At 71.5% G+C, this 56780-nt stretch carries 50 protein-coding genes, 1 tRNA gene and 1 pseudogene (2 of these 52 running past the window's edge); 29 read left to right on the forward strand and 23 right to left on the reverse strand.

The annotated features are described in order from the left end of the window. Positions 1-93, forward strand: the final stretch of a protein-coding gene (locus ACIRQY_RS15390; RefSeq protein ID WP_351786023.1) for a class I SAM-dependent methyltransferase. It extends 738 nt beyond the left edge of the window; the window shows 93 of its 831 coding nt (coding positions 739-831); its start codon lies beyond the left edge, outside the window; it ends in the stop codon at positions 91-93. Positions 94-101: 8 nt separating this feature from the next. On the opposite strand, the gene ACIRQY_RS15395 is transcribed toward ACIRQY_RS15390, so the two are convergent. Continuing rightward, on the reverse strand, positions 102-398 hold the full coding sequence (locus ACIRQY_RS15395) for a DUF6191 domain-containing protein (protein WP_403925574.1): 297 nt from the start codon (positions 396-398) through the stop codon (positions 102-104). A 112-nt stretch (positions 399-510) separates the two neighbouring features. Between ACIRQY_RS15395 and ACIRQY_RS15400 the strand changes: the two genes are divergently transcribed. Further along, positions 511-1923, forward strand: a complete 1413-nt coding sequence (locus ACIRQY_RS15400) for a tetratricopeptide repeat protein (protein WP_403925577.1) — start codon at positions 511-513, stop codon at positions 1921-1923. Positions 1924-2046: 123 nt separating this feature from the next. Then, positions 2047-3063: a YdcF family protein gene (locus ACIRQY_RS15405; protein ID WP_403925580.1), complete on the forward strand. Its 1017-nt coding sequence runs from the start codon at positions 2047-2049 to the stop codon at positions 3061-3063. Positions 3064-3144: 81 nt separating this feature from the next. Here ACIRQY_RS15405 and ACIRQY_RS15410 read toward each other — a convergent pair whose 3' ends face one another. Beyond that, positions 3145-4968, reverse strand: a complete 1824-nt coding sequence (locus ACIRQY_RS15410; protein ID WP_403925583.1) for an alkyl/aryl-sulfatase — start codon at positions 4966-4968, stop codon at positions 3145-3147. A 259-nt stretch (positions 4969-5227) separates the two neighbouring features. On the opposite strand from ACIRQY_RS15410, the gene ACIRQY_RS15415 reads away from it, so the two are divergent. Next, positions 5228-5506, forward strand: a complete 279-nt coding sequence (locus ACIRQY_RS15415; RefSeq protein WP_351786010.1) for a hypothetical protein — start codon at positions 5228-5230, stop codon at positions 5504-5506. Between the two features lie 404 nt (positions 5507-5910). Here the strand turns inward: ACIRQY_RS15415 and ACIRQY_RS15420 are convergent, their stop codons facing one another. Together ACIRQY_RS15420 and ACIRQY_RS15425 are read right to left on the reverse strand one after the other, a co-directional pair. After that, a complete protein-coding gene (locus tag ACIRQY_RS15420; RefSeq protein ID WP_403925586.1) occupies positions 5911-7110 on the reverse strand; it encodes a serine/threonine-protein kinase in 1200 nt (399 codons plus the stop codon). A gap of 558 nt (positions 7111-7668) precedes the next feature. After that, positions 7669-8976 (reverse strand): MFS transporter, encoded by a 1308-nt coding sequence (locus ACIRQY_RS15425; RefSeq protein WP_403925589.1) that lies wholly within the window; start codon positions 8974-8976, stop codon positions 7669-7671. Between the two features lie 130 nt (positions 8977-9106). On the opposite strand from ACIRQY_RS15425, the gene ACIRQY_RS15430 reads away from it, so the two are divergent. After that, complete coding sequence (locus ACIRQY_RS15430) at positions 9107-10042, forward strand: LysR family transcriptional regulator (RefSeq protein WP_403925592.1); 936 nt, start codon at positions 9107-9109, stop codon at positions 10040-10042. 13 nt (positions 10043-10055) lie between these two features. Here the strand turns inward: ACIRQY_RS15430 and ACIRQY_RS15435 are convergent, their stop codons facing one another. The 4 genes from ACIRQY_RS15435 to ACIRQY_RS15450 form a co-directional block, all read right to left on the reverse strand. Continuing rightward, on the reverse strand, positions 10056-10463 hold the full coding sequence (locus ACIRQY_RS15435; RefSeq protein ID WP_351786000.1) for an RNHCP domain-containing protein: 408 nt from the start codon (positions 10461-10463) through the stop codon (positions 10056-10058). A gap of 19 nt (positions 10464-10482) precedes the next feature. After that, on the reverse strand, positions 10483-10809 hold the full coding sequence (locus tag ACIRQY_RS15440; protein ID WP_403925595.1) for an RNHCP domain-containing protein: 327 nt from the start codon (positions 10807-10809) through the stop codon (positions 10483-10485). Positions 10810-11305: 496 nt separating this feature from the next. Continuing rightward, positions 11306-11379 (reverse strand) — tRNA-Pro (locus ACIRQY_RS15445). A gap of 85 nt (positions 11380-11464) precedes the next feature. Beyond that, on the reverse strand, positions 11465-12403 hold the full coding sequence (locus ACIRQY_RS15450) for a metallophosphoesterase (RefSeq protein WP_351785989.1): 939 nt from the start codon (positions 12401-12403) through the stop codon (positions 11465-11467). Positions 12404-12477: 74 nt separating this feature from the next. On the opposite strand from ACIRQY_RS15450, the gene ACIRQY_RS15455 reads away from it, so the two are divergent. Continuing rightward, positions 12478-12942: a GatB/YqeY domain-containing protein gene (locus ACIRQY_RS15455; protein ID WP_403925600.1), complete on the forward strand. Its 465-nt coding sequence runs from the start codon at positions 12478-12480 to the stop codon at positions 12940-12942. A 538-nt stretch (positions 12943-13480) separates the two neighbouring features. On the opposite strand, the gene ACIRQY_RS15460 is transcribed toward ACIRQY_RS15455, so the two are convergent. Next, a complete protein-coding gene (locus ACIRQY_RS15460) occupies positions 13481-15718 on the reverse strand; it encodes a transglycosylase domain-containing protein (protein WP_403925603.1) in 2238 nt (745 codons plus the stop codon). A 416-nt stretch (positions 15719-16134) separates the two neighbouring features. On the opposite strand from ACIRQY_RS15460, the gene ACIRQY_RS15465 reads away from it, so the two are divergent. Then, on the forward strand, positions 16135-16479 hold the full coding sequence (locus ACIRQY_RS15465) for a WhiB family transcriptional regulator (protein ID WP_026058363.1): 345 nt from the start codon (positions 16135-16137) through the stop codon (positions 16477-16479). Between the two features lie 251 nt (positions 16480-16730). On the opposite strand, the gene ACIRQY_RS15470 is transcribed toward ACIRQY_RS15465, so the two are convergent. Further along, positions 16731-18224, reverse strand: a complete 1494-nt coding sequence (locus ACIRQY_RS15470; RefSeq protein WP_403925607.1) for an ArsA-related P-loop ATPase — start codon at positions 18222-18224, stop codon at positions 16731-16733. Next, positions 18221-19183: an ArsA family ATPase gene (locus ACIRQY_RS15475; protein WP_403925610.1), complete on the reverse strand. Its 963-nt coding sequence runs from the start codon at positions 19181-19183 to the stop codon at positions 18221-18223. The genes ACIRQY_RS15470 and ACIRQY_RS15475 overlap by 4 nt, the downstream gene beginning before the upstream one ends. A gap of 123 nt (positions 19184-19306) precedes the next feature. Between ACIRQY_RS15475 and ACIRQY_RS15480 the strand changes: the two genes are divergently transcribed. The 5 genes from ACIRQY_RS15480 to ACIRQY_RS15500 all read left to right on the forward strand — a co-directional run bounded on the left by ACIRQY_RS15480 (position 19307) and on the right by ACIRQY_RS15500 (position 22893). Further along, the gene (locus tag ACIRQY_RS15480) at positions 19307-19462 is read left to right on the forward strand and encodes a hypothetical protein (protein WP_351785977.1); all 156 of its coding nucleotides are present in this window, start codon (positions 19307-19309) and stop codon (positions 19460-19462) included. After that, positions 19459-19929 (forward strand): RidA family protein, encoded by a 471-nt coding sequence (locus ACIRQY_RS15485; protein WP_351785974.1) that lies wholly within the window; start codon positions 19459-19461, stop codon positions 19927-19929. The genes ACIRQY_RS15480 and ACIRQY_RS15485 overlap by 4 nt, the downstream gene beginning before the upstream one ends. 86 nt (positions 19930-20015) lie before the next feature. Further along, positions 20016-20999, forward strand: a complete 984-nt coding sequence (locus ACIRQY_RS15490; protein WP_403925613.1) for an NUDIX hydrolase — start codon at positions 20016-20018, stop codon at positions 20997-20999. Next, a complete protein-coding gene (locus ACIRQY_RS15495) occupies positions 20996-21826 on the forward strand; it encodes an MBL fold metallo-hydrolase (protein ID WP_403925616.1) in 831 nt (276 codons plus the stop codon). The genes ACIRQY_RS15490 and ACIRQY_RS15495 overlap by 4 nt, the downstream gene beginning before the upstream one ends. A 182-nt stretch (positions 21827-22008) precedes the next feature. Then, positions 22009-22893, forward strand: coding sequence for a prohibitin family protein (locus ACIRQY_RS15500; protein WP_351785966.1), 885 nt, complete (start codon positions 22009-22011; stop codon positions 22891-22893). A gap of 74 nt (positions 22894-22967) precedes the next feature. Here the strand turns inward: ACIRQY_RS15500 and ACIRQY_RS15505 are convergent, their stop codons facing one another. Next, on the reverse strand, positions 22968-23642 hold the full coding sequence (locus ACIRQY_RS15505; protein ID WP_351785964.1) for a Crp/Fnr family transcriptional regulator: 675 nt from the start codon (positions 23640-23642) through the stop codon (positions 22968-22970). 290 nt (positions 23643-23932) lie between these two features. Between ACIRQY_RS15505 and nth the strand changes: the two genes are divergently transcribed. The 3 genes from nth (at position 23933) to ACIRQY_RS15520 (ending at position 27203) form a co-directional block, all read left to right on the forward strand. Beyond that, entirely contained in the window at positions 23933-25036 is a 1104-nt protein-coding gene (gene nth, locus ACIRQY_RS15510; RefSeq protein ID WP_403925620.1) for an endonuclease III, read from the forward strand. Between the two features lie 161 nt (positions 25037-25197). Continuing rightward, positions 25198-25902, forward strand: a complete 705-nt coding sequence (locus ACIRQY_RS15515; RefSeq protein WP_351785958.1) for a CoA pyrophosphatase — start codon at positions 25198-25200, stop codon at positions 25900-25902. A gap of 101 nt (positions 25903-26003) precedes the next feature. Then, complete coding sequence (locus ACIRQY_RS15520) at positions 26004-27203, forward strand: MarP family serine protease (protein WP_351785954.1); 1200 nt, start codon at positions 26004-26006, stop codon at positions 27201-27203. A 43-nt stretch (positions 27204-27246) separates the two neighbouring features. On the opposite strand, the gene ACIRQY_RS15525 is transcribed toward ACIRQY_RS15520, so the two are convergent. The 6 genes from ACIRQY_RS15525 to ACIRQY_RS15550 form a co-directional block, all read right to left on the reverse strand. Continuing rightward, the gene (locus ACIRQY_RS15525; protein WP_351785951.1) at positions 27247-27444 is read right to left on the reverse strand and encodes a hypothetical protein; all 198 of its coding nucleotides are present in this window, start codon (positions 27442-27444) and stop codon (positions 27247-27249) included. A gap of 122 nt (positions 27445-27566) precedes the next feature. Then, a complete protein-coding gene (locus tag ACIRQY_RS15530) occupies positions 27567-28499 on the reverse strand; it encodes an alpha/beta fold hydrolase (RefSeq protein ID WP_403925625.1) in 933 nt (310 codons plus the stop codon). Then, complete coding sequence (locus ACIRQY_RS15535; RefSeq protein WP_351785946.1) at positions 28496-28993, reverse strand: phage holin family protein; 498 nt, start codon at positions 28991-28993, stop codon at positions 28496-28498. The genes ACIRQY_RS15530 and ACIRQY_RS15535 overlap by 4 nt, the downstream gene beginning before the upstream one ends. Before the next feature lie 36 nt (positions 28994-29029). After that, a complete protein-coding gene (gene nhaA, locus ACIRQY_RS15540; RefSeq protein WP_403925628.1) occupies positions 29030-30460 on the reverse strand; it encodes a Na+/H+ antiporter NhaA in 1431 nt (476 codons plus the stop codon). A gap of 405 nt (positions 30461-30865) precedes the next feature. Beyond that, positions 30866-32821 carry an acetate--CoA ligase gene (gene acs / locus ACIRQY_RS15545; RefSeq protein ID WP_403925631.1) on the reverse strand — a complete coding sequence of 652 codons (1956 nt, stop codon included), beginning with the start codon at positions 32819-32821 and terminating at the stop codon, positions 30866-30868. 192 nt (positions 32822-33013) lie between these two features. Then, complete coding sequence (locus ACIRQY_RS15550) at positions 33014-35488, reverse strand: SulP family inorganic anion transporter (protein WP_403925634.1); 2475 nt, start codon at positions 35486-35488, stop codon at positions 33014-33016. Positions 35489-35835: 347 nt separating this feature from the next. Between ACIRQY_RS15550 and ACIRQY_RS15555 the strand changes: the two genes are divergently transcribed. Next, complete coding sequence (locus tag ACIRQY_RS15555) at positions 35836-37143, forward strand: hypothetical protein (protein WP_351785938.1); 1308 nt, start codon at positions 35836-35838, stop codon at positions 37141-37143. Positions 37144-37481: 338 nt separating this feature from the next. On the opposite strand, the gene ACIRQY_RS15560 is transcribed toward ACIRQY_RS15555, so the two are convergent. Continuing rightward, positions 37482-38468: an ATP-binding protein gene (locus tag ACIRQY_RS15560; RefSeq protein ID WP_351785936.1), complete on the reverse strand. Its 987-nt coding sequence runs from the start codon at positions 38466-38468 to the stop codon at positions 37482-37484. 102 nt (positions 38469-38570) lie between these two features. On the opposite strand from ACIRQY_RS15560, the gene ACIRQY_RS15565 reads away from it, so the two are divergent. Continuing rightward, the gene (locus tag ACIRQY_RS15565; protein ID WP_403925636.1) at positions 38571-39389 is read left to right on the forward strand and encodes a Fic family protein; all 819 of its coding nucleotides are present in this window, start codon (positions 38571-38573) and stop codon (positions 39387-39389) included. 486 nt (positions 39390-39875) lie between these two features. Here the strand turns inward: ACIRQY_RS15565 and ACIRQY_RS15570 are convergent, their stop codons facing one another. Beyond that, positions 39876-40724, reverse strand: a complete 849-nt coding sequence (locus ACIRQY_RS15570) for an HAD-IB family hydrolase (protein ID WP_351785931.1) — start codon at positions 40722-40724, stop codon at positions 39876-39878. Between the two features lie 452 nt (positions 40725-41176). Here ACIRQY_RS15570 and ssd point away from each other — a divergent pair, with 452 nt between their 5' ends. The 6 genes and pseudogenes from ssd to ACIRQY_RS15600 all read left to right on the forward strand — a co-directional run bounded on the left by ssd (position 41177) and on the right by ACIRQY_RS15600 (position 49477). Further along, complete coding sequence (gene ssd, locus ACIRQY_RS15575) at positions 41177-42409, forward strand: septum site-determining protein Ssd (RefSeq protein WP_403925638.1); 1233 nt, start codon at positions 41177-41179, stop codon at positions 42407-42409. Beyond that, positions 42406-43149 (forward strand): annotated as a pseudogene (locus tag ACIRQY_RS15580) (CpaF family protein); the annotation flags it as partial. The gene ssd and the pseudogene ACIRQY_RS15580, both read left to right, overlap by 4 nt. Before the next feature lie 97 nt (positions 43150-43246). Continuing rightward, positions 43247-44704, forward strand: coding sequence for a site-specific integrase (locus ACIRQY_RS15585; protein WP_403925641.1), 1458 nt, complete (start codon positions 43247-43249; stop codon positions 44702-44704). Continuing rightward, positions 44704-46680 (forward strand): hypothetical protein, encoded by a 1977-nt coding sequence (locus ACIRQY_RS15590; RefSeq protein ID WP_403925643.1) that lies wholly within the window; start codon positions 44704-44706, stop codon positions 46678-46680. The genes ACIRQY_RS15585 and ACIRQY_RS15590 overlap by 1 nt, the downstream gene beginning before the upstream one ends. Continuing rightward, entirely contained in the window at positions 46677-49049 is a 2373-nt protein-coding gene (locus tag ACIRQY_RS15595; RefSeq protein WP_403925646.1) for a hypothetical protein, read from the forward strand. The genes ACIRQY_RS15590 and ACIRQY_RS15595 overlap by 4 nt, the downstream gene beginning before the upstream one ends. A 41-nt stretch (positions 49050-49090) precedes the next feature. Continuing rightward, on the forward strand, positions 49091-49477 hold the full coding sequence (locus tag ACIRQY_RS15600) for a hypothetical protein (protein ID WP_403925649.1): 387 nt from the start codon (positions 49091-49093) through the stop codon (positions 49475-49477). Between the two features lie 85 nt (positions 49478-49562). Here ACIRQY_RS15600 and ACIRQY_RS15605 read toward each other — a convergent pair whose 3' ends face one another. The 3 genes from ACIRQY_RS15605 to ACIRQY_RS15615 are packed head-to-tail and all read right to left on the reverse strand — an operon-like array spanning position 49563 to position 52085. Next, complete coding sequence (locus tag ACIRQY_RS15605; protein WP_403925652.1) at positions 49563-50354, reverse strand: WbqC family protein; 792 nt, start codon at positions 50352-50354, stop codon at positions 49563-49565. After that, entirely contained in the window at positions 50299-50964 is a 666-nt protein-coding gene (locus tag ACIRQY_RS15610) for a YdcF family protein (RefSeq protein ID WP_403925655.1), read from the reverse strand. The genes ACIRQY_RS15605 and ACIRQY_RS15610 overlap by 56 nt, the downstream gene beginning before the upstream one ends. A 17-nt stretch (positions 50965-50981) precedes the next feature. Next, on the reverse strand, positions 50982-52085 hold the full coding sequence (locus ACIRQY_RS15615) for a helix-turn-helix domain-containing protein (RefSeq protein ID WP_403925658.1): 1104 nt from the start codon (positions 52083-52085) through the stop codon (positions 50982-50984). A 156-nt stretch (positions 52086-52241) separates the two neighbouring features. Between ACIRQY_RS15615 and ACIRQY_RS15620 the strand changes: the two genes are divergently transcribed. The 6 genes from ACIRQY_RS15620 to ACIRQY_RS15645 form a co-directional block, all read left to right on the forward strand. Then, the gene (locus ACIRQY_RS15620; protein ID WP_403925661.1) at positions 52242-52667 is read left to right on the forward strand and encodes a hypothetical protein; all 426 of its coding nucleotides are present in this window, start codon (positions 52242-52244) and stop codon (positions 52665-52667) included. Between the two features lie 7 nt (positions 52668-52674). Continuing rightward, a complete protein-coding gene (locus tag ACIRQY_RS15625) occupies positions 52675-53115 on the forward strand; it encodes an ATP-binding protein (protein ID WP_403925664.1) in 441 nt (146 codons plus the stop codon). Continuing rightward, positions 53109-53594, forward strand: a complete 486-nt coding sequence (locus tag ACIRQY_RS15630; protein WP_403925667.1) for a DUF5949 family protein — start codon at positions 53109-53111, stop codon at positions 53592-53594. The genes ACIRQY_RS15625 and ACIRQY_RS15630 overlap by 7 nt, the downstream gene beginning before the upstream one ends. Before the next feature lie 51 nt (positions 53595-53645). Further along, a complete protein-coding gene (locus ACIRQY_RS15635) occupies positions 53646-54767 on the forward strand; it encodes an adenosylhomocysteinase (RefSeq protein WP_403925670.1) in 1122 nt (373 codons plus the stop codon). Between the two features lie 5 nt (positions 54768-54772). Further along, complete coding sequence (locus ACIRQY_RS15640) at positions 54773-55315, forward strand: NUDIX hydrolase (protein ID WP_403925673.1); 543 nt, start codon at positions 54773-54775, stop codon at positions 55313-55315. A gap of 174 nt (positions 55316-55489) precedes the next feature. Further along, positions 55490-56780: the 5' portion of a DEAD/DEAH box helicase gene (locus ACIRQY_RS15645; protein ID WP_403925676.1), read on the forward strand. It continues 743 nt past the right edge of the window; the window shows 1291 of its 2034 coding nt (coding positions 1-1291); it begins with the start codon at positions 55490-55492; its stop codon lies beyond the right edge, outside the window.

Raw genomic sequence — 56780 nt, forward strand, 5'->3', positions numbered from 1 at the left:
CTCCAGCGGCACGAGGACGGCTACTACCGCTTCCCGGCGGACCGGCCCCGCATCCCGCTGATGTACTCGCTCAGGGCCTCACGCCCGGCCTGATCAGCGGGTCACGGCGTCGGGCGGCTGATCCTTATGACGGCCCGCCCGCCCTTGAGGTCCACCGTCGAGCGGTGCGGCGGTGCGCCGTCCTCCTCGTCGTCGCGGAGCACGAGCGCGCTCTGCCGCTCCTTGAGCTCGTTCTGCTTGCCCTGGGAGAAGGTGGCGTGCAGCTGCTCGAAGCCGGTCGAGGAGATCTGGCCGGTGCGCTTCCCTCTGCCCGTCAGGCGCATGATCTGGTCGGCGAAGGCGACCACCGTCAGCAGGATGACCAGACCCGGCAGCGTCACGAACACGGCGAACTCCATGCCCTCCATCAAAACACGCGGGCCCGGCCCTGGACAGGGGTCGGGCGGTCACCTTGCCCGGTGCGGGTGACACCTCCAGGATGTGCCATGGATGACGCAGGGAGAGTGACGCATGAGGCACGCGGGCCGCACAAGGCGCGGGGAGACGACGGGGACGGCTCTGCTGTGGGGCGAGCAGGTGACCGCCGGGCAACTCGCCGCCGCCGAGGAGGGATACGCCCGCTGCGGGCCCGCCGAGCGGCTCCTGTGGGAGCGGCTCTCCGTCTTCGAGGGCGCCTTCGGCCGGGAGGCCGTCCGCGCGGTGTGCGGCTTCGGCGAGCTGCCCCCCGCGCGCGTGCTCGTGGTTCTCGACCGGCTCGCCCCGCTCGCCCTCCTCCCGGTCGACGACCTCTTCGACGGGGAACCCGCCGAACCCCGCTACTGGATGCCGCACTCCGTGCGCGCGGTGGGCGCCCGGCGGCTCAGCGCCCGCGGCGACCGCCCGTCCGTCGTCCCCCGCCACCGGCGCTGGGCGCTGGAGCTCGCCCGGCGGGCCGCCGACCGGTGGCGGGACGGCCGGCAGCTCGACGCCCGCGACCTCGCCCTGCGGGAACTCCCCGACCTGGCCGCCGCCATGGACCCGACGACGGCGTCCGCCGAGCCCGGCGAGGAGGCCGCCACCGCCGTCGAGACCGCCGTCACCCTGTGGTTCCTGTGGGTGGCCTGCGGCCGGGTCGCCGAGGGGCGGACCCGGCTGCGGCACGCCCTCTCCCTGTACTCCGGGCCGCCACCGGCCCGCGCGCTGTGGCTCGCGGGCTTCCTGGAGCTGGAGTCCGGCCGCCCCGAGGAGGCCGTCCGGCTGCTCGGCCGGGCCGCCGAGGCGGCGGAGCGCGACGGCGACGACGGCGCCCTCGGCGCGCTGGCCCATCTGCGCGGTTCGGCCGCCCTCCACCAGGGGCGCACGCGCGCGTCGGCCGCGGCTTTCCGCGAGTCCCTCGAACTGGTCGCGGAACCCTCGGAGTTCGGGCCGTCCCGGCACGGCTGCCGGGTGGGCCTCGCGCTCTCCCTGTGCCGGACCGACCCCGGGGGCGCCCGGGAGGCGCTCGCCGGGGCGGAGCGGGAGCACCGGGCCGGTGACGCCCGCCCGGCCGACGTGTACGCCGACGCCTGGGCCGAGCACGTACGGGCCGAGCTCGCCGCCTGGGACGGGGACCCGGAGCGGGCCGCGGGGCACGCCCGGCGGGCGCTGCGCGCGCACCTGGAACTCGGCTCCTCGGTGGGGGCGGCCGTGGCGGCGGAACTCCTCGCGCAGATGCGGTCGCTCGGCGGCCGGAAGGACACGGCGGCCCGGCTCCTGGGCGCGGTGGACCTGCTGCGGACCTCCGCCTTCGAGACGTCCTACCGGCCCGCGCGGTTCGTGGAGGCCGTACGGGCCCACCGGGACCGGGACCGGGACCTGCGGTCGCTGCGGGACGACCCGGCGCTGCGGGACGCCTTCGAGGAGGGCGCCCGGCTGGGCCTGTTCACCCTGGCCGACTGTCCCTAGCCGGTTGTTCCTAGCCGGTTGTCCTCGGCCGGCCGTCCCGGCGGCCGGACCGCGGGTCGCGGAGTTTTCCACAGATGGGAGCTGGCCCCGTTCCGGGCCCGTCCCGCTGTCTACGATGCCGACATGATCGCCTTCGTCGTCGCCACCGTGTTCCTGTTGCTCTTCGGGGTCGGTGTGCTGCGGGACCGGCGCCGCTTCGGCAACGCCGTGTATCTGGGGCTCGCCGTCACCTTCCTCGGCATCGGGCTCCTCGCCGGGATCGAGGACGCCCCGCCGGGCGTCGCCGAGACCGTGATGGTCCTGCTGCTCCTCGTGGTCGCCCTCGGCCCGCTCGTCCTCGCCGGACTGCTCTGCGCGAACGGCGTGAAGATGGTCCGCAAGGAGGGCAGACGCCCCGCCAACCTGCTGTCGCTCCTCGCCGGGCTCGGGATACTCGGGGTGATGGGCCTCGCCGCGTCCGCCGTCGTCACCCGGTCCGTGGTCCTCGCCCTGATCGTCGGCACCACCCTGCTCGTCCTCGGCTACGTGTCCTTCCTCTTCGTCTGCTTCGTCGGCTACGCCTTCCTGTACGGCCGCATGAGGGTCCGGCGCGACGCCGACTTCGTGGTGGTCCTCGGCTCCGGTCTGATCGGCGGCAGCCGGGTGTCCCCGCTGCTCGCCAGCCGTCTGGACAGAGGACGGCAGGTGTACGAGCTGCTGGCCGCGCGCAGAGGACCCGACCGCCCCGCGCCCGTCCTCGTCACCTCCGGCGGGCAGGGCCCCGACGAGCGCCTTCCCGAGTCCCACGCGATGGCCGACTACCTCGTCGAGCGCGGCTTCCCGGCCGACGCGGTGGTCCGCGAGGACCGCTCCCGGACCACAGAGGAGAACCTGCTGTTCAGCAGGGAGCTGATGGAGCGGGACCGGCCGGGCTCCGCGTGCGTGGTCGTCACCAACAACTTCCACGCCTTCCGGGCCGCCCTGATGGCCCGCAGGGCGGGGGTGGACGGCCAGGTGGTGGGCTCGCCGACGGCCGCCTACTTCTGGCCCTCGGCGACCATCCGCGAGTTCGTCGCGGTCTTCCTCCAGTACAAGGTGGTGAACCTGGGGATCTGCCTGACGCTGATCGCGCTGGGAGTGGTGGCCGGTCTCGCCCGCTGACCGGCCCCGCCCGCCGGACGGTGTCTCACGGGGTCACCACGGGGATCACGGGGATCACGGGGATGATGAGGATCATGGGGATCACGGGGTCACCACGGGGAACAGCGGATCGGGTGTCGTCACGTACGACAGGAGGCGCGCCAGCAGGGCCGGATCGCCCTCCACCCCGATGCCCCGCTCCCCGGGGTCCCCTCCGGCGAGCAGTCCGAGCAGTCCTGCCTTGTCCAGGGTGAGGACGAGCCCGGCGGGCGTCCGGGGCGTGTCCGGCACGGCCCGCTGGGTGAGGGCGCCGTGGCGGAGGGTGAGGCGGCGGCGTTCCCCGGGGAAGACCAGATCGACGGTGAGGTCCTCGTCCCAGGCGCGCGGCCCGTCGATCCGCACCGCGATCGAGTCGACCAGCATGGGCACGGTCAGGGCCATCGACATCTCGGGATTGGTCATGTCGACCATCTCGCCGCCGACGCCGTGCCGCAGTTCCTGAGCGGCGGTGAGGTAGAAGTTGCGCCAGGGCCCGTTCTCGGAGCCGTGTCCCAGCCGCTCGTAGACCCCGGCGAGCGTCTCCTTCGCCGGGACGTCCGCCGGGTCGGCGAAGACCAGGTGGTTCAGCAGGGTCGCGGCGAACCGCAGATCGCCCTCCTCGGCGTACGCGCGGGCCTTGGCCAGGGTCGCCTCGGGGCCGCCCGCCACGGCCACGTACCGCAGGGCGAGCGCGGTCGGCGGGTGCTCCCACAGATGGGCCACGTTGCCGTCGAACCAGCCCAGATAGCGCTGGTAGACCGCCTTCGTGTTGTGGCTGAGGGAGCCGTAGTAGCCGCGCGCGTGCCAGGCGCGCTCCAGGGCGGGCGGCAGCTCCAGGCGCTCGGCGATCTCCGGCGCGGTGAGACCCTCGTTGAGGAGCCGCAGCGTCTGGTCGTGGGTGTACGCGTACAGGTCGCGCTGCTCGGTCAGGAACCGCACCACCTCGTCGTGGCCCCAGGTCGGCCAGTGGTGGGAGGCGAAGGCGACGTCGTACCGCCCGTGGAAGTACTCGATCGCCTCGTCGAGGTACGCGGCCCAGATCCGGGCGTCGCGGACCACCGCCCCGCGCAGGGTCAGGATGTTGTGGAAGGTGTGGGTGGCGTTCTCGGCCAGGCACAGCGCGCGGTGGTCGGGGAAGAGGAAGTTCATCTCCGAGGGTGCCTCGGTGCCGGGCGTCAGCTGGAAGACGATCCGCACCCCGTCGACGGTCTCCTCCTGGCCGGTCTCCGTGATGTCCACGGTCGGCGGGACGAGACTGATGGTGCCGGTGGAGGTCGTCGGGCCGAGACCGGCACCGATCTGCGCGTCCGGTGCCTTCGGGAGGTTCGCCCCGTACATGAAGCTCGCCCGCCGGGTCATCGCGTTGCCCGCGTAGACGTTCTCGCTGACCGCGTGCTCCAGGAAACCGGCCGGGGCCAGGACCGGCACCCCCTCCTCGGTGCCGTGCGGCAGGACGCCCCGCGAGCCGCCGAAGTGGTCGCCGTGCGAGTGGGTGTAGATGAGACCGGTCACCGGACGGTCGCCCCGGTACGCCCGGTAGAGCGCGAGGGCCGCTTCGGCGGTCTCTGTGGAGATCAGCGGGTCGATGACGACGATCCCGCGCTCGCCCTCGACGACCGTCATGTTCGACAGGTCGAGCCCGCGCACCTGGTAGATGCCGTCGGTGACCTCGTACAGGCCCTGCTTCGCGGCGAGCCGGGACTGCCGCCAGAGGCTCGGATGCGCCGTGTCCGGGCAGTCCTCCGCCAGGAAGCCGTAGGCGTCGCCGTCCCAGACCGTGCGCCCGGCGGCGTCCGTGACCACGCCGGGGACGAGGGCGCCGAGGAAGCCCCGGTCCGCGTTCTCGAAGTCGGTGGTGTCGTCGGAGGAGGGCGAGGGCTCGCTCATGTGCCGGGGCTCCGTTCCACGGGGGGCGGTGGTCGGCGTACCGGACCATCTGACCACCGGGGTGCCGGGGCCGCACCCCGGGACGGGACCGGGCTCGGGGGCGGGGGAGCGCCTGCCGGGGCGCCCTCCCGGATGGGCGCCCCGCTTGCTGGAACGCGCTCCCGGGACCGGGGCGGGGCCCGGTGAGGCGGGCCTCCGGGGCAGGAGCGGCGGGGGCGGCCGTCCGTACCTACCCTTGAGTTACCGACGGAGGTGACCCATGAGCCGACACCACTTCCACATCGACTACCTCGGGCACTCGGTCTCCGCGACCGTGCGGACCGGGCACCGCCCCGTGGTCGAGGTCCTCGTCGACGGCAAGGAGACCGGCTACGCCACGACCAGGGAGGACGGTGCGGTCACGGTCCCGGTCGAGCTGCCCACCGACCCGCCGAGGACGGTGACGGTACGGGCCACCCCGGGGCCCGGGGTCCCGCGCTGCCTGCTGCTCGCGACGGCGGACGGGGAACCGCTGGTGATGGCGCCGAGAACGTACTGAACGGGCCGCGGGGCCGGGCGGGCGCGGGGCTGGGCGGGCGCGGGGCTGGACAGGTCGTCAGGCCGGGCGGGCCGAGTGAGGGGCGGGCCGCGAGGCGGAAGGGGTTCGCGCGGCTGGACCGGCCGCGCGGTGGAAACCGGTCGCGCGCGGCCGCACCGGCGGTGCCGCGAGACGGGGCCGCCACCCTTCCCCATACGGGAAGACGGAGGGCTGCTACCCCGGTTCGTACGGGAGGACAGGAGCGGTCGTCCTGAGCCTTACGGGCGTACGGGAGGACGGGAGCCCGCCGCCCGAGTCGTCCGGGAGGACGGGGGCCGCCACCTCGGCCCGTACGAGAAGTAAGGAGGAGGCCGTCGCCCCGGGCCGTACGGGAAGACGGAGGTCGTCGCCCCGGGCCGTACGGCTCAGGACAGCCAGGCCATTCCGATGACCAGGAAGACGACGAAGGCGATGGCCCCGGCGACGGCGGCGGTCTTGCGGGGGCGGCGCCGGGAGATCTCGGCGAGCCGGTCGCCCGCGCCTGCGGGCCGTTCGCGCCGCCGCGACGAGGACCCCGTCCCGGAGCCCTGGGCGGACCCGCGCCCGGTCCTCGGCGGCGGTACCGGCGAGGGCACCGAGGGCGGCAGCGGCACGGACGCGGTCGCGGGGGCGTGAGCGGCGGGCGCGTGCGCGGGCGCGCGCCCCGGGCCGGGCGCGTGCGCTGCTACGGACCGGGCCGGAGCGGTGGACCGCGCGCCCGGACGCCGGTGCTGTACCAGCCCCGGCACCGGCCCCGCCGGGACGGACTGCGGATAGCCGCGCCAGGCGCCGGAGGAGAACCAGTCCGCGATGCCCTGCGCCGGGGGGCGCTGTTCCGGCTGCTTCGCGAGCAGACTCAGCAGGTACGCCTCGAACTCGGGCGGGAGCACCGCGCCGAGACGGCTCGGCGGCACCGGGGCGGTGTCGATGTGCTGGTACAGCAGGGCGGTCGCGGTGTCCGCCTGGAACGGCGTGCGGCCGGTGAGGAGTTGGTAGAGGACGCAGCCGAGCGAGTACACGTCGGACGCGGAGGAGGCGGGCTGCCCGAGGGCCCGCTCGGGCGCCAGGTAGAGCCCTGTGCCCACGATCTGACCCGTCGTCGTGAGCGCCCCCGAGGGGTCGTCGACGAACCGCGCGATGCCGAAGTCGGCCAGTTTGACCGTGCCGTCGCCGTCGACCAGCAGGTTTCCGGGCTTGATGTCCCGGTGCACGACGCCCTGCCGGTGCGCGGCGGCGAGCCCGGCGGCGGCGTGGGCCGCGACCACGGCGAGCCGTTCGGCGGGCAGCACCAGCGGTTCGGCGGGGGTCCCGGCGAGGCTGTCGCCCTCCACCAGCTCCATGACGAGGAACAGTTTCCCGTCCCAGGTGCCGAAGTCGAAGACGCCCACCACGTGCGGATGGCTCAGTCGCGCGGCCGTCTGCGCCTCCAGCCGGAACCGGTCGCCCGCGGACGGGTCGGCCATCTGCGCCAGCATCAGCTTCACGGCCACGGACCGGCCCAGCACCTCGTCGGTGGCCCGCCACACCTCGCCCATGCCGCCCCGGCCGATACACACATGAAGCCGATATCGGTCCGCGACCAGCACCGGGAGACCACCCTTTCGACGATCGATCAACGTGACGGAAGAGAACCAGCCTAGAGCCGCCCGGTCCGCCCCTTCGCCGCACTCCCCCCGACGGGACCCCCTCCGCCGCAGGACCGGCAGCCCCCGACGCGGGTTCCCCCACCCACCGGAAGCGACTCGGCCCACTGCCGGAAGGGAGGCCCCGCCGCTGCCGGACGGAAGCCCGGCCGTCGCCGCATGAGCCCGGCCGCTGCCGGAGAGGGAGCCCGGTCACCGCCGGGAGCGAGTTTCCCCACTGTCGACACCGAGTCCTCCACTGCCGGAAGCAAGTCCCCCCACTGCCGGAAGGGACGAGGGTCCCAGCGCCGAAGGCGAATTCGGCCGCTGCCGAAGGAGATTCCGTCCGCCCCCGCCGGAAGGGACTCCGGCCGTCCGGTCGTGGTTCCCGTCCCGCCGAATGAAGCGGCCAGGTCGAGCCGTTGGGGCCCAGGAATCCGAGGACCCGCCCGGCCGGGACCTCCAGGTCGACACCGCCCAGGTCGACACCGCCCCGGTCGGTGAAGTCCCCGTACTTCTCGGTCAGTCCCTCGGCCCGGATCGGGGTGTGGCGCGCGGCGGTGTCGAGGACCTGGGCGAGCGACGGTCGGACCGGGGCAGCAGGAGTGGGGTGGCCAGGGCGAGCAGTCCCGCGACCAGGAGGGCGGTACGGGGTCCGGTGGCGGTGGCGAGCAGCCCGCCGAGCGCGGTGAGCACGGCGATGGACGCCTGCTGGGCGATCGACCAGGCGGTCAGGGTGCGGGCGACGAGGTGCCGGGGGGTGCGTTCGAGCCGGAGGGTGGCGAGCACCGGGGTGTACAGGCTCATGTGGACGATGATCGCCAGCTCGACGGCCATCACGGTCAGGAGCCCGACGGTGCCGGGCCCGACGAGGGCGAGGCCGATCAGCCAGACGGCCCGCAGGGTGCCGACGACCCCGATGACCCGGCGTCGGCCGTGCCGGGCCACGGTACGGCGGGCGAGCCGCGAGCCGACGAGCCCGCCGAGACAGGGGGCGGCGAAGGCGAGGGCGTACTGCCAGGGCGGGAACGCCAGGTCACGCAGGAGGAGCACGGCGAGGACCGGTTCGGTGGCCATGATCAGTCCGGAGACGGCCATGTTGTTGAGGCAGAGCGCCCGCAGGACGGGGTCGTGGAAGAGGTGCCGCCAGCCACCGAGCAGGGCACCGGCCGGTGCGGTGGTGCCGGTCGGCATGGTGGTGCCGGTGGCCCCCGTCGGTTCCGTGGCCCTGGCCGGGGGCCGAGGCGGGGCCTCCTCCCGGCCGCCCGCCGCGACGAGGCAGAGCGCGGAGAGAAGGTGGCTGAGCGCGTCGGCGACCAGGGTGACGACCGGCCCGAGCACCCCGATCGCGGCCCCTCCGAGCGGTGGTCCGACCGCGATGGAACTCCAGTTGGTGGACTCGAACCGGGCGTTGGCCACGAGCAGGTCCTCCGGCCGGAGCAGCGCCTTGAGGTAGGCGCCGCTCGCCGCGCCGGACGCGATCCTGGCGGCGGAGAGCGTGGCCGAGACCACGAGCAGCTGCCCGAGGCCGAGGATCCCGAGGGCGTACGCCACGGGGACCGACGCCAGGGCCGCGCACCGGACCAGATCGGTCACGATCATGACCGGGCGTTTGCGCCGGAACTCCACCCACGGAGCGAGCGGCACCGCGACCACCGCCCCCACCGCGGGCCCGGCGGCGGACAGCGCGGACACCTCGGCGGGACCCGCGCGCAGCACCAGTACGGCGATCAGCGGCAGGGCCCCGAAACCCAGCCCGGAGCCGTACGCGCTCACCGCGTACGCCGCCCACAGCAGGCCGAAGCGCCGCCCCAGCCGTCTCCTGGCCACCCTGCCCCCGAGGTCCGTCCATACAACCCGACACCGACCGGACAGAGGAAAGCGAGCGACCGCACCGCAGGTCAAACAACCAGGAACGGCGCATCACACAACCAGTGGTTGTTCCCTAAGGTGGTCCGTCATGGACCTCGAAGCCGTACGCACCTTCGTCGCCGTCGCGGAGGCGGGCCAGTTCCGGAAGGCCGCCGTCGACCTGTCGGTCACCCAGCAGGCCGTCTCCAAACGGATCGCCGCCCTGGAGCGGCACCTCGGGGTGCGGCTGTTCACCCGCACCCCGCACGGGGCCGAGCCCACCATCGACGGCCAGGCCCTCCTGCCGCACGCCCGGGAGCTGCTCCGGGCCGCGGACCGGGCCGTCGCGTCCGTGCGCGCGGGCCGCCGCCCGCTGCGGGTCGACGTGATCAACTCGCGGGGCGCGGTGTCGGGCCTGATGCGCGACTTCCACCGGGCGCACCCCGGGACCGAACTCGACGTGCTGATGATGCTGGACATCGACGCGGCGGTCGCCGCCCTCCGGTCCGGCGCCATCGACGCGTCCTTCCGGGCCGTCGCCGACCCCGGCCGGCCGCTGCCGGAGGACATCGCGTCCGTCCGGGTCCTCGACGAGCCGCTCCAGCTGCTCACCGGCCCCGGCCACGCGCTGGCGCGCGCCCGGTCGGTGACCGTCGCCGAGCTGGTCGGACACCGGATCTGGATGCCCGGCATCGTGCCGGGGACGGAGTGGGCCGCCTACTACGACGACCTGGTCGCCGAGTTCGGTCTCACCATCGAGGCGACCGGCCCCAACTTCGGTTCCGACGCGCTCCTCGACACCGTCGCCGACACCCCGGCCCTGGCCACCTTCATGAGCGAGGGCACCCGGCTGGTCTGGCCCGCGGGCCACGGTCTGCGGCGCATCCCGGTGACCGACCCGGTGCCGGTCTACCCGCACTCGCTCCTGTGGCACCGCGACAACCCGCACCCGGCGCTGGCGGTCCTGCGCGCCCACCTCGCGGGGGTGTCCCCCGCCCCGGACACCCCGGGCACCTGGTGCCCGGGGTGGACGAGGCCGTACTGAGCGGGGCGGGCCGTCACAGGGAGGCGAGCACGTGGGCGGCCCTGCGGGGGTCCCGCAGCGGCCGGAGCGCGAGGCGGACGAGGACCAGCGGGTTGTCGTCCCCGGCGGCCCGGTTGGTGCCGAGCTCCCCGCAGGACAGGCACTCGTGGATGATCATCCACTCGCCGTCGTCCCGGGCGCAGAGCCCCAGTGCCTCCATACGGCCCCGGCAGGCCGAGGCCCGGTCGCCGGGGATCCGGTGGTCGACGTGCAGACTGGCCAGGCAGTGGGGGCAGTGGTTCCGGTGCGCGGTGCCGGGCGCGTCCAGCGGGACGTCCAGACGACAGCCGACGCACCGGAAGCAGTCGGCCCGGTCGCGGATCCGGCCGTGCAGAACGGTCTTGGGGCGCTGCGGGCGCCGGTCGTGCGGGCGGCGTGGCATGACGGTTCTCCTTCCGGGATCAGTGGGCGCCGAACGCTTCGAGCGGGAACGGTGGTTGGGCCAGGGGACGGACCGCCATCCGCATCAGGACGAGCTGGTTGTCGTCCGCGCGGACCGGTGAGGAGGTCAGCTCGTCGCAGCGCGCGCAGCGGTGGATGACCCGCCAGTCGCCGGTGCGGAGCACGGCGACGGCGATCGGGACCATCCGGCCCTCGCAGTCGCTCGGCCCGCCCTCGACGTGGTCGAGGACGTGCCGGGAGTGCAGGCAGGCCGGGCAGTGGTCGGCGGACGCGACGGCGGTCAGGCCGCACGCGACGCAGATGAAGGTGTGGTCGGTGTGGGACACCCGGGGTGCTCCTTGCTGGAAGTCGTACGGGGCAGCAAGAGCAGGCCGAGCGGTCCTCGCCGGGGCCGAGACGACGGCCCGAAGAAGATGACGAAGGATTACGCGGCGTGGCGAGGCGCGCTCGGCGCGGTCCGGGGCATCAACACATCCTTGGCAGGGGCCCGAAAGGACCCGATCGACAAAGGCCCCGCACACCACGAGACACCGGGAGCGTAACAACGCCCCTCCACCCCGCCAACGGGTTTTCCCCACGCCCGGACAGCCCCGCGTCGCCCCGGTGCCTGCCCGCTCGATCTCCCCGGGACGGCCCGCCGACCTCGGCCTCGCCTTCCCGTACCGGCCGGGTTCCGCTGCCACGAGGCGACGGATCAAGACGCCGGATCGAGGCGGCCTCGCCCTCTCCTCACGGGCCCACGGGAAGCGGCGGCCACACGAGCAGAAAAGCAGGCGGGGCCGGTACTGATACCAGTACCGGCCCCACCTGCTGCTACGGCTGTCGGGGTGGCGGGATTTGAACCCACGACCTCTTCGTCCCGAACGAAGCGCGCTGCCAAGCTGCGCTACACCCCGATGTCACTGCTCTGTTCTTCACTTCGCGGCGACATCGATTACTTTAGCCCACGCGCGCGCTGAGGCGAAATCCGGTATTCGGGGGCTACGCGCGGGCCGTCAGGGTGAGGAGGGTGACCTCCGGCGGGCAGGCGAAGCGGACCGGGGTGTAGCGGCTGGTGCCGCAGCCGGCCGAGACGTGCAGGTACGAGGTCCGGCCCCCGGCCGTGTGGGTGGAGAGGCCCTTGACCCGGTCGGTGTCCAGGTCGCAGTTGGTGACCAGCGCCCCGTAGAAGGGGATGCACAGCTGCCCGCCGTGGGTGTGCCCGGCGAGGAGCAGCTCGTACCCGTCGGCCGTGAAGGCGTCGAGCGCGCGCAGGTACGGGGCGTGGACCACGCCCAGCGTGAAGTCGGCGTCGGGATCGGGGCCGCCCGTCACCCGCTCGTACCGGTCGCGCTTGATGTGCGGATCGTCGAGCCCCGTGAAGGCCAGGTCCGCCTGCGGCAGCTTCAGCCTGCCGCGGGTGTTGGTGAGGTTCGCCCAGCCCGCCGCGTCGAAGGCGTCCCGGATGCCCTCCCACGGGTTGTGGACGGCGTCGACGACCGGCTTGTTGCCGTTGAGCCCGTGGCGGCCCTGCACCTTCTCCATCAGATAGAGGGCGGGGTTGCGGAGCCGGGGGCCGTAGTAGTCGTTGGAGCCGAAGACGTACACGCCCGGGAACTCCATGAGCGGGCCGAGCGCGTCCAGCAGCTCCGGTACGGCCTCCGGGTCCGAGAGGTTGTCGCCGGTGTTGACGACGAAGTCCGGGCGGAGGCCCGCGAGGGACTGGAGCCAGGCCCGCTTCTTCCGCTGGCCGCTCACCATGTGGATGTCGGAGACCTGGAGGACCCGCAGATCGCTCATGCCGGGCGGCAGCACCGGCACCGTCACACGGCGGAGCCGGAACGAGCGGGCTTCGACCCCCGCCGCGTAGACGATTCCGGCGGCAGCCGCCGCCGTGAGACCTGCCGTGATCTTGAGGGGGATCCCGTACCGTGCGCGCATTCCCCCATCGTCGCAGACCCGACGAGGGGAAATGCGCGGGCGGGCGGGGCGCGGCACCTGCCACACTTGGCCCCATGACCACGCTCAAGGAGAAGCTCCAGGCCGACCTCAACGCCGCGATCCGGGCGCGCGACGAACTGCGCTCCTCGACCCTCCGGCTGACCATCACCGCCATCACGAAGGAGGAGGTCGCGGGCACCACCAAGCGCGAACTCTCCGACGACGAGGTGCAGAAGGTGATCGCCAAGGAGGCGAAGAAGCGCCGCGAGGCCGCGGAGGCCTTCGCCCAGGGCGGCCGCCTCGAGTCCGCCGAGCGGGAGAAGGCCGAGGGCGTCCTCCTCGACGCCTACCTGCCGAAGCAGCTCGGCGACGACGAGCTCGACGCGATCGTCGCCGCCGCCGTCGAGGAGGCGCGTGCGGCGGGCGCCGAGGGGCCGCGTGCCATGGGCGCCATCATGAAGATCGTGAACCCGAAGGTGGCCGGCCAGGCGGAGGGCGGCCGGGTCGCCGCCGCGGTGAAGAAGCTCCTCGCGGGCTGATCCGACACCTTTTCCGGGTTTCCCGGCCGCTCAGCCTTCCGGTCGCCCGGTCGCTGAGCCTTCCCGGTCGCCCGGTTTCCCCGGCTCCCGCCACGCGACCCCGGCGGAAGCCGGGCCGGCTTCGGGCGGGCCGACCTCACGGGCGGGCTACCTCTGGACGGGCCGATCCCAGCCTGAGTGGCCCAGGCGGGCCGATCTCGGGCGCCCTCCCCCCACCGGACGGCTTCACCCCAGAGCGAAGTACCCCGGATGGGAGTGTCCCCGGGCGAAGTACCCCCATGCGGAGTGTCCCCGGACGGCGCCCCGGCCTCGGCCCGGCCGACACCGACCCGTCGGCCCCTGACCTGCGAAACCCCGACCCGCGAAACCCTGACCGGCGGGATCCTCGGCCGGTCAGGGTCCCGGACAGGCACCCGACCAGCCGCCCCCCGGCCGGCCGATTCACCGATCCCGTCCCGCCCGTCGCGTGGACCCGCACCACATGAGGAAGGGCGCCCCACCGGAGTGGGGCGCCCTTCCTCATGTCCTCGGCGGGGTGTCAGCGGTCTCCGCCGTCGTTGCCGTCCCCGTCACCGAACGTGCCCGGTGGGATCGTCATCCCGGGCAACGGGTTCGTCGGATCGCCGTCGCCCGGCTTGCCGTCGCGCGGCTTCCGCTTGTCGCGGTTCGGGCCCTCGTCGCCGTCCTCCGGCGCCTTCGTCCTCTCGGCGCGCGGTACGGAGACGGGGGCGAAGCCCGGGGTCTGCCCGGCGTCCAGCGCGCCCGTCATGGCGATCTTCCAGATCGGGCCCGGAAGGCAGCCGCCGCAGACCTTGTCGTAGTACTCGCCGCCGATGGTGATGTCGAACATCGACTGCTTCTCGCCGATGTCGTCACCGACCCAGACGGCGGTGGAGAGGTTCGGGGTGTAGCCGACGAACCAGGCGTCCTTGCGGTCGTTGGTCGTACCGGTCTTGCCCGCGTTGTCCCGGTCGCTCAGACCGGCCTTCGTACCCGTGCCGTCCTCGACGACGCCCTTCAGCATCTGGTTGATCGTGTCGGCGGTGCGCTCGCTCATCGCCCGGGTGCACTTGGTGTCCGGCACGTTCAGCTTGTCGCCGTTGGCGGCCTTCACGGACTCGATGGCGATCGGGGTGCAGTAGATGCCCCGGTTGGCGAAGGTCGCGTAGACGGTCGCCATGTCGAGCGGGGTGCTCTCCTGGGCGCCGAGGGTGATGGAGGGGAGCTCCTTGACCTTCTTGCCCAGCTCGCGCTCGTACCCCATGTTCTTGGCCATCGTGATCGTCTCGCAGAGGCCGGCCATCTGCTCCAGCTTGGCGAAGTACGTGTTGATGGACTTGCCGAGGGCGCTGGTCATGTCGAAGGCGCCCGTCTCGGACTCCAGCTCGTTGCCGATCTCCCAGTTGGCGTAGCCCGCGGGCTTGCCGTCACAGCGGGTGTAGTCCTTCTCCGGGATGTTGATCTTCCACGGGGTGTCGAAGGACTGCGCCGGGCTCAGCCCCTTCTCCAGGGCCGCCGCGGCCGTGATCGGCTTGAACGTCGAGCCGGTCTGGAAGCCGTACGTGGTGCCGCCCATCTTGCTGCCGACGGCCAGGTTCAGCGTGGTCTGGTGCTCCTTCTGGTCCAGGCCGTACGGGCGGGACTGGCCCATCGAGAGGATCTTGCCGCTGCCGGGCTGGACCTGCACCACCGAGGCGGCGACCTTGTCGTCCTTGTTGATCTTTGCGATGGCGGCCTCGTTGGCGGCGGCCTGCGCGCGCGGCGAGAGCGTGGTCCTGACGGTGAGACCGCCGAGGTTCCACAGCTTCGTGCGCTCCTCGGCGGTCTTGCCGAAGACCGGGTCGTTGAGGATCGTCTTGCGGACGTAGTCGCAGAAGAAGCCGGAGCCCGCGACGGCGGTGATGCAGCCGTTCTTCGGCATCTTCACCTTCAGCTTCAGCGGGGTCGCCTTCGCCTTGTCCGCCTCGGCCTGGCTGATGTCCTTCACGTCGGCCATCCGCTGGAGGACCACGTTGCGGCGCTTGGTGGCTTCCTGGATGTCGTTGACCGGGTCGTAGCGGCTCGGCGACTGCACGAGACCGGCCATCATCGCCGCCTCGCCCAGGGTCAGGTCGGCGGCGCGCTTGGAGAAGTACCGCTGCGAGGCGGCCTCGATGCCGTACGCCTGCTGCCCGAAGAACGTGATGTTGAGGTAGTTCTCCAGGATCTTCTTCTTGCCCAGCTCCTCCTCGACCTGGATCGCGAACTTCAGCTCGCGGACCTTGCGGCCGATGGTCTGCTGGGTGGCCTGCGCGACCTTCTCCGGGTCGTCACCGGCCTCCTCCACGAAGACGTTCTTCACGTACTGCTGGGTCAGCGTCGACGCGCCCTCCGAGACGCCGCCGGACTGCGCGTTCTTGTTGATCGCGCGCAGTACGCCCTTGAGGTCGACCGCCCCGTGCTCGTAGAAGCGTCCGTCCTCGATCGCGACGATCGCCTTCTGCATGTACGGGGAGATCTTGTCGAGCGGGACGACCGTCCGGTCCCGCGAGTACACCGTGGCGATCAGACCGCCCTCGGAGTCCAGGATCTTGGTGCGCTGACTCAGCGGAGGAGTCTTCAGATTGGAGGGGATCTCGTCGAACCCCTCGACCGTGCCCTTCGCGGCCAGTCCGAACACCCCGGCCGCGGGCAGGGCGATACCCGCCAGCACGGCTCCGGAGAGCACGCTGACACCGAGGAACTTGGCGGCCTGCTGGGTCCCGGTCAGACCACCGCCCGAGCGCTTCTTTGCCATGGGGGCAGCCTACGTTCTCATTCGCCGGACACACGTATATGCCTTGGCCTAAGCTGCTCCCAACTGTCACAGCAGTGTGGTCCGGCATCAAGACCCGGGTGTGACATCGACATGAAATCCCGCGACCCCGAAGCGCGGGTGACTCGTGTCCGATTGCGGCTCATGCGTCATGCGGTGTCCCGAGTGGACCCGAGCGATACGGGCATGTCCAGGCGGTATGTCCACTATCACGCGCATGTCCTCCGGTCACTCCTCTGGGTGATCTGACGCGTACGCATAGTCCGTTCGGGCCATCCAAGATTGGGCCTGAAGGGGGTGTTGCGGCGTCCCGGCCTTCCGTAACGTCCCAACTGGCAGCGGTGAATATGCCGCTGTCGCCGTGGGGGAGCCTCGATTCGGGAGAGGACGGCGCCGGTATGGGCTGGGTAGCTGACTGGAGTGCGCAGGCGGCCTGCCGCACTACCGATCCGGATGAACTTTTCGTCCAGGGAGCGGCACAGAACAGGGCGAAGGCGGTGTGCACCGGATGCCCGGTGCGGACCGAGTGCCTCGCCGACGCCCTCGACAACCGCGTGGAGTTCGGTGTGTGGGGCGGCATGACGGAGCGCGAGCGCCGCGCCTTGCTGCGCCGCAGGCCGACCGTCACCTCGTGGCGCCGTCTCCTGGAGACCGCGCGCACGGAGTACGAGCGCGGAGCGGGCCTGCTGCCCGTGGCCATGGAGGACGACGCGACGTACGAGGCGTACGCGGCGGTGGGCTAGCCCGCATGGGCGCGCGAACGCCCGGATCTGGCGTCCTGCTTCTTCTCCCGAGGGGAGACCGTCGGCGCTGCGGGGGCGCGCGGATGCGTCGCTCTCGATACGGCGGATCAGCAGGGGGGCCGTCGGCCCCGCGCGGGTGCGTCCACCCTGGTGGGTCCGGTCCGCCATGAAGTCGCCGGTCCAGCTCGGGCGCGTGAGCACTCCGGCGCGTACGGGCTTCAGTGCCGAGGCCCGGGGGTCCGCCGATCCGCTCAGGCCGAGCCCGTCCGCCCGGCTGTGAGACGGTCACCGATGGCCCGCAGTCCGGCGAGGTCGTGCACATCGCCGGGCAGGGCGGCCACCTCGGTCACCGCCACCTCGGGGTGGAGCGCGGTGAACCGGTCGCGTGTGTGCCGCTCGCGCGCGAGGACCCGCATCCGCTCGGCGTGCAGACGCAGCAGTCCCGCGGTGAGCTGCCGTACGTCCGCTTCGGTCTCCGCGGTCGTGTGCGGGGCGGCACCGGATTCCACGGGCGTGTGTATGTCCGCGCCGGTGTCCTCTTCCACGGGTGGGTCCGTGCCGGGGCCCGGGGCGGCGGCCGGGTCGGTTCCCGCGGTCACGTCCGTGTCCACTTCGGCGGCCGTGTCGTGCGCGTCTGTTTCCTGTGCCGGGTCGGCTGTGGGGGCAGCCTGGGATACGGAAAGGGCGGCGGCGGTGGCGATTTCGGAAGGCTCGGGGTCGGTGGCCGGGGAGCCACTCCGACGATTCTTCCCGGCCATCCGATCCGCCATGCGTCCGTCCTCAAGATTTTCCGCGGCGGCCCGTGCCCGCTCGGCCGAGAGTCCGGCGGCGCCGCTGTCGTGCACCCGGTTGAGGACCAGTCCGGCCAGTGGCATCCGCTCGGCGGCCAGCCGCTCCACGAAGTACGCGGCCTCGCGCAGCGCGTCCCGCTCCGGCGTGGCCACCACGAGGAAGGCCGTGCCCGGCGCCTGGAGCAGCCGGTACGTGGCGTCCGCGCGGGTCCTGAACCCGCCGAACATCGTGTCCATCGCGGCGACGAACGTCTGTACGTCCCTGAGGAACTGACCCCCCAACAGCTTCCCCAGGGTCCCCGTCATCATCGACATGCCCACGTTGAGGAACTTCATCCCGGCCCGGCCGCCCACCTTCGCCGGTGCCATCAGGAGCTTGATGAACTTCCCGTCGAGGAAGGAACCCAGCCGTTTCGGCGCGTCCAGGAAATCGAGGGCGGACCGCGACGGCGGGGTGTCCACCACGATCAGGTCCCACTCGTCACGGGCCCGGAGCTGGCCCAGCTTCTCCATCGCCATGTACTCCTGCGTACCGGCGAACCCGGCCGACAAGGACTGGTAGAAGGGGTTCTCCAGGATCGCCCGCGCCCGCTCGGGCTCCGCGTGCGCCTCGACGATCTCGTCGAAGGTCCGCTTCATGTCCAGCATCATCGCGTGCAGTTCACCGCCGTCGGGGCCCTTGACGCCCGCCACCCGGCGCGGGGTGTTGTCCAGGGAGTCGATGCCCATCGACTGGGCGAGACGGCGGGCCGGGTCGATGGTCAGGACCACCACCCGCCGCCCGCGCTCCGCCGCCCGGACACCGAGCGCCGCCGCCGTGGTCGTCTTCCCGACACCGCCCGACCCGCAGCAGACGATGATGCGGGTCCCCCGGTCGTCGAGCAGCGGATCGAGCTCCAGGACGGGAGCCGCGTCGAGACCGCCCTCCACCGAGGACTTCCGCACCTGCGTCACGCGCCCACCCCTTGCCTCCGCAGTTCCTTCGTGAGCCGGTAGAGACCCGCGATGTCCGCCCCGTCCCCGAGGAAGGGCAGCTCGTACGTCGGCACGCCGATGCCGTCGAGGGCCTCGCGCTGGGCGCGCTCCAGCTCCACCCGCCGCGCGTGCTCCGCCGCCTCCGCGAGCAGCGGATCGACCAGCTTCGCGCCCCCCGGCACTCCGGCGGCCACCAGCGTCCGCGCGACCGCGTCCCGGTGCCCGCCGGAGGCGGCCCGCAGCGCGGCGGCGTCCAGGACGTGCGGCCGGACCATGTTCACCACGACCCGGCCCACCGGCAGTTCGGCGCCCCGCAGCTCCGCGACGCCGTCCGCGGTCTCCTGGACCGGCATCTCCTCCAGCAGGGTCACCAGATGGACCGCCGTCTCGGGGGACTTGAGGACCCGCATCACGGCCTGCGCCTGGTTGTGTATCGGACCGATCCTGGCCAGGCCCGCCACCTCGTCGTTCACGTTGAGGAAGCGGGTGATGCGGCCCGTCGGGGGCGCGTCCATGACCACGTGGTCATAGGTGTGGCCGCCGTGCTTCTCGCGTCTGCGGACCGCCTCGCAGGCCTTGCCGGTCAGCAGGACGTCCCGGACGCCCGGCGCTATCGTCGTCGCGAAGTCGATCGCGCCGAGCTTCTTCAGGGCCCGCCCCGCCCCGCCCAGTTTGTAGAACATCTGGAGGTAGTCGAGGAGCGCGCGCTCGGCGTCGATCGCCAGCGCGTACACCTCGCCGCCGCCCGGCGCGACGGCGATCTTGCGCTCCTCGTACGGAAGGGCCTCCGTCTCGAAGAGCTGTGCGATGCCCTGTCTGCCTTCGACCTCGACGAGGAGGGTCCGCTTCCCCTCCGTCGCGAGGGCGAGGGCGAGGGCGGCGGCGACCGTCGTCTTACCGGTACCGCCCTTGCCGCTGACGACCTGGAGCCTGCTCACGTTGTCGAGCCTAACCACTGGCGACGGCGCCCAATCAGGAGGCCGCCCCGGAGAAGTCACCTAAGGGGCTTCTGGGGGGCGGTCCGGCGGGACAGGTCCGCGGCAGCGGATACAGTCGGCTCCATGACCAAGTGGGAGTACGTCACGGTGCCGCTTCTGGTGCACGCGACCAAGCAGATTCTGGACACCTGGGGCGAGGACGGCTGGGAGCTCGTCCAGGTCGTTCCCGGGCCGAACCCCGAGCAGCTCGTGGCCTACCTGAAGCGGGCCAAGTCGTGAGCGGGGCCGTCGAGGCGAAGCTCGCCGAGCTCGGCCTGACCCTGCCGGAGGTCGTGCCGCCGCTGGCCGCGTACCAGCCGGCCGTGCGCTCCGGCGCGTACGTCTACACCTCGGGGCAGCTCCCGATGGTGGGCGGCGAGCTCCAGCTGACCGGCAAGGTCGGCGCCGAGGTCACCGCCGAGGAGGCCAAGCAGCTCGCGGCCACCTGCGCGCTGAACGCGCTCGCGGCCGTGAAGTCGGTCGCCGGTGACCTGGACCGGATCAAGCGGGTCGTCAAGGTCGTCGGCTTCGTCGCCTCCGCCCCCGACTTCACCGGACAGCCGGGCGTCATCAACGGCGCCAGCGAGCTGCTCGGCGCGGTCCTCGGCGAGAAGGGCGTGCACGCGCGCAGCGCCGTCGGCGTGGCCGTACTGCCGCTCGACGCCCCCGTCGAGGTCGAGGTCCAGGTGGAGCTGGTCGAGGGCTGACCCCGACCACCACGCGCTCAGGGCCGGTTCCCCGTCACGGGGAACCGGCCCTCGTGCATTCGCGGCCCGGCGCATAGCATCCGGCCATGTCGACGAATGGTCAGCCGCAGCAGTCGGAGCAGGGGCCGGAGCAGGGGCCGGAACGGCCGGATCCGCGGCAGCCGGAGCACCCGGACCCGCAGCGGACCGAGCAGACCGGGCGGCGGTCCGACGGCCAGTGGTACCCGGCCGAGTGGCCCGACCGCATCCGGGCCCTCACCGCCGGCGAGCTGGTCCCGGTGGACGCCCGGCCCGCCGCCACCGTCATGCTCCTGCGGGACGCGCCCGGGGGGCCCGAGGTCCACATGCTGCGCCGCCGGACCTCCATGGCCTTCGCGGGGGGCGCGTACGCCTACCCCGGCGGCGGTGTCGACCCGCGTGACGAGCAGCCGGTCCGCTGGGCGGGCCCCGACCTGGCGACCTGGGCCGTACGGCTCGGTCTGGACGGTCCCGCGCGGGCACAGGCCGTGGTGTGCGCCGCCGTGCGCGAGACGTACGAGGAGGCGGGCGTCCTGCTCGCCGGGGAGACCGCCGACGGCGTCGTCGGCGACACGACAGGCGCGGACTGGGAGCGGGACCGGGAGGCGCTGGTCGCCCGGGAGCTGTCCTTCGCGGACTTCCTGGACCGGCGGGGGCTGGTGCTGCGCTCGGACCTGCTGGGCGCGTGGGCGCGGTGGATCACGCCGGAGTTCGAGCGGCGCCGGTACGACACCTGGTTCTTCGTGGCCGCGCTGCCCGCCGGTCAGCGCACCCGCAACGCCTCCACGGAGGCCGACCGCACGGTGTGGACCCGCCCCGGGGAGGCGGCCGCCGGGTACGACCGGGGCGAGCTGACGATGATGCCTCCGACGATCTCGACACTGCGGACCCTGGAGCCGTACGGCACGGCGGCGGAGGCGCTGGCCGCCGCCGGGGAGCGGGACCTGGCACCGGTGCTCGCGCGGGCGCGCCTGGAGGGCGACGAACTGGTCCTGAGCTGGCCGGGGCACGAGGAGTTCACCAAGGTCGTCCCGCTGGGGGGTGCGCGGTGAGCGACGCGGCGGCGCTGCCGGGGCAGCCGCGCGGAGTGGTGGCCTCCGGGCCCGCGACCGCCCGCGCCGTGAACGTCCTCGCGCCGAACCCGTCGGCGATGACCCTGGACGGCACCAACACCTGGCTGCTGTCCGAGCCCGGTTCGGACCTCGCCGTGGTCGTCGATCCCGGTCCGCTGGACGAGGGGCACCTGAGCGGGGTGGTCGCGACCGCCGAGCGCCTCGGCAAGCGGGTCGCGCTCACCCTGCTGACGCACGGGCACCCGGACCACGCGGAGGGCGCGGGCCGGTTCGCGGAGCTGACGGGGACGCCCGTACGGGCCCTGGACCCGGCGCTGCGGCTCGGTGACGAGGGCCTCGGCGCGGGGGAGGTGGTGACGGTCGGCGGTCTGGAGCTGCGGGTGGTCCCGACCCCCGGGCACACCTCGGACTCGCTCTCCTTCCATCTGCCGGCCGACGGGGCGGTGCTGACGGGGGACACGGTCCTGGGGCGCGGGACGACGATGGTGGCGCATCCGGACGGGCGGCTCGGGGAGTACCTGGACTCGCTGCGGCGGCTGCGGTCGCTGACGGTCGACGACGGGGTGCGCACGGTCCTGCCGGGGCACGGCCCGGTCCTGGAGGACGCGCAGGGGGCGCTGGAGTTCTATCTGGCGCACCGGGCGGCCCGGCTCGCGCAGGTCGCGGCGGCGGTCGCGGCGGGCTGCCGGACGTCGGCGGAGGTCGTGGCCCGGGTGTACGCGGACGTGGACCGTTCGCTGTGGCCGGCGGCGGAGCTGTCGGTGCGGGCGCAGCTGGAGTACCTGCGGGAGCGGGGCGGGAGCTGAGCCGGACGGTCCGGTGGTCCGGCGGTCCGTGCGCGTCATGAGCGGGTACGGGGCTCATCGCCCGGCCACGGGGGCCGGCTGCGTCACGATCCTGTCCCGAGGTGGGACCCGGCCCTTCGGTCCCCTTGACCCGTGCTTTACGCTCCGCTTACTTCTGTTGTCAGCTTTCGGGGGGAACGCCCGTGTTCGTCGTCGCCATCCTGCTGCTCATAGCCGCAGTGGTGCTCTACTTCGTCGCCCGCTCCAACGACTCGAAGGGGCTGCGCCTCGGCGCGATCGGCGCGGTGGTCGCCGGTCTCCTCTCGCTGGTCACGAGCATGACGTACGTGATCAGCGCGTACGAGGTGGGTGTCCCGGTCGCCTTCGGCAAGGTCGGTTCGCCGATGACCTCGGGCATGCACGTGAAGTCGCCCTTCACCGATGTCACGACCTTCTCGACCCGCCCGGTCGACCTCAACCTCTCCGACAAGGACGTGGTCGAGGTCCGCTCCTCGCAGGGCGGTGTCATGTACGCGGAGGTGACGGTGAAGTGGGCCGTCGTCCCGTCCAAGGCCGTGGAGCTGTACAAGCTCGCGGGCAGCGAGGACGCCATCCAGCAGCGGCTCGTCTTCCCGGACAGCCGTGAGATCGTCCGGAACGTCTTCGCCCGCTATTCGAGCGAGCAGGGGTACGCCTCCGACCGCGAGAAGATCAACGCCGAGATCGCCGCCCTGGTCGAGGAGCGGCTGGCCCCGCGCGGGATCGTCGTCACCACGGTCAACCTGCGCAACGTGAAGCCCTCGGAGGCCCTCCAGGGCCAGATCGACCGCAAGATCCAGCAGCAGCAGGCCACCGAGCGGGCCACCGAGGCCGCCCGGACCGCGAAGGCCGAGGCCGACCGGCGCCGGATCGAGGCGGAGGGCATCGCCCGCGCCAACCGGATTCTGAACGACTCGCTGACGGACAAGGTCCTGATGAACCAGTGCATCGACGCGTTCAAGGAAGCGGCGGGGAAGAACGCGATCTACACCGTGCCCTGCGGGAACGGGTCCTCCACCCCGGTGATCGTGGACGGCTCGAAGCGCTGACCACGCGCGCCCGACACGCGAAGAGGCCGCCCCGGTCGTCAGGACCGGGGCGGCCTCTTCGCGTGCGGGAGTGACTACCGCGAGCGCTTCGCGAGGCGCTCCACGTCGAGCAGGATCACGGCGCGGGCCTCCAGGCGCAGCCAGCCGCGCTGGGCGAAGTCGGCGAGCGCCTTGTTGACCGTCTCGCGGGAGGCGCCGACCAGCTGGGCCAGCTCCTCCTGGGTGAGGTCGTGCACGACGTGGATGCCCTCCTCCGACTGCACGCCGAAGCGGCGCGACAGGTCGAGGAGCGCGCGGGCCACCCGGCCGGGGACGTCGGAGAAGACCAGGTCGGACATCTGGTCGTTGGTCTTGCGCAGTCGGCGGGCGACCGCGCGCAGCAGGGCGGTGGCCACCTCGGGGCGCGCGTTCAGCCAGGGCTGGAGGTCGCCGTGGCCCAGACCGAGCAGCTTGACCTCGGTCAGCGCGGTCGCGGTCGCGGTGCGCGGGCCCGGGTCGAAGAGGGACAGCTCGCCGATGAGCTCGCCGGGGCCGAGGACCGCCAGCATGTTCTCGCGGCCGTCGGGGGAGGTGCGGTGCAGCTTCACCTTGCCCTCGGTCACCACGTACAGGCGGTCACCCGGGTCGCCCTCGTGGAAGAGCGCGTCACCTCGGGCGAGGGTCGCCTCACCCATCGAGGCGCGCAGCTCAGCAGCCTGCTCGTCATCGAGCGCCGCGAAGAGCGGGGCGCGCCGCAGAACGTCGTCCACGAGTTCTCTCCATACTGTCGACCTGCTCAGGGACCTGGGTCCCATGATGCCGGACGTACAAAACAGTGCGATCAATCACAACAAGTTTGACCCACCGAGTCGCTCTTCCGTACGTCAGGGGCCCGATTGGGGGCTGATCGGCCACGCCCGGGACGGATGTCGGCGGCGCCGCCTAGGCTGGCCGGGTGTCCAACTCGCCGGTGAGAGCGCAGGCCAAGGGGGCTGAAAGAGTGTCGGCCGAAGGTAATTCCGCCGTGGGCGAACACGGTGTGCCGAAACGGTCAAAAGCCGTGAAACGGAAGTCTGTCGCGCCGGAGCGCGGGACGACGGCGCCGAAGACGGGTACGGCGAAGACCGGTACACCGAAGAGTGGGACGGCGAAGGGCGGGGCCACCAGGGCCCCGGCCCCGAAGAAGGCCACGGCCTCCGCCGGGACCGTGAAGAAGTCGCCGCCCTCCCCCGCCTCGGGGAAGGCCACGGCTTCCAGGGCCACCGCTTCCAGGGCCACGGCCTCCCCGCCCGCGAAGAAGACCGCGACGGCCAATACGGCGACGGCCAATACGGCGACGGCCAAGACGGGGGCCGCCAAGACCGCGACAGCCAAGACGGGCACCGCCAAGACCGCGCCCGAGTCGCGGATCGCCCTGGTCCGCCGGGCCCGCCGGATCAACCGCGAGCTCGCCGAGGTCTACCCGTACGCCCATCCCGAGCTGGACTTCCGCAACCCCTTCGAGCTGCTCGTCGCCACGGTCCTCTCCGCCCAGACCACCGATCTGCGGGTCAACCAGACCACCCCGGCCCTCTTCGCCGCGTACCCGACCCCCGAGGACCTGGCCGCCGCCGTCCCCGAGGAGGTCGAGGAGCTGATCCGCCCCACCGGCTTCTTCCGCGCCAAGACCAAGTCGATCATGGGCCTCTCGGCCGCCCTCCGCGACGACTTCGGCGGCGAGGTACCCGGCCGCCTCGACGACCTCGTCAAGCTGCCGGGCGTCGGCCGCAAAACCGCGTTCGTCGTCCTCGGCAACGCCTTCGGCGTCCCCGGCATCACCGTCGACACCCACTTCATGCGGCTCGCCCGGCGCTGGCGGTGGACCGCCTCCGACGACCCCGTGAAGATCGAGGCCGAGGTCGCCACGATGTTCCCGAAGAGCGACTGGACCATGCTCTCGCACCGGGTGATCTTCCACGGCCGCCGCATCTGCCACGCCCGCAAGCCCGCCTGCGGCGCCTGCCCCATCACCCACCTCTGCCCCTCGTACGGAGAGGGCGAGACCGACCCGGAGAAGGCGAGGAAGCTGCTCAAGTACGAGAAGGGCGGCTTCCCCGGCCAGCGGCTCAACCCGCCCCCGGACTACCCCGGCCGCCCGGCACCCCCGCTGGGCGCGCGCGACTGAGCCCGCCCGCCGACGACCCTCGCCGGAGCCCGGAGCCCGGAGCCCGGAGCCCGGAGCCCGGAGCCCGGAGCCCGGAGCCCGGAGCCCGGAGCCCGGAGCCCGGAGCCGGGAGCCGGGGAACGAACCCGTACATCGACCGCGTTGTGAATCACGGGGTGCCTATGACGCGCACTGACGAACAGATCCACGGGCCGGGCAGCGACGGGCTGCTCAGCCGGGACGGGCTGCCCGGCTGGCTCGGCCCCGTCGACCGGGCCGCCCGCACGGTCCGGCCCGAGCAGCTGAGCCGCTTCCTGCCGCCCGCCAGCGGCGCGGGCCGCCAGTCCGCCGTCCTCGTCCTCTTCGGCGAGGGCGAGCGCGGCCCCGAACTGCTCCTCATGGAACGGTCCGGCAGCCTCCGCTCGCACGCCGGACAGCCCTCCTTCCCCGGCGGCGCCCTCGACCCCGAGGACGGACCCCCGGCCGACGGCGGTCTCCTGCGCGCCGCCCTCCGGGAAGCCCGGGAGGAGACCGGCCTCGACCCGGCGGGCGTCCAGCTCTTCGGCGTCCTGCCCCGGCTCTACATCCCGGTCAGCGGCTTCGTCGTCACCCCCGTCCTCGGCTGGTGGCGCACCCCCAGCCCGGTCGACGCCGTCGACCCCGGCGAGACCGCCCGCGTCTTCACCGTCCCCGTGGCGGATCTCACGGACCCCGCGAACCGCGCCACCGCGATCCACCCGAGCGGCCACCGGGGCCCCGCGTTCCTGGTCGCGTCCGCCCTGGTCTGGGGATTCACCGCCGGGGTGATCGACCGGCTGCTCCACTTCTCCGGCTGGGAGCGACCCTGGGACCACGCCAAGCAGGTCCCGCTCGACTGGCGGTCATGACAGGCTGAACCCGGCGCGCGGGCCGACCACCCGGCGTCCGCCCTCCCGGCGAACAGGCTGCCCCTCCGGCGACCGGAAACGAATCTGCGAGGCATTTGACGGTGAACGTGCTGGACATCCTGCTGCTGCTCGCCGCCGTGTGGTTCGCGGTCATCGGCTACCGCCAGGGATTCGTCGTCGGCATCCTGTCGGTGATCGGCTTCCTCGGCGGCGGTCTCGTCGCCGTCCTGCTGCTCCCGATGCTCTGGGACAAGCTCACCGACAGCAGCGAGGTCTCCACCACGACGACCGTCGTCTTCGTGATGGTCGTCATCGTCTGCGCCTCCGTCGGCCAGGCCTTCACCACCCACCTCGGCAGCCGACTGCGCCGCCACATCACCTGGTCACCCGCGCGCGCCCTCGACGCCACGGGCGGCGCCCTGGTCAACGTGGTCGCGATGCTCCTGGTGGCCTGGCTGATCGGCTCCGCCCTCGCCCGCACCTCGATGCCCACCGTCGGCAAGGAGGTCCGCCAGTCCAAGGTGCTGCTCGGCGTCGAACAGGTGATGCCCTCCCAGGCGTCCCGGTGGTTCGGCGACTTCAGCTCCACCCTGGCCCGCAGCGGCTTCCCCCCGGTCTTCAGCCCCTTCGCCAACGAACCCATCACCCCGGTCACCCCGCCCGACCCGGCGCTCACCGACAGCCCCGTCGCGGGCCGCGCCCAGCGCTCGATCGTGAAGGTCGTCGGCACCGCGCAGAGCTGCGGCAAGGTCCTCGAAGGCACCGGCTTCGTCTTCGCCGACCGCCGCATCATGACCAACGCGCACGTCGTCGGAGGCGTCGACGAGCCCACCGTCCAGATAGGCGGCGAGGGCAGGCTCTACGACGCCAAGGTCGTCCTCTACGACTGGCAGCGCGACATCGCCGTCCTGGACGTGCCCGACCTGAAGGCCGCCCCGCTGGCCTTCACCGACGAGGACGCCCACAGCGGCGACAGCGCGATCGTCGCCGGATTCCCCGAGAACGGCTCGTACGACGTGCGCTCCGCGCGCGTACGGGGCCGTATCGACGCCGACGGACCCGACATCTACCGCCGGGGCGATGTGCGCAGGGACGTCTACTCGCTGTACACGACGGTCCGTCAGGGCAACTCCGGCGGCCCGCTCCTCACCGAGGACGGCAAGGTGTCCGGCGTGATCTTCGCCCGCTCCCTCGACGACCCGAACACCGGCTACGCCCTGACCGTCGACGAGATCCGCGAGGACATCGAGCGCGGCAGGACCGCCGCCCAGCAGGTCGACACCCAGGGCTGCGCCCTGTAGGGCCGGTAGGGGCCCACCCCCTCGGGGGCGGGCCCGGGGGTCGTCAGGCGGTGTCGCGCGGATGCCGGAGGCGGGCCGAGACCCAGCGGGCCCGGCGGCGGAGGATCCGCGAGAACTCCACCCCCCGCGCGGTGTGCGCGCGGCCCTGGTCCGGCGGGCCGCCCCCCTCACGGGGACCCGGCCCGGAGGCCGAGCGGCGGTTGCGTGCTGTCGTGTCACCGTAGTCGTGCGTCCAGCCCATACTTCGACGTCTGCCCGTGGCCCAAGGTCGGTAACCACTTCGGGGCACTCCAATCGGAGTATGCGCGGGGCACATGGCCGTTCGACGCAAGTCCGTACGGCACGGCCGGAGGAGAGGAGCCGTCAGCGGTCCGGCTCGGGGTCCTTCAGCCAGTTGACCAGCTCCGCCGAGAAGGCCGCCGGGTCCTCCTCGTGCGGGAAGTGCCCGAGCCCGTCGAACAGCCGCCAGCGGTACGGAGCCTCCACGTACTCGCCCGAGCCCGCCGCACTCCTGGTCCGCATCACCGGGTCCTGGGAACCGTGCAGATGCAGCGTCGGCACCCGTACCGGCCGCTTCATGCGCCGGTTGAACTGGATGCCGTCCGGCCGGGCCAGCGACCGCACCATCCAGCGGTACGGCTCGATCGAGCAGTGCGCCGTGGACGGGACCAGCATCGCCCGCCGGTACGTGTCGACCGTCTCCTGGTCCGCCCCGTACCGGGGACCCGACCAGTCCCGGAGCAGCTCGCCCACCAGGGCCGCGTCGTCCGCGACGAGCCGGCGCTCCGGCAGCCACGGCCGCTGGAAGCCCCAGACGTGCGAGCCCGCCCGCGACTGCGCGAAGTCGGAGAGCATCGCCGAGCGCCAGCGGCGCGGGTGCGGCATCGAGGAGACCACGAGCCTGCGCACCAGCTTCGGCCGCATCACGGCCGCCGTCCACGCGAGATAGCCGCCCAGGTCGTGCCCGACGAGCGCGGCGTCCGGCTCGCCCAGCGAGCGGATCACCCCGGTGACGTCGAGGGCCAGGTTGGCGGGGTCGTAACCCCGGGGGGTGCGGTCGCTGCCGCCGACCCCGCGCAGATCCATGGCGACCGCCCGGAAACCCGCCTCGGCGAGTACCGGCAGCTGATGCCGCCAGGTCCACCAGAACTGCGGGAAACCGTGCAGGAGCAGCACCAGCGGGCCGTCGCCCATCTCGGCGATGTGGAAGCGGGCGCCGTTGGCGGCCACGTCACGATGGGTCCAGGGCCCGTCGAGCCGTACCGGCCCGCCGTTGCCGCTCTCCGAAAGGGTCATACGGACGAGCGTGCCACAGAGGAGGCCTTGTCCAGCGTCCTGTCCAGCGCCGAGCCCGGCTCGGGACGGGGGTGCGGCTTGACGGTGGAGAGCACGGCGGCCGTCTGCTTGGCCGAGGCGATGGACTTCTCCGGCGGCTTGACCTTCTTGAACTTGGCGACCGCGACCAGGCCCAGCAGCACCGCGAGCAGTACGTTGAACGCGAAGGACAGCAGGAAGCACCAGACCAGGTTCCAGCCCCCGTTCCCGTTGTGCCCGCCGGTCCAGGTGTTGATGGCGTACGCCAGCGCGAAACTCAGCATCGGCAGCGAGAACAGCAGGACGACCAGGGCGCCGACCCCCAGGATCGCCCCCATGCCGCCGCGCTTGACGTCCTGTCGGATCTCGGCCTTGGCCAGGGCGATCTCGTCGTGCACCAGGGCCGACATCTCGGCGGTCGCCGAGGCGACCAGCTGACCGAGGCTGCGCTCGGCTCCGTCGATCGGGTCGCTCATCGCTGCTCCCTCTTCCTCTCTACGGTCCGACTCAGATCATGCCGGACGGTCGGCCCCGTCGCGCGGTGCCCCCGCCAGTCGGGCGCGCTCGCGGTGATCGGCGGCCTTCTTCTCGTAGATGGCGGCCATCCGGAGGTGGTACTCCGGATTGTCCTCCTCGTAGATGTCGGGGATGCCGTCCTGGTCCTCGTCGCGCTCCTCGTCGGTGACGAGCGCCTGGTACTTCCGCACCCGCAGCTTCAGCAGGACGGAGGCGAGGACGGCGGCGATCAGCGAGCCGATGAGGACGGACGCCTTCACCTCGTCGGTGAGCACGGCGTCGCCCTCGAAGGCGAGTTCGCCGATGAGCAGCGAGACGGTGAAGCCGATCCCGGCGAGGGTGGCGACGGCGAAGACGTCCGGCCAGCTCAGGTCGGGGTTGAGTTCCGCGCGGGTGAAGCGGGCGGCGAGCCAGGTGCCGCCGAAGATGCCGACGGCCTTGCCGACGACGAGACCGAGCAGGACGCCGAGGGTGACCGGCTGGGTGAACACGTCCCGCAGGGCGCCGCCGGTGACGCTCACCCCGGCGGAGAAGAGGGCGAACAGCGGGACGGCGAGACCGGCGGACAGCGGGCGGACCAGGTGCTCGATGTGCTCGCCGGGGGAGTGCTCCTCGCCCTCGCGGGTGGTGCAGCGGAGCATCAGGCCCATGGCGACACCGGCGATGGTGGCGTGGACGCCGCTGTTGTACATCAGGCCCCAGATGACCAGGGCCAGCGGCACGTACACGTACCAGCCGCGGACGCCCTTGCGCAGCAGCAGCCAGAACAGGAGGAGTCCGGCGAAGGCGCCGCCGAGGGCCGCGAAGTTCAGGTCGCTGGTGAAGAAGACCGCGATGATCAGGATCGCGAAGAGGTCGTCGACGACGGCGAGGGTCAGCAGGAAGGCGCGCAGCGCGGACGGCAGGGAGGTGCCGATCACCGCGAGGACGGCGAGCGCGAAGGCGATGTCGGTGGCGGTGGGGACGGCCCAGCCGGCCAGGGAGCCGTTGCCGAGGGTGTTGACCAGGACGTAGACGAGGGCGGGCGCGGCCATGCCGCAGAGGGCGGCGACGACGGGGAGGGCGGCGGCCTTGGGGTCGCGCAGCTCGCCCGCGACGAGTTCGCGTTTCAGTTCGATGCCCGCGACGAAGAAGAAGACGGCGAGGAGGCCGTCGGCGGCCCAGTGCTGGATCGACAGGTCGAGCCCGAGGGCGGCGGGCCCGAGGTGGAAGTCGCTGAGGGAGTGGTAGCTGTCGCGCAGGGGGCTGTTGGCCCAGACGAGGGCGGTGACGGCGGCGAGGAGGAGCAGGACGCCGCCGACGGTCTCGGTGCGCAGGGCGTCGGCGAGGTAGCGGCGCTCGGGGAGGGGGAGCCGACCGAGGAACTTGCGGTCGCCGCCGGGGCGGGTGTCGCGGTCGTCTCGGTCGGTGGGGGCGGGCGCGGCCACGGGGAAAACCTCCGGTCGGTGGGCAGGACTGAGCACATGCCGACCAGACTTCCCGGCGCACCTTGGTTTTCTTGTCGCGTCTCTGACGCGGTCTTTACCTTACCTAAGGAGCGTGGGCTGCGTCCGGCGGGATCAACTTTAGGGAGTTTTGCCCCTTTCGTCCCGTTGGGGGTGCCAGTTCGTCCCGCTGGGGTGCCAGTCCGTCCCGCTGGGGCGCCGGCCCTTTCCCTCTCCCCGCGCGTACGCGTCCGTCTCCACGGGGGTGACGGATGTACGGCCGTATCCGCGAGGGCCGACGGCCGTACGGCTCGTCTCCACGGGGCGCGTCGTCTCCACGGGGGCGCGGAAACGGGGAACGCCCGCCCCGGCGGTCCGGGGCGGGCGTCCTCGTCGTACGGGCCGGGCTCAGTCCTCGCTGGAGGTGGCCGGCAGCTGGGTCTGGATGAGCGACATGACCGAGGAGTCGGTCAGCGTGGTGACGTCGCCCAGCTCCCGGTTCTCCGCCACATCGCGCAGCAGACGGCGCATGATCTTGCCGGAGCGGGTCTTCGGCAGCTCCGCGACCGGCAGGACGCGCTTCGGCTTGGCGATCGGGCCGAGGGTCGCGCCCACGTGGTTGCGCAGGTCGTTGACGAGGCTCTCGTCCTCGCTGGCCGTACCGCGCAGGATGACGAAGGCGACGATCGCCTGACCGGTGGTCTCGTCGGCGGCGCCGACGACGGCCGCCTCGGCGACGGCCGGGTGCGAGACCAGGGCCGACTCGACCTCGGTGGTCGAGATGTTGTGGCCCGAGACGAGCATGACGTCGTCGACCCGGCCGAGCAGCCAGATGTCGCCGTCGTCGTCCTTCTTGGCCCCGTCACCGGCGAAGTACTTGCCCTCGAAGCGGGACCAGTAGGTGTCGATGTAACGCTGGTCGTCGCCCCAGATGGTGCGGAGCATCGACGGCCACGGCTCGGTGAGGACCAGGTAGCCGCCGCCGCCGTTCGGCACCTCGTTGGCCTCGTCGTCGACGACGGTGGCGGAGATGCCCGGCAGCGCCCGCTGGGCGGAGCCCGGCTTGGTCTCGGTGACGCCCGGCAGCGGCGAGATCATCATCGCGCCGGTCTCCGTCTGCCACCAGGTGTCCACGATCGGGGTCTTCCCCGCGCCGATGTGCTCGCGGTACCAGACCCAGGCCTCGGGGTTGATCGGCTCGCCGACCGAGCCGAGGACCCGCAGGCTCGACAGGTCGAACTTGGCGGGGATGTCGTCGCCCCACTTCATGAACGTGCGGATCGCGGTGGGCGCCGTGTAGAGGATCGTGACGCCGTACTTCTGCACGATCTCCCAGAACCGCCCCTGGTGCGGGGTGTCCGGGGTGCCCTCGTACATGACCTGCGTCGCGCCGTTGGCCAGCGGGCCGTAGACGATGTACGAGTGGCCGGTGACCCAGCCGATGTCGGCGGTACACCAGTAGACGTCGGTCTCCGGCTTGAGGTCGAAGACCGCGTGGTGGGTGTACGAGGCCTGCGTCAGATAGCCGCCGGAGGTGTGCAGGATGCCCTTCGGCTTACCGGTGGTGCCCGAGGTGTAGAGGATGAAGAGCGGGTGCTCCGCCGGGAAGGCCTCGGGGGTGTGCTCGGTCGACTGGCGGGCGACGACCTCGTCCCACCACACGTCGCGGCCCTCGGTGAACGCGGTCTCCTGGCCCGTACGGCGGACCACCAGGACGTGCTCGACCTGCGGACACTTGGCGACGGCCTCGTCGATGGCCGGCTTCAGGGCGCTCGGCTTGCCCCGGCGGTAGCCGCCGTCGGCGGTGACGACCAGCTTGGCGTCGGCGTCCTGGATGCGGGAGGCCACGGCGTCCGCCGAGAAGCCGCCGAAGACCACCGAGTGGGCGGCGCCGAGGCGGGCGCAGGCCAGCATCGTGACGGCCGCCTCGGGGATCATCGGCAGGTAGACGGCGACCCGGTCGCCCTTGCGGACGCCCAGCTCGGTCAGGGCGTTGGCGGCCCGGGAGACCTCGTCCTTCAGCTCGGCGTAGGTGATCGAACGGCTGTCGCCCGGCTCTCCCTCGAAGTGGATGGCGACGCGGTCGCCGTGTCCGGCCTCGACGTGCCGGTCGACGCAGTTGTACGCGACGTTCAGCTCGCCGTCGGCGAACCACTTCGCGAACGGCGGGTTCGACCAGTCGAGGGTCTCGGTCGGCTCGGTGGCCCAGGTCAGGCGCTTGGCCTGCTCGGCCCAGAAGCCCAGCCTGTCCGCCTTGGCCTGCTCGTACGCCTCCGCCGTCACGTTGGCGTGCGCGGCCAGCTCGGCAGGCGGCGAAAACCGTCGCTCTTCCCGAAGCAGATTGGCCAGGCTTTCGTTGCTCACGACATCTCCCTTTCCCAGGGCGTCCTCTGTGCGTATGTGTCCCGCGTCATAGCTCATCAGTCAGATGCCCGGGTGACAAGAGCATCCAGGAAATTGGTTTAGACCTATGAGCTGTCGGCTGTGTGGTGGCCCCTTCTCCCGAGCGGTGGGAGAAGGGGCCACACAGTCTCACGGACGGGAGGAGCGCGGGGTTCAGGACGCGCGGACCCTCTCCCGGGGGCCGGATTCCCGGGGGAGCGTCTTCTCTGGGCCGGTCTTCCCCGGGTCGATCTGCCCTGGTCCGGTCTGCCCCGGGTCGGTCTGCCCGGCACCGGTCTTCCCGGGGCCGGTCGGCATGACCCGAGTGAAGACGTCGTCGTAACCGTGCGGCTCGTCGGGCTCGGAGAGCAGGTACGCCTGCGCCTCCCCGACGTGGAAGTACACGCCGTGCAGCGTCAGCGTGCCCTCGGCGAGGCGCCGCGCCACCGGCTCGTACGCCCGCAGGTGCTCCAACTGCTGCACCACGTTGGTCAGACAGAGCTGCTCGACCGCGTCGGCGGGCAGCCGCCCCGCGATCCTGGCCCAGGCGTGCCGACGGCTCGCCATCCGCTCCAGACTGGGCCGCCCGTGCCGAAGCCAGCGGCGCAGCGGGCTCGTCGGCTCGTCGGGGCCGCCGGCCAGCAGGGCCTGCATCGCGCCGCAGCCGGAGTGGCCGCAGACGGTGATCGAGTCGACCCGCAGCACCTCCACCGCGTACTCGATCGCCGCCGCCACCGAGTCGTCCCCGCTCTCCTCGCCGGGCCGGGGCACCAGGTTCCCGACGTTGCGCACCGTGAAGAGGTCGCCGGGACCGCTCGATGTGATCATGCTGGTGACGAGCCGGGAGTCGGCGCAGGTCAGGAAGAGCTGCGAGGGCCGCTGGCCCTCCCGGGCGAGCCGTGCCAGCTCGTCCCGGACGAACGGGGCCGTGTTCCGCTGGAACTTCCCGATGCCACGGGCGAGCTGAAGCCCCGTCGAACGCCGGGAGCCGTCCGCCGACGCAGCCCCGACGTCCGTCTCCGGAGCCTCCGGGGCCTCCTCGCACTGGTGGTTGTGCCACGGGGTCCACGGGCGGCAGCAGGGCTGGGCAGGGGCCGTCGACCCGGCGGGCTCGGCGATCCGGACCCCGGACGGGCCGGTCGTCTCGACCGTGCCGCCGTGGGCGAGGTGCCCGGCGGTCCAGTCGCTCAGCGTCTCGTAGGCGGCGTGGTCCATGAACGAGCCGTCCAGCTCGACCACCACGTCGGAACCGGGCGGCAGCTGGTGCAGGGCCCGGCTCAGCCGGGGCACCGCGAGGAACGTCAACTGGCCCCGGACGCGCAGCAACTGCCGCCCGTCCCGCTCCTCCAGGGCGATCCGGGTCCGGGCCAGCCGGTGCAGCGCGACCGCCACCGCCACGCCGATCCCGAGGGCGACGCCCTCCAGCAGGCCGATCAGCGCGACCCCGGTCAGCGTCACCCCGTAGACGACGACCTCACGGTGCCGGGTGACGGTACGGATGTGGGTGATGCTGACCATCTGGACGCCGACCACCATCACGAGCGCGGCGAGCGCGGGCAGCGGGATCAGATCGAGCACCGGCACCAGCAGCAGCGCCGCCAGCACGATCCACAGACCGTGCAGCATCGTGGAGGCGCGGGACACCGCACCCGCCGATACATTGGCGACGCTGCGGACGGCCACCCCCGCGACCGGCAGCCCGCCGAGCGCCCCCGAGACCACGTTGGCCGCGCCCTGACCGGCGAGTTCACGGTCGAGGCGGGAGCGCGGGACGCCCTTGCCGTGGTCGTCGCGGGCGGCGACGAGCTTGTCGACGGCGACGGCCGAGAGCAACGACTGCACACTCGTGACCAGGGTGATCGTCAGCACCCCCGCCAGGATGCCGAGCACCGGGCCCTCGGGCAGACCGGGCAGCGCGTGGCTGCTCCAGGACGGCAGGTCCACCCGGGGGACGGCGAGTCCGGCGAGCGCCGCCACCGCCGTCGCCCCGGCCACCGCGACGAGCGCCGCCGGGACCTTGCGGGAGAAGCGCCCGGCACGGCCCGGCAGCCGGGGCCAGCAGAGGAGCACGGCGACGGTCAGGGCGCTGATGAGGAGCGCTCCGGGCCGGATGTCCGCCAGCTGGGCGGGCAGTCCCAGGACGTTGTCGACGGCGGAGCTCTGGGGGGTCCCGCCGAGCACGATGTGCAGCTGGGCGAGGGCGATGGTGACGCCGATGCCGCCGAGCATCCCGTGCACGATCGCGGGCGAGACGGCGAGGGCGGAGCGGGCCACACGGAGGGCGGAGAGGCCGAGCTGGGCGAGCCCGGCGAGGACCGTGATGGCGCAGGTGGTGCGCCAGCCGTACAGCTGGATCAACTCGGCGGTCACGACGGTGAGTCCGGCGGCGGGGCCGCTCACCTGCAGCGGTGAGCCGCCGAAGCGCCCTGCCACCAGGCCGCCGACGGCGGCGGCGACGAGGCCGGACTGGAGCGGCGCCCCGGTGGCGAGCGCGATGCCGAGGGAGAGCGGCAGCGCGATCAGGAAGACGGCGACGGACGCGGAGAGGTCGGCGCCCGCGACACGGAAGCGGCGCGGGCCGCCCGGCGGGCTGTGGGGCCGCTGGACGCGGGGTCGGTTGGTGGTGCGGGCAGGGGTGGTGAGGGTCATTTCCCGTCTCCTCCGGGGCGGCGCGGTCGCGGTTCGTGCAGGACGCACAAGGGGTTTCGCGGCCGTGGGTCACGGCGTGCGGCGGGGGACTCCCGGCGGGATCCCCGTCGACACAAGGATCAACGCTCGGTAAACGAATCGTAATGGAGAGTAAAGATCATTGCTCTGTTTTCAGGGCAAACAGGGCAGTGATTCACCTGTTCCAGTGAAGGTCGAACGCTTTGCCGCTTGTCGTTTCATCTCTTTGGTGCCCGTGGTGCGACGTTGACGCCGCCGACCCCGAAGCCCGCCCACGGCGGCCGGACGGCAGCACGGAGGCTCGCACGGAACCGAGGAGAGGTGGGCGGATGACTGCCGCCGGGAGAAGGACCACTGCCCAGAGGAAGGCGCTCGCCGCCGGTGCCCTCGCCGTCGCGCTGATCGGCGGTCTCGCCGGGTGCTCGGGCTCCGACGGCGCCGCCACCAAGGGCGCCCCCGGCGGAGCGGGCGGCAAGAAGGGCCCCGCCGCCGCGCCCCAGGCGCCCCGCCTGATCGGCGACGGCTCCACCGCCTACACCGGGGCCCAGCCCCACCAGCCCGTCTGGCACCGCCTCAAGCCGGGCGAGACCCCGCCGCAGTTCGTCGTCTTCTCCTGGGACGGCTCGGGCGAGGACAGCCAGAAGCTCTTCTCCCACTTCCGTACCGTGGGCAAGAAGTACGACGCCACCATGACGTACTTCCTCAGCGGCGTGTACCTGCTGCCCGAGGCGAAGAAGGAGCTGTACGACCCGCCGCAGCACAGCCCCGGCCGCTCCGACATCGGCTTCAACGACACCGAGGGCATCCGCGCCACCGTCCGCGAGCTGCGCGGCGCGTGGCAGGAGGGCAACGAGATCGGCACCCACTTCAACGGGCACTTCTGCGGCGCCGAGGGCGGCGTCGGCAACTGGTCCGTCGAGGAGTGGAAGAGCGAGATCAACCAGGCCAAGTCCTTCGTCAAGAACTGGAAGGGCAACTCCGGTCTGCGCGCCGAGCAGCCGCTGCCCTTCGACTACGACAAGGAACTCGTCGGCGCCCGCACCCCCTGCCTCGAAGGCCGCAAGAACTTCGTGAAGGCGGGGGCGCAGATGGGCTTCCGCTACGACACGAGTGGCGTCAACGACCAGATCTGGCCCAAGAAGGACTCGGGCCTGTGGGACCTCTCCCTCCAGCTCGTGCCCGTCCCGGGCCGCGCCTTCGAGACGCTCTCCATGGACTACAACTTCATGGTCAACCAGTCCCCGGGCACCACCCAGGGCGACCCGTCCCAGCGCGAGTACTGGGGCGACCAGATGCGCGACGGCCTGGTGGAGGCCTTCCAGCGCTCCTACCGGGGCAACCGCGCGCCGCTCGTCATCGGCAACCACTTCGAGTCCTGGAACGGCGGCGTCTACATGCGCGCCATCGAGGAGACCATCGCCAACGTCTGTGTGCAGAAGGACGTCAAGTGCGTGTCCTTCCGGCAGCTGGCCGACTGGCTGGACGCCCAGGACCCTGAGGTCATCGCCAAGATGCGCACCTTGAAGGTCGGTCAGGCCCCGGCGGGCGGCTGGAAGGCCTTCCTCGCCTCCCGTCCGGCCGCCCCGGCGGGCGCGACCGTCCCGGCCCCCGGAGCCCCGAAGCCCGCGAGCCACTGACCGACCGCGAGCCACTGACCGACCGCGCCGCCGACCCGCCGGGACCCGGGGCCGACTCGCCGGGACCCGGGGCCGACTCGCCGGGACCCGGGGCCGACCATGAGGCCCTGGACCGGCTCCGGGGCCCGGGGCCTCGCGCGTCGGCCTCACGGATCCTGAGCGGGGCGCGGGGCGCGGGGCGCGGGGTGCGGGTCGTGGGGCGCGGGACCCAGGGGGCGGGCTCCGGGCCGGGTCCTGCGCCCTGGGCCTTCGGGAGGGGCCTTCGGGAGGGGCCTTCGGGAGGTGCTCCGGGCCGGAGCTCCGCGGCCCTGCCCCACCCCACCCGGCGCCCCTGGGCGTCAGCCGAGCTGGGAGGCGGTCAGCGGTTCGCCGAGGACGAAGCCGGGGTCGACCTGCGCCGCCAGGTCCGCCCCGGTCCTCGCGTTGCCCCAGCTCTCCGCGTTGCGCAGATGGAAGTGGACCATCTGACGCGTGTAGCGCTCCCAGTCGCGGTGGACGTACGAGTCGTCCGCCGCGTCCTGGAGGGCCTGGAGCGCCATCCGGTTCTCCGCCTCCAGCAGCTCGAACCGGGCCGGCCGGCCCTTCTCCATGGCCCGCACCCAGTCCGAGTGGCCGACCGTCACGAGCAGGTCGTCACCCACCTCGGCGCGCAGGAAGTCGATGTCGTCCTCGCCCTGCACCTTGTTGCCGACGACCTTCAGCGCCACGCCGAAGTCCCGCGCGTACTGCTTGTACTGGCGGTAGACCGAGACGCCCTTGCGGGTGGGCTCGGCGACCAGGAACGTCATGTCGAAGCGGGTGAAGAGCCCGGACGCGAAGGAGTCGGAGCCCGCCGTCATGTCGACGACCACGTACTCGTCGGCACCGTCGACCAGGTGGTTGAGGCAGAGTTCGACCGCGCCGACCTTCGAGTGGTAGCAGGCGACCCCGAGGTCCGACTCGGTGAAGGGTCCGGTCGCCATCAGACGGATCTCGCCGTCGTCCAGCACGACCGGCCGCGCACACGCCTCGTACACCGGGTTGTCCTCGTGGACCCCCAGCAGCCGCGAACCCTCCCCGGGGGGCGTCGTCTTGATCATCGTGTCGGCCGAGGCGATCCGCGGGTTGGTGCCCCGCAGGTACTCCTTGATCAGGGGCAGGTGCGCGCCCATCGCGGGCAGTGCGGCGGCCTCCTCCTCGGACAGACCGAGCGCGGCGCCGAGGTGCTGGTTGATGTCGGCGTCGATGGCGACGACCGGGGCTTCGTTGGCTGCGAGATGACGGATGAAGAGCGAGGACAGCGTGGTCTTTCCGCTGCCGCCCTTCCCGACGAAAGCGATCTTCATGTTCACCTAGCGTAGCGGCATGAAAGCGGCCCGTGGTCGGGGTGCGTGAAGAAGACCACTCCAACGTGGGGCGGACCGGTGGGGCGCGTAGCCTCCCTACTTATGAGTACGCACGCCTCTGACCCCTTGGCCGCCCTCGGCTCCCTGCCGGGCGTCGCCGACGCGGTGGACTCCGTACGCAAGGCCGTCGACCGGGTCTACGGCCACCGTGTGATGCGTCGCCGCAGCCATGAGATCTCCTCCGAGGCGGCTCTGCGCGGGGCGCGCGGCTCGGCCGCCCTGTCCGGTGCCGACTGGGCCCTCGAAGAGGTCCGCCGCCGCACCGACTTCGGCGCGGACCCCGAGGCCCGCACGGTCGGTGCCGCTCTGCGCCTCGGCGCCGAGGCGGGGCAACTGCTCTCGATCTGGCGCCAGTCGCCGCTGAGGGTGCTCGCCCGGCTCCATCTGGTCGCGGTCGGCGAACCGGGCGACTCGGTGGGGCGTCCCCGGCTGGACGGCGAGGGGACCGACGAACCGCTGGTCGACGCCCCCCTGCCGACCCCCGCCGAGGTCGCGGCCCGGCTCGACGCACTCGGGGAGCTGATCGTCGCGGGCAGCGGGGCTCCGGCCCTGGTGACGGCGGCCGTGGTGCACGGCGAACTGCTCGCCCTGCGCCCCTTCACCTCCGGCAACGGCCTGGTCGCGCGGGCCGCCGAACGGATCGCGCTGGTCGGCAGCGGCCTCGACCCCAAGGCGGTCTGCCCGGCCGAGGTCGGCCACGCGGAACAGGGACGGGACGCCTACTACGCGGCGTTCGAGGGATATCTGTCGGGGACCCCGGAGGGCGTCGGCGGCTGGATCGCGCACTGCGGGCGCGCGGTCGAGCTGGGAGCCCGTGAGTCGACGGCGGTCTGCGAGGCCCTCCAGCGCGGCGCGGCCTGACGTACGCGGCGCGGCCCGGGACATGTGGTGCGGCCTGGCGTACGCGGTGCGGCTCGGCATGCGCGGTGCGGCGGCGTTCGGCGGGGGCGGGTTCCTGAGGAGGGCGCTGAACCGGCGCTGAACGGGGTGGCGGGCGCCGGTGGCCGAACGGGATTACGGGCTTCTCGGTAGGCCCGGAAAAGGGTTGCGGCGGTACCCGTTCCGGTACCGCCGCTGGCACGTCCGCCCAGTTACCATGCGTCCTCGAATATGTGCCCATCAGGCCGGGAACTTCGCCCGTGGCCTGGTGCGGCTGGCCCGTAATCGACGGGTCGACGTCGCGTGGGTGCTCGGTTTCTGTGCTAGGTCCGTGGGGCCTTCATGCTCAACAGGTGATCCTCTCGGATGTCCTTGGTCTCGCGGGCCTGATTCCTTTCTACTCCTGTCCCGGAGGAAGCGAAAGTGGTGGCCGTACTTCTCCACCGCTCCACTCAAATTCGGGCAAAGTCATCCGCGAGCCGATGTGAGAGCCGCCTGCCGGCGCCGGGAGGCGTACCAGACGAGTCCGGCGCCCACGGCCGCCGCACCCACCGCCGCGGCGGCGACGAGCGTGGGGCGCGGTGGCATCCGGAATGCGGGAAGCCGCTGCTTCAGCCGGACCGGCTTCTCGAAGACGAGAACAGGCCATTCCCGAGCTGCCGCCTCACGGCGCAGCGCCCGGTCGGGATTGACCGCGTACGGATGGCCGACGGCCTCCAGCATGGGGACGTCGGTCGCCGAATCGCTGTACGCGTAGCAGCGCGCGAGGTCGTAGCCTTCCGACTCCGCCAGCTCCCGGACGGCCTCGGCCTTCGTCGGGCCGTAGGCGTAGTACTCCACCTCGCCCGTGAAGCAGCCGTCCTCGCCCACCACCATGCGGGTGGCGACGACCCGGTCGGCCCCGAGCATCTCGCCGATCGGCTCGACGACCTCGGCACCGGAGGTCGAGACGATCACGACGTCGCGGCCGGCGGCGTGGTGCTCCTCGATGAGGGAAGCCGCTTCGTCGTAGATGATCGGGTCGATCAGATCGTGAAGGGTCTCGGCGACGAGCTCCTTCACCTGGGCGACGTTCCAGCCTTTGCAGAGCGCGGAAAGATATTCACGCATCCGCTCCATCTGGTCGTGATCGGCTCCGCCCGCCAGGAAGACGAACTGGATGTACGCCGTCCGCAGGGCGGCGCGGCGGCTGATCAGTCCGCCCCGGTAGAAGGACTTGCTGAAGGTCAGCGTCGAAGACTTCGCAATGACCGTCTTGTCCAGGTCGAAGAAGGCGGCTGCGCGCGGCAAGGAGTGGTTTTCCACAAGCCCGAGCATAGGTGCCCGCCATTCGGCGTACGCTGGGGCGCGTGGGTTTGCCTGAGAAGCCTCTCGGGTACACCATGGAAGTCACGGATCGTTCGCGACCGTGCTAAGCCGGTCCGGCTCCTCCCCCCCCCGAGTCGGCCCGGCAAAGACGACCCCCGCTCTCCCCCCCGGCGGGGGTCGTCGCATGTCCGGAGCCGTTTTCGCGCGGTGGGACATCGTCTGCCTCCTTCCTCCCTGTCGACGGCCGGTACTTCGGCCGATGGTCGACCGGGATTCGATTCCTCACTCACGGTAACCGGCAGGCTGCGTTCCGGGCAGTCCCCGGGTGGGTGGCGAAGTTATTCACAGGGCTTCGGTTATCCCCAGTTTTTCAGTGGGGTCCCCAGGATTTCCGGTGCGGCCCCACGGTGATTCCTGTCGCGAAGTCCGCGGCCGACAGGAATCACGAGAGGGGGCGTGCCATGACGCCATCCGTCAGGACCGCCGGGACCAGGAGTGCGCTGAGCGGGTCGGGGAGCGCGCGGGCCGGGGCCGGGAGTGCGCTGGGCGTGGCCGCGCGGGGCGGGGCCAGGAGCGCGCGCGGTGGGGCCGGGGCCGTGCGGGGCGGGGCCGGTGAGTCCCGCGTGGGCGAGCCCCGCCGTCCCGGGCCTCTCATCGTCACCGAGGACCTCGGGCTGCTCGACGATCTGCTGCGGCTGTGCGCCGCCGCCGGAGTGGAGCCCGAGGTGCACCACCGGGTGCCCGAGCGCCGGGCGAACTGGACCGATCCGCCGCTGGTCCTGGTCGGCGACGACGTGGCGGACCACTGCCGGGGGGCGGCCCGTCGCCCCGGGCTCGTCCTCGTCGGCCGTGACCGGGACGATCCGGGGGTCTGGCGGCTGGCCGTCGGCATCGGCGCGGAGTGCGTGCTGCGGCTGCCCGACGCCGAGACCGTCCTGGTGGACCGCATCGCGGACGCCGCCGAGGGAGTGGGCCGCCGGGCGCTGACCGTGGGGGTGGTCGGCGGCCGGGGCGGTGCCGGTGCCTCCACCCTGGCCTGCGGGCTCGCGCTCTCCGCCGCGCGGACCGGGCGAAGGACCCTGCTCGTCGACGGCGACCCCCTGGGCGGAGGGCTCGACGTGCTGCTCGGCGGCGAGCGCGAGGACGGCAGGCGCTGGCCCGACTTCGCCGCCTCGAAGGGACGGCTGGCCGGTGGCGCCCTGGAGGAGTCCCTGCCGTCCGTGCGGGGTGTCCGGGTGCTCAGCTGGGGCAGGGAGCCCGCCGCCCCGGTGCCGCCCGAGGCCGTCCGGTCGGTGCTCGCCGCCGCCCGCCGCCGGGGCGGTGTCGTCGTGGTCGATCTGCCGCGCGGGACCGACGCGGCGGGTGCCGAGGCCCTCGCCCAGCTCGACCTCGGACTGCTCGTCGTGCCGGGGGAACTGCGGGCGGTCGCGGCGGCCCACCGGGTGGCCGCCGCCCTCACCGTCGGGGTGCGCGACCTGCGGGCCGTGGCCCGGGGGCCCTATGCCACGGGACTCGACGAACGGTGGATCGCCGACGCGCTGCGGCTGCCGCTGGCCGGGGAACTGCCCTACGACCCGGGGATCGCGGCCGATCTCGACGCGGGACTGCCCCCGGGCGCCGCACCCCGTGGACCGCTCGGCCGGTTCTGCGACGCCTTCTGGGCGCACGCCCTGGCCACCGGCGGCGCGGCATGACCGGGATCGCGGGCGCGGGCGGTGCGGGGCTGCTCGACGCGGTGCGGCAGCGGCTCGCCGCCAGTGGGGCCGAGCCCACCCCGGCCCGGGTCGCCGCCGCCCTCCGCGCCCAGGGGCGGCTGCTCGGCGACACGGAAGTCCTCGGCGCGGCCGAGGAGCTGAGGTGCGAACTCATCGGGACCGGCCCCCTGGAGCCGCTCCTCGCCGACCCCGCCGTCACCGACGTACTCGTCTCGGCGCCCGATCGGGTCTGGGTGGACCGGGGGACCGGTCTGGAGCGGGTCCCGGTGTCCTTCCCGGACGCCGCCGCCGTCCGCCGCCTCGCCCAGCGGCTCGCCGCGGTGGCCGGCCGCAGGCTCGACGACGCCCGGCCCTGGGTGGACGCCCGGCTCCCCGACGGAACCCGGATGCACGCGGTGCTGCCCCCGGTCGCGGTCGGCTCGACCTGTCTGTCGCTCCGGGTCGTCCGCCCGCGCGCCTTCACCCTGGAGGAACTCACCGCGGCGGGCACCGTGCCGCCCGGTGGCGCCCCGGTCCTGCGGGCCCTCATCGACGCTCGGGTGTCGTACCTGGTCAGCGGTGGGACGGGCACCGGGAAGACCACGCTCCTCGCCTCCCTGCTCGGTCTGGTGGGCGAGCGGGAACGCATCGTCCTCGCCGAGGACTCGGCGGAACTGCGGCCGGACCACCCGCATGTGGTGCGACTGGAGGCCCGGCCCGCGAACCAGGAGGGCGCGGGTTAGCTCAAGGGTTGGTAGATGTCTCGATGTCTCAGCGGTACACCACGGGTGGCTGTTAGGTTCAAGTGACTGTTGATGTCTCAGGTGCGGGGGCTTCGTGGAGTACTTCTTCGTGTCGCACGCCAAGGTGCGCCGGTACGCGGGTGCCGTGGGCGGTGTGGATCTGGACTGGGTTGAGTACGTGACCCGCAAGGGGGCGCTCAAAGAGGGCACGCCGTTCTTCCTGGGGTCGGATATGCGTCCGCTGGAGCCGTTGACCTCGTGCTTCTTCGATATGGCCAAGCGCCTGGATGCGGGGTCGCTCCAGGACTACACGTACGACCTCATGGATCTGGCCGACTTCCTTGGGCAGTTGGACCCGCCGACGGATCTGTTGTCGGCCACGGAGGATGACCTCGTCGCCTACCGGGACGAGCTCATGGAGTACCAGGACGAGCCGGTGTCGGCGGCCACGTGGATGCGGCGGCGGGCCGCGATCAACAACTTCTACGACTGGGCTGTCGAGGACGCGAAGTTGCTGGACCGGCGCCCGTATCACCGACGCAAGAACGGCAAGGACGTTCTGTCCGTGTCCGTCGTCAACGATCTCGACGTCCGCCATCTGACCTATTCGCAGTGGCGGTTCCTGAAGCAGGTGGGGCTTCGCGGCCTGTTGCCGGACGAGCGGGCGGACCGGTCGTTCCGTGGGGCGGCACCGTTGCGCAACAGCTCGGCGGCAGAGCTGGCGGTGACGACCGGGATGCGCCTGAGGGAGTTCAGCACCCTGCTCGACATCGAGGTCGGGACGCCGCGCCGGGACGGCTCGGCTGCGCTGGTGGACCTGAGGGAGATGGCCAAGTACAGGCTGCCTCGCACGGTGGAGATCCAGCACGTCACCTTGCGGGAGATCGACTTCTACCGGCGCACAGAGCGGGCGAAGATCGTGCATGCGGCCGCCCGCACACTGCACCGTCACCGGGCAGAGCTCTTCGTCGTCGACGACATCAACTCCCGGCAGGGCAAGCTCAGCGGAGTTCTGCACGGCCGCCGGCGGACCTTCACGATCAAGGACATGGACGTGGCCACGCGCCGGATCGCGGTCATCGAGGGCGACCGGGGTCTGGAACCGATGGCGCTGTTCGTCGGCCGCGGCGGGCGCATGCTCTCCGCACAGCGCTGGCATCAGATCTTCGAGGACGCCCACGTGCGGGCCCTGCGGATCAGCAAGGAACACAAGCTCGAGACGGTGGTGCCGCGGGCATTCAAGATCCACGACCTGCGTCACACGTTCGCGATCTTCATGCTCCAGTTGCTGACCGAGCTGGTGGCGGAGCAGGAGGCGGAGCTGCGGCGGCTGGGCGGGCACACCGCCTACCTGGCCGATCACATCAGCAGGTCGCCGCAGCTGACGGTTCAGCGTTTGCTCGGCCATCGTCAGGCGACGTCGACCATGCGTTACCTGCGCTACATCCGCAAGACGAACCTGCTGGTCGCCCGGGCGATCGCGGACTGGAATGCCCAGGACACCACCTACGCCGACTACGCGGCCCGGCTGACGCAGGGGAGGGCCGCCTGATGCCCCGCCGGGGAGAACGCAGGAGCCGGCAGCGTCCGGCCGCTGCCGTCGCGCCGCCAGCGCCGCCTGGACGGATCGGGGTCCGGGAACTCGTCTACGTCTACCGACACCAGCGGATGGCCCACCGGATCGATCCGGCGGAGTTCCAGTGCTCACTGCTTGCGGGCCAGCTGGCTGATGCCTGGCTGGACTATCACCGCAAGGCGGGTCTGGCCTTCAGTGGCAACTACGTCACCGCGATCCGCAGCTTCCTGACGTTCGCCGGCACACATCTGGCGGCCACCGGCCTCGATCCGGATGAAGCCCGGCTGGATGGCGGGCCCATCGACTTGGCTGAGGTGATCTACCAGTGGGAGGAAGATCTTGTTACCCGCTACGAGCCGACTTCGAACCAGCCGAACGTGTTGGCCGGTTTGCTGCTGATTCTGTTGGAGCACAGGGCGGTTCGGGACGCGAAGGTGCCCGAGCGCCTGCGGCGGCGGGCGGAAGGGCCGCCGACGTTCCGGGGTGGCTCGAGCGAGCCGTTGGACGAGTTCGCCAATCACGAGCGTCTGCTTCTGCTGGATGGCGCCAAGGCCGATATCCGGGCCCTGGAGAAGCGGCTTGTCGTGGGTCGGGCTCTGCTGGCTGAGGGCCAGGACCCGCGCTGTGGAGGCTGGCGGTCGCTGCCCAATCTGGTCTGGGCGGCCCGGCACGGAGTGCTCGACATGCCCGCCCTGCTGACGCATCTCCCGGCGCACTTCAAGTGGTGGCCAAAGCCGGTAAGGGACGTGGTGGCCGACCCCCTCTACATGGCCCGCTTCGGCGGGAAGTACGGCGTGATGACCACCGTCAGCGGACTGCTGTTCCCCAACGAACTCGACCTGCAGCCGTTCCGGATCCTGCTCCTGCTGGCCATGGGCGATGCCACCTCCGAGGAGGTGCACGATCTCTGCCTGGGAGACCTGGAGTTCAGCGATGAAGGGGTCCGGGTGCTGCAGACCAAACTGCGGGCCCAGCGGGTCCGTCCGCATCTGCACGGCAACGACGGGCCGCGGGAGAGTGAGCGGCCTCTGGACGAGGACGAGGCACCTGGAGAGTCCGCCTACCCCGGCACCGGCAACTGGGACGTCCCCGGACTCCTGCGCCGCCTGATCGCGGTGAACACCCTGACCCGGGAGGCATTCGAGACCGATCCGTGGCTGTTCACCGCTGTCGAGTCCACCGACCACCGGCGTCGCATGGCCGCGGGGCGGGCGATCTTCAAGCGCCCAGGGCGCCGGTTCACCGACTGGATCACCACACATCCGGACATGGAAGGCGACCCGGCGAAGATCTCCGAGCCGCATGACGTACGACGGCTGCGGAAGACGTCGAAGACCACACGCGTCGCCGCTCTGGGCGGCAGCCTGAGCGACCTGGCAGGGGACGACCACCACATCGAAGTGTTCCGAGGCCACTACGCGCACGGCACGACCGCGCACGTCCTGGCCGGCCGGGCGGTCAACCGGGCCCAGCGCGGAGTCTTCAACAAGATCAAGCCTGGCAAGCCCGTGCTGGTCACCGAGGGGGCAGAGGCCATGCTCACGGAGCCGGAGACGGCCGCTGAGCTGGGCATCTCGCCCGAGGAGGGGAAAGCCTTGCAGCACGGAGAGCTCGACATGGGTGTCGTCAACTGCCGTGACCCCCACAACTCCCCGCATACACCCAAGGGCAGGCTCTGCCACGTCGCGCCGGCGATGTGCATGATCTGCCCGAACGCGATCGTGTTCACCTCGCAGCTGCCCCGGCTGCTGATGCTCGACGACCACATCACCCACATGCGCAAGGTGCTGGCCCCACCGGTCTGGCAGGCCACCTGGGCCGTTCAGGCAGCCGCACTGAAGGAAGTGTTCGCCGAGTGCGCGGAACAGCTTCCAGAGGCCCGCCAGCAGATCGAGGAGGGCAAGTTCCGCCTCGACCTGCCACTCGGAATGCGAACGGAGTACGACCGATGACAACCGCCGCCGCCTTCCAGGCTCTGCCCTCGCAGACCATCCCCGACGACACACCCGTCCTCGGCGGCCGCCGCAACCTCATCCCTGGAGCGGAGGTCCCGCTCTTCGGGCAGAGCGGGTACTGGCCCGGTGACTGCCTTCGACGGCCGGCGAACCGAGTGAAGAGCGCCTGGCGGGCGTTGTTTCCCACGGACCCGCTCTGGAATCTGCGGACCCGCGAGATCGCCTTCGGGATGCTCAACTCCAGCCACAAGATCCTTCGGGATGCCGGTCTGTTCTTCCGGGCGGAGAACTGGGGCCTGTCCTCGGTCAGGCAGATGTGCGACAAGATGCGGCTCATCGCCACATGGGCGGTCGAGCAGCAGATGCCCCACGATCTGGCCGTGTGGGCGGCGGAGGACTGGCAGAACTACCTCGACCATCACGCTCTGACGTCCGGAACATCGACTCTGGCCAACGATGTCCTCACCATTCGCCGCCTGCTGGACTTCGACCCGCTGCTGACCGGAGGCGGCCTGACCGAGGACCCGTGGCCGGGGAAGTCGGCTGCGGAGGTGGCCGAGCGGACATACACCGGTGAGTTGTCCACCCCCTCGATTCCGCCGGCTATCTGGTGGCCGCTCCTGCGGGCCGCCTGGTTCTACATCGACGACATGGCCCCGCAGATCCTTGAACGCCGCGACCAGCAGGCCGCCGCCGTGGCGGCCTCTGCCGGGATACGGCGCCAGACCCATCGGGCTCAGGACATCGACGTGAAGCTCGCCGCCTGGGTGCAGGACCCTGCCTCCTTGGTGCCCGTCCACGCCAGGGACTTCCGCGGATACCCGGCGGGCACGGTGATGTGGTCAACGCTGAGCCTGTGGCTGACGGGCGGCGTCAGCCAGGGCGTGTTCAAAACCGGCCGGGACTCGGACCGGCACCAGATGAGGCGGAGGATGGTGCAGCAGCTGGCCGATGCAGGCCGGGTCCGGCCCGTCACGGCCAGGGAAGGTCGGGCCGCTCTGGGCGTCGTTGACCAGCCCGTCCGCGGCCGCAACCGGCGGCCCGAAGACCTTGATGCCCAGGTCAAGAAGTGGCTGGCCGACCCGGCCAACCGCATACCCGTCCGCCGGGAGTCCAGCGTCCACGGGCCGGCCGGAGAGCCGGTCTGGCTGACCCTGGAAAGCCGCGTATTCGGCACGGTGACTCGGGCGAACGTCTTCACCAGCGGCACCGCCCGCACCCGGCAGCGACAGCTGTGGGTGCGTGAGGCGATCACCGAGGACCGCACCGACTACATCGAGGACGGCGACCTCGAGCACGCCCTGCGAATGGTCAGAGCCGCCTGCTACGTCTTCATCGCCGCCCTCACGCTGATGCGCGACAGTGAACTGCAGGAGATCGAACGGAACTCCATCGTCGAGCACTACGGATCCCCCGCGATCGCCTCGAGGAAGGTCAAGCACGACGAATCCCGGCCCCGCCTCAAGTGGTGGATCACCGAGCCGGTCGCACAGGCCGTGGCAGTCGCCGAACGCCTGTCCTGGCACGACAGCCACATCTTCGCCACCCTGGCCCCGCCCAGCGGGTTCCTGCCGGAGGGAACACGGGGCCGCGCGGGCTTCGATGCATTCCGCGACATCGACTTCTTCATCGAGAACATCAACAAGACGCTGGAGAGGACCGGACTGGAGCCCATCCCCGATGGGCTGGTGCGACCGCACATGTTCCGCAAGACCATGGCGATCATCACCGCCCAGCAGCCCGACGGGGAGATCGCGCTCGGAATCCAGCTCAAGCACGCCGCCCGCCGGGCCCTGGCCAACCGGGTCACCGCCGGCTACGGCAGGATGGATGCGAACTGGAGCAAGGAGTTCGACAACCAGCTCGAACTGGCCGCCGCCCGCAAGCTCGTCGAACTCCTCAAGGCCCGCCGGCAAGGCGATCCGGTCGCCGTCGGCCCCGGCGCCACCAGGCTCCACGCCGGCCTGGACAAGGTCATCAAGGCCATGGACACCGACCCGCACCTCCAAGCACAGATCGCGGACGAACGGATGCAGCTGAGCTTGCTGCGGGACGAGTTCGCCCAGCTCCACTTCGGCACGATCAACCACTGCCTGTGGCAGGCATCGACCGCCGAGTGCCAAAACCAGCTCCCGCCCGAGCAGCGGGGCAAGCAGCCGTTGCTCGGCGCGTGCCAGCCTGGCAAATGCCGCAACTCGGTGTTGACCTTGAAGAACGCCCCCTACTGGATCGCCGAAGAGGGCGACCTGCAAGACACCCTGCGACGCGAACGGCTCTCCCCGCCGCGGCGCGAATCCATAGAGATCCGTCTCACCGAGGTGCAGTCGGTCACCGCACAATTCGCCAACCTGGAAGGTGCCCACTGATGCCGGTATCCGCCGCGACCGCAACGAAACTCCGTGAAGCCATGGCCCGGCTGTTGGCCGGTGAGCCCTTGCACACCAACGGCGCCCTGACCAAGGAGAACCTCGCCCGCGAGGCCCAGGTCAGCCACGCGACCGTCCACCGGGCCGAGGAGATCCTGGCTGAGTGGGACGCCAAAGTCGCCCGGCCGGTCCTCCGCAGCCCCGGCGAAGTGCAGCGGGATGAGACGATCGCCGACCTCCGCCGGCATCTGCGGGAGGCTAAGGCCCAGGTCACCGAGGCCCAGGGCAAGCTCGACGCGCTGGCCGCGGTGACCGCGAACCTCTACCACGAGAACATCGCGCTGAAGAAGAAGCTCGGCAGCAGCCGGCGCCTGGCCTCGATCCCTGCTCCCGCCACGGACCACGGTCCCGTTCGAACGGACGGCTGAGCACATAGGTCCGTACGCGATGGTGCACGACGTTCGTCTGTACTTCCCCCCCCCTCGAGAAGGGGGGAAGTACAGCTATACGTGCTCAGGCCGCGGCTTCGAGCGAGTCCGGGGCTCCGGTGAGGGCCCGGAGTCGGGCGGAGAGGCCGGTGGGGCCGAGGTGGGCCAGGGCCCATAAGGAGGTGACGCGCCGGGCGGAGGTCCAGATCCCGGCGGCTGGAGGCAGGAACGGGGCGACGGCGATGCCGCGGGCGGTGAACGGGGCCGGGTTGAGATACGTCATCCCGCCGATCCCGCAAAGATACGTGCCGGCCCCGGCGGCTGCGGTGAGGTCGGCGAGCCGCTCGGATCGCTCGGTCCGGGCGGACAGCCCGCCGGCGGTCAGGACGCGGCCTGACCAGCCGAGGAGGTCCAGCAGGATGTGGGTGGAGGTCTCGGCGACGGCGGCGGTCCGGCCGGTGTCGAACGCGGCCCAGACGGGTTCCAGAGCAGTCTGCATGGAGGGCCAGTGGGGGCTGGTCCGGTATTCCTGCCGGATCATCGCCTCGGTCCGTCGCCGGGCTGCGGCGGGGTCGGCGATCAGGGCGTCCCGGATGGCGGTCTGACGGCCCTGAGGCAGGTGGGTGGGGATGGACAGCCACCGGGTTCGGTCCGGGTCCGTCAGGGCCGCGAGGCGGGTGCGGTGCTGGTAGTCGCGGCGGGTGAACTGGACGTCGTCGAGGACGATCCAGGTGTCCGCCGCGAACAGTTTGGCCAGGGTGGTCAGCCTCGGGAACAGGTTGGGCTGGTGGATCGCGCACAGCCCGCCGGAGGTGGGCTGGTCAGGAGATGAGGCGGCTGGTGAAGCCGTCGCGGATGAGGGACTCGTATGCGGCATGCACGTTCTCCGGGACGTCCTGGGCGATGGCGAAGCCCTGCTTCGGATACTCGATCACTCGCTGGAGGTCGCCGACGAGCATGTCCACCACGAGTTTCTCGTCGCCGATGCTCTTGAAGTAGTCGTCCAGCTCAAGGGGTTCCGACGCGCACACGATCTCGACGTCGGGCCACAGCTTCCGGGCGGTGGCGAAGGACCGCCTCTCCATATAGGGCTTGGAGACCAGCATCACCCTCGCCGGGGCGATGCCGACGGATGCCAGCAGGTCGCGGGTGAGGGTGACGTTCTGGCCGGTGTTCGCGGCGTTCGGCTCGACGAGGATCGCGGAGTCGGGGACGCCGAGTTCGAGAGCGTGCTCACGGAAGTGGACGGCCTCGCCGCGCGGGAAGCGGGCCTTCGTTGTGGGGCTGTTGCCACCGCTGAACACCAGCTGCGGGAACAGGCCGCGGTGATAGAGGTCGGCCGCAGCCGCGGCGACGCCGAGGTCGTGGCTGCCCAGGCCGATAGCCACGTCGGCGGGCCGCAGTGGCTGGCCCATGAGGTGGTAGTCCCAGATCAGCTTGGTCCGGCGCCACTGGTCTTCGGTGATGGTCTGCTGGTTGTCGCCCACGCCTGTTCTCTCCCTGGTCACCGGCTGGCGGGGCCGGACGGCCCCGTGCTCATGGCCTTGATGTTCTCGATGCTGGCCAGCTGGTGGGACAGCCCGAAGCGGGCGGCCATGGTCGCGGCCTTGTCGAGGACGTGAAGGCCATCATCGCGGGTCGCGGGGTCGCTCAGCAGGATGTGTCCGTGGGCGGTGTCCAGACGGACCCGCTGCATGGGGGCGTCAGTGGTGGCGGTGCCGCGGGCGACAGAGATGAAGTGCAGGGCGGAGGAGAGGTCGCCGGCCCCTCGGTGGGCCAGGGCGATCTTCTGATGGGCCACCGACCAGTCCTCCGGTTCGGCGAGGTCCTCGAAGTCGCGGGTCGCGGCCAGCATCACGCGGGTCGCATAGTCGTGCTGACCGTCCTTGCTCAGCGCGGTCCCCACCCACAGCCGCGATCGGGCCCGGTCGCGGCGGGAGAGACGGTCGTCGACGGCGAGGTGCTCGTACTGGCGGGCGGCCATCTCCAGATTCCCGGACATCTCAGCGACCACGGCCAGGGACAGGTCAAGCTGGGCGATCCGGCGAGGGATGTCGAGCTGCGTGAACAGCGACTTGGCGGTGACATAGGAGCGCTGGGCGGACAGTGGTCCGACCACACTGCCCTGGTCGCGCTGGAGGTCGCCGAGGAGGGCGGTCGAGCGGGCGAAGAGATACAGGCCCCGGTCATCGAGCCGCAGCGGAGTGAAGCGGCTGGTCCACCGGCTGATGAGGCTCTCGGCGAAGGTGAAGTCCTGCCGGGACAGGGCGACCACTGCCCGGTCGAGGTCGTCGGTCCACGACTCGTACTCCCAGGCCAGCGGACCGGCGGGCGTCACCCGTCGGCCAGCGGTCTCCGTCCCGGGCCATCCGGCCTCGGACAGGAACGTCTCGAACCGCAGATGGGCGGCGGCGTCCGCGCGGGCCAGGGCCGTGTCGAGGATCGCCTGGGTGTCCGGGCGGGGCTCGGTTAACGCCTGGAGTTTCTCCCACTTGGAGACGGTCCGCACGCCGACACCGAGGTGTTCTGCGAACGCGCGGACGCTCAGCCGCAGCGCGAGCCGGAGTGCCTTGGCCTCCAGCCCGGTCCAGTGGTGCACGGTCGCCACACGTTGCTCCCTTCCCGCCGTCATCGAAGCACGTCGGGCCCAGGTGGGGAGACGCAAGTGCCACGGAAGTGCAACAGGCGGTCATTCCCGGGAGGTTGGGGCGGGGTCAGGCTGACCGGTGACACCAGTTATCGGACCTTTGGATGGTTGCGAACGATGGAGCCCCTCACCGAGCATCGCGGCGTCAGCGGCCCGGTCGTCTACGGCTTCCTGAGGCTGGTGCGGGTCTCCCGGGCCCGTCAGGACGCTTTGCGCGACGCTCTGGTCGAGTACTGCCGCCGGCACGAACTCGCCCTGCACGGGGTCTTCACCGAACGGACGGCCGGCACCGAGCGGTCGGCCGCGTTCACCGGCCTGCTGGACGTCCTGGAACTGCACGACACCTACGGCGTCGTCCTGCCCGCCCTCTCGCACCTCGGGCCGAAGGCGATAGCCGTCCCCCGCCAAGCCCGGATCACCGCTGCCGGCGCCCGGCTGCTGCTGGTCCGGGGCCCCCACAAGGCCACCTCCGGCTCTGCCGGGGCAAGACCCGAACGAGCCGTCCGCCGCAGTCCCGCCCCCGCCTTGGACCACGACATGTGAGGCCCCCATGCCTGAAGCGACACAGAGGTTCTTCGACCACTATCCCGAATCGGTCAAAGCGGCACGTGACTTCACCACCCGCACGTTGAGGGCCTGGGGCCTGGAGAACACCGGCGACATCCGCCTGGTCGTCTCGGAACTCGCCACCAATGCGCTCGCCCACGGCAGCGATGCCGACCACGGCTTCCTCGTCCGCCTGGAGCCCGACGACGGCGGAATCCGACTGGAAGTCCACGACAGCCGCGACCCGCATCAGCCCCTGACCGAGCCCGCCTTCCCGGACCCGGCGGCGGACGAGACCGGCCGGGGCCTGGTGATCGTCACCGCCCTCGCCGCCCGCTGGGGCATCGATCCCCGCCGACCGTACGGAAAGATCGTCTGGTCCCACTTCCCTACCGCCCCGTCGGCCACAACCTTCCGGGCCGTTGAAGAGGTCCGGACGTGCTGACCCGCACCGCCCCCGCGAACGGCCCGGAAACCGGGCTGCTGGCCTCGCTGGGTGCCTGGACCTGGCCCGGCAGCGCCGCCGACGGGCAGCAGGTCGCTCACCTCCTGCTGGCCCACCGCCTCGGCCGCACCGGCCACGACACCCCCGCCGCGATCGAGGCCCGCATGCGACACCTTGGCGAGACCTTGGGCGGTCTTGCCCGGGCCGAGGACCCGGCCCCCGAGACCCTCGGAAGCCTGGTGACGACCGGCTCACACGTCTTGCTGAGGTTCCCCGGCGCCCGCTGGGGCCTGAAGCTGCCCGCCCACCCGCAGTGGACCCGACTCGTCCACGACAACGGCAGGGCCGCCCTGGTCCTCGGGCTCGACCCGCTCGCCCAGTGGGCCGACGCACCCCGCGTCGACGCCTACCTCGACGCCGCTCTCGCCCGCGGCCGACTGCTGTTCGGCTTCGCCCGCCGCACTTCCCGCACCGCCTGAACCACCCAGCCCCATGCACCGCCCGACTCATCACCGGAGAGGGACATCGCCATGGAAATCTTCGAGCGCGCCCGGCTGGACGCCTACTTCACCAAGATCGCCACCACCTTCGCCCCCGACGAGAAGACCGCCGCCTTCCTGATCACGCACCTGCTGCCCGAGCGGCCCTCCTTCGTCCGTGCCGTCGCGACCATGACCGCTCTGAAGGCGGTGCTGCCCAAGCCGAAGTCCATCGACGCCGCCGCCCGGCGCGAGGTCGAGCACACCGCCGCCGTCGACACCCTCACCCGCGAACTGTTCACCGACCCCGACACCGCCCTGGACTACATCGAGTCCCGGGCCGCCGGGGAGGCGACCTGCCTGCTGGACGTCGGCGGCTACTTCGCACCCACCCTCGAGACGGTCCACAGCCGCTTCACCGGCCGGCTCGCCGGGGTCATCGAGGACACCGAGAACGGGCACCGGCGCTACGAGGACCTCGACAAACTGCCCTGCCCCGTCATCTCGGTCGCCCGGTCCCCGCTGAAGGACCCCGAGGACTTCCTCGTCGGCCAGTCCGTCGTCTTCTCCACCGAGGCCGTCATGCGCGGTCGCGGCGACATCCTCCACGGCCGGCCCGCCCTGGTGATCGGCTTCGGCAAGCTCGGCTCCTCCATCGCCCGCCTCCTGCACGCCAAGGGCGTCCAGGTCACCGTCTTCGACATCGACCCCGTCCGCCGCACCCAGGCCCTCTCCCAGGGCTTCGTCGTCGCCCGTGACCGCGAGGCCGCCCTGGCCGTCGCCGGCCTGGTCCTCTGCGCGACCGGAGCGGTCTCCCTGCGGGGAGAGGACTTCGCCCACCTCCGCAACGGCACCTACATCGCCACCGTCACCAGCAGCGAGGACGAACTCGACCTCGCTGGCCTGCCCGACGTCTACACCCGCACGCAGGTCGGCGACCACGTCACCCGCTACCAGACCACCGGCCACTACTTCTATCTGGCGAACGGCGGCAACGCCGTCAACTTCATCCACGGCGCCAGCGTTGGGCCGTTCATCTTCCTGGTCCAGGCCGAGATTCTCGCCGCGATCAGGATGCTCACCCGCGAAGACCTCGCCCCCGGCATCTACGAGGTCCCCGCGGCCGACCGTGCCGCGATCGCGGCGACCTGGCTCAACTACTTCAATAGGTGATCACCATGGCCATCACGGCAGACCACATCCGCACCACCCTCGCCGACTACCTCGACCAGCACCCCGAAGCGAAGACCGAGCTCGGCGTCGTCCTCGGCCTCCTGGACGACGGCGACGACCTCACCAGCCGCAAGACACTGCCTGGCCACGTCACCGCCGGCGCGATTCTCATCGGCCCCGACGGCCGCATCCTGCACATCCTCCACAACGCCACCGGCAAGTGGCTGCTGCCCGGCGGCCACCTCGAAGCTTCCGACGACACCCTCCTCCAGGCCGCTGGCCGTGAGCTCACTGAGGAGACCGGCATTCCGCCGCACGTGGTCAACCCGCACAGCCAGACCCCCCTCCACATCGACGTCCACCCCATCGGCGCGAACCCCGCCAAGGACGAGCCTGCCCACCAGCACTTCGACTTCCGCTTCCTCTTCCGCACCACCGCCGACATCGGCGACCTTCAGACCGACGAAGTGTCCGATGCCGTGTGGCGTGACGTAGACGCTCTCAGCGATAGCAGCCTTCGCGATCGGATTGCTCAGGCAATCCACTAGTCACTTTCGGCCAGCCGCCCTCGCGCTCTAGTTCTCAGAGCTGCGGGGGCGGCTGGCCTTGGGGTGTCGATGACTGCTGTTGGCACCGTTTGCCGTAACCGCCCCGGAGTGTCAGTGGCTGGCGCTAGCCTTCGAGCCGTCAGTTATGGCCTGCAGAGGGGAAGTAGAGCTCTCGTGGTCGATCTTGATCCTCGCCGGTTCTTCAGCTCGTCACAAAGGCAGCGACTCTACGAGAACGCTGAGGGCCGCTGTCAGCGCTGCCTTCAGCTGTTGGACGAGGGGTGGCATGCGGACCATCGCATCCCATGGGCCGACGGCGGACGGACAGAGGTAGAGAACGGGCAAGCCCTCTGTAATCCATGCAATTTGATCAAAGGACGTGATATGCACTTCCGTGACACCTTCGTCCCCCGCCCGTTCCAGGCCAATCTGATCGACCGCGTTCTGGAGCGGATCTCCGCCGGCGAGGACCGCACGGTGGTGCTTGCGTCTCCTGGATCAGGTAAAACCCTCGCGTACCAGTCGTTGGCCACTCGGCTGATCAGGGAGGGGATGATCGACCACATCGCGGTCTTCGCCCCTCGAACGGCGCTTGCAGAGCAGTGCGAGATCGGCTGGATGACAACCGATGCCGGTGGCAACGTCACTGGCGGCCTGTGCGACCTGTTTGACGCCACCAAGAGGCTCGGAAAGATCCGGCATCGCGTCAACGAGGTGCCGCTCATCCCCGGCGGCGAGCGCAACAGCGGCTTCGTCGCTACTTACAGTGCGCTAGTCACGAACGAAGAGATGTTCACCCGGTGGGCCGCCCGCCATCGCGGACGGTTCCTCCTGATCGCCGACGAGGCCCAGTTCTGCGGTGACGACACCGATGGCGGCGGTACCCGAGCAGGCGAGTTGATCAAGAAGCTGCACGAGTACGCCCTGCACACATTGCTGCTGACCGGCACGCCGTACCGCGCGGACAACCAGAAGCTGATTCTTGCCGACTACGAGCCCCATCGGGACTCCGGGAAGGAGCGACTAGTCCGCCATGCTGAAGCCACCTACGTCGACGGCATCGCTGAGGGCTACCTTCGTACCTTCGAGATGAAGCTCACCGACGCTCGTATCTCCAAGCGCACCATGAGTGATCCGGAGACCGGTCGTGGCGACAGTCTCCTGGAGTTCAACCTCTCCGACGACGGCAGTGAGCTGAGGGCGGCGCTGAAGGACGAGCGGACCTGGAAGCCGCTGGTGGACCTGGTGGTCAAGTCCATCCGGGACAAGCAGAAGTTCAATCGGGCCTACCGCGGCTTGATCTCCTGCATGCAGCAAGCTGAGGCGAAGAAGGTCGTTAAGTACCTCCAGGAGACCTACCCCGACCTGAGGGTCGGGCTGGCGGTCTCGGCCGACGGCGGAGCTGCGGGCCAGGCCCTAACCGACTTCAAGTTCAAGCCGATGGACCTGCTGGTGACGGTCCGCA

It is taken from the genome of Streptomyces sp. NPDC101490 (assembly GCF_044767145.1).
In the GTDB taxonomy this organism is placed as follows: domain Bacteria; phylum Actinomycetota; class Actinomycetes; order Streptomycetales; family Streptomycetaceae; genus Streptomyces.

Bases quoted from the DNA above. Each gene is read 5' to 3' on its own strand.
- ACIRQY_RS15395 (WP_403925574.1), bottom strand. From the start codon at position 398: ATGGAGTTCGCCGTGTTCGTGACGCTGCCGGGTCTGGTCATCCTGCTG.
- ACIRQY_RS15400 (WP_403925577.1), top strand. From the start codon at position 511: ATGAGGCACGCGGGCCGCACAAGGCGCGGGGAGACGACGGGGACGGCT.
- ACIRQY_RS15405 (WP_403925580.1), top strand. From the start codon at position 2,047: ATGATCGCCTTCGTCGTCGCCACCGTGTTCCTGTTGCTCTTCGGGGTC.
- ACIRQY_RS15410 (WP_403925583.1), bottom strand. From the start codon at position 4,968: ATGAGCGAGCCCTCGCCCTCCTCCGACGACACCACCGACTTCGAGAAC.
- ACIRQY_RS15415 (WP_351786010.1), top strand. From the start codon at position 5,228: ATGAGCCGACACCACTTCCACATCGACTACCTCGGGCACTCGGTCTCC.
- ACIRQY_RS15430 (WP_403925592.1), top strand. From the start codon at position 9,107: ATGGACCTCGAAGCCGTACGCACCTTCGTCGCCGTCGCGGAGGCGGGC.
- ACIRQY_RS15435 (WP_351786000.1), bottom strand. From the start codon at position 10,463: ATGCCACGCCGCCCGCACGACCGGCGCCCGCAGCGCCCCAAGACCGTT.
- ACIRQY_RS15450 (WP_351785989.1), bottom strand. From the start codon at position 12,403: ATGCGCGCACGGTACGGGATCCCCCTCAAGATCACGGCAGGTCTCACG.
- ACIRQY_RS15455 (WP_403925600.1), top strand. From the start codon at position 12,478: ATGACCACGCTCAAGGAGAAGCTCCAGGCCGACCTCAACGCCGCGATC.
- ACIRQY_RS15460 (WP_403925603.1), bottom strand. From the start codon at position 15,718: ATGGCAAAGAAGCGCTCGGGCGGTGGTCTGACCGGGACCCAGCAGGCC.
- ACIRQY_RS15465 (WP_026058363.1), top strand. From the start codon at position 16,135: ATGGGCTGGGTAGCTGACTGGAGTGCGCAGGCGGCCTGCCGCACTACC.
- ACIRQY_RS15480 (WP_351785977.1), top strand. From the start codon at position 19,307: ATGACCAAGTGGGAGTACGTCACGGTGCCGCTTCTGGTGCACGCGACC.
- ACIRQY_RS15490 (WP_403925613.1), top strand. From the start codon at position 20,016: ATGTCGACGAATGGTCAGCCGCAGCAGTCGGAGCAGGGGCCGGAGCAG.
- ACIRQY_RS15515 (WP_351785958.1), top strand. From the start codon at position 25,198: ATGACGCGCACTGACGAACAGATCCACGGGCCGGGCAGCGACGGGCTG.
- ACIRQY_RS15525 (WP_351785951.1), bottom strand. From the start codon at position 27,444: ATGGGCTGGACGCACGACTACGGTGACACGACAGCACGCAACCGCCGC.
- ACIRQY_RS15530 (WP_403925625.1), bottom strand. From the start codon at position 28,499: ATGACCCTTTCGGAGAGCGGCAACGGCGGGCCGGTACGGCTCGACGGG.
- ACIRQY_RS15535 (WP_351785946.1), bottom strand. From the start codon at position 28,993: ATGAGCGACCCGATCGACGGAGCCGAGCGCAGCCTCGGTCAGCTGGTC.
- ACIRQY_RS15550 (WP_403925634.1), bottom strand. From the start codon at position 35,488: ATGACCCTCACCACCCCTGCCCGCACCACCAACCGACCCCGCGTCCAG.
- ACIRQY_RS15555 (WP_351785938.1), top strand. From the start codon at position 35,836: ATGACTGCCGCCGGGAGAAGGACCACTGCCCAGAGGAAGGCGCTCGCC.
- ACIRQY_RS15560 (WP_351785936.1), bottom strand. From the start codon at position 38,468: ATGAAGATCGCTTTCGTCGGGAAGGGCGGCAGCGGAAAGACCACGCTG.
- ACIRQY_RS15565 (WP_403925636.1), top strand. From the start codon at position 38,571: ATGAGTACGCACGCCTCTGACCCCTTGGCCGCCCTCGGCTCCCTGCCG.
- ACIRQY_RS15570 (WP_351785931.1), bottom strand. From the start codon at position 40,724: ATGCTCGGGCTTGTGGAAAACCACTCCTTGCCGCGCGCAGCCGCCTTC.
- ssd (WP_403925638.1), top strand. From the start codon at position 41,177: ATGACGCCATCCGTCAGGACCGCCGGGACCAGGAGTGCGCTGAGCGGG.
- ACIRQY_RS15590 (WP_403925643.1), top strand. From the start codon at position 44,704: ATGCCCCGCCGGGGAGAACGCAGGAGCCGGCAGCGTCCGGCCGCTGCC.
- ACIRQY_RS15595 (WP_403925646.1), top strand. From the start codon at position 46,677: ATGACAACCGCCGCCGCCTTCCAGGCTCTGCCCTCGCAGACCATCCCC.
- ACIRQY_RS15600 (WP_403925649.1), top strand. From the start codon at position 49,091: ATGGCCCGGCTGTTGGCCGGTGAGCCCTTGCACACCAACGGCGCCCTG.
- ACIRQY_RS15605 (WP_403925652.1), bottom strand. From the start codon at position 50,354: ATGCCGCATACGAGTCCCTCATCCGCGACGGCTTCACCAGCCGCCTCA.
- ACIRQY_RS15620 (WP_403925661.1), top strand. From the start codon at position 52,242: ATGGAGCCCCTCACCGAGCATCGCGGCGTCAGCGGCCCGGTCGTCTAC.
- ACIRQY_RS15625 (WP_403925664.1), top strand. From the start codon at position 52,675: ATGCCTGAAGCGACACAGAGGTTCTTCGACCACTATCCCGAATCGGTC.
- ACIRQY_RS15635 (WP_403925670.1), top strand. From the start codon at position 53,646: ATGGAAATCTTCGAGCGCGCCCGGCTGGACGCCTACTTCACCAAGATC.
- ACIRQY_RS15640 (WP_403925673.1), top strand. From the start codon at position 54,773: ATGGCCATCACGGCAGACCACATCCGCACCACCCTCGCCGACTACCTC.